At 49.0% G+C, this 57671-nt stretch carries 47 protein-coding genes and 2 tRNA genes (1 of these 49 running past the window's edge); 23 read left to right on the plus strand and 26 right to left on the minus strand.

Annotation, left to right across the window (positions count from 1 at the left end; genetic code table 11):
- Positions 1–304: 304 nt before the first annotated feature.
- Together truA and DRJ53_RS16700 are read right to left on the minus strand one after the other, a co-directional pair.
- Positions 305–1045, minus strand: coding sequence for a tRNA pseudouridine(38-40) synthase TruA (gene truA / locus DRJ53_RS16695; protein ID WP_114236812.1), 741 nt, complete (start codon positions 1043–1045; stop codon positions 305–307).
- A gap of 1 nt (position 1046) precedes the next feature.
- Complete coding sequence (locus DRJ53_RS16700) at positions 1047–2381, minus strand: DUF4476 domain-containing protein (RefSeq protein ID WP_162303906.1); 1335 nt, start codon at positions 2379–2381, stop codon at positions 1047–1049.
- A gap of 107 nt (positions 2382–2488) precedes the next feature.
- Here DRJ53_RS16700 and DRJ53_RS16705 point away from each other — a divergent pair, with 107 nt between their 5' ends.
- Positions 2489–4984 carry a M1 family aminopeptidase gene (locus DRJ53_RS16705; protein ID WP_114236814.1) on the plus strand — a complete coding sequence of 832 codons (2496 nt, stop codon included), beginning with the start codon at positions 2489–2491 and terminating at the stop codon, positions 4982–4984.
- Between the two features lie 163 nt (positions 4985–5147).
- Here the strand turns inward: DRJ53_RS16705 and DRJ53_RS16710 are convergent, their stop codons facing one another.
- From DRJ53_RS16710 to gap, 5 genes are all read right to left on the minus strand, one after another.
- Positions 5148–5951 carry a TPM domain-containing protein gene (locus DRJ53_RS16710; RefSeq protein WP_114236920.1) on the minus strand — a complete coding sequence of 268 codons (804 nt, stop codon included), beginning with the start codon at positions 5949–5951 and terminating at the stop codon, positions 5148–5150.
- A gap of 37 nt (positions 5952–5988) precedes the next feature.
- On the minus strand, positions 5989–6450 hold the full coding sequence (locus DRJ53_RS16715) for a TPM domain-containing protein (RefSeq protein WP_114236815.1): 462 nt from the start codon (positions 6448–6450) through the stop codon (positions 5989–5991).
- 2 nt (positions 6451–6452) lie between these two features.
- The gene (locus DRJ53_RS16720) at positions 6453–7100 is read right to left on the minus strand and encodes a LemA family protein (protein WP_114236816.1); all 648 of its coding nucleotides are present in this window, start codon (positions 7098–7100) and stop codon (positions 6453–6455) included.
- Between the two features lie 201 nt (positions 7101–7301).
- Positions 7302–8498, minus strand: coding sequence for a phosphoglycerate kinase (locus DRJ53_RS16725; RefSeq protein WP_114236921.1), 1197 nt, complete (start codon positions 8496–8498; stop codon positions 7302–7304).
- A 54-nt stretch (positions 8499–8552) separates the two neighbouring features.
- On the minus strand, positions 8553–9566 hold the full coding sequence (gene gap / locus DRJ53_RS16730) for a type I glyceraldehyde-3-phosphate dehydrogenase (protein ID WP_114236817.1): 1014 nt from the start codon (positions 9564–9566) through the stop codon (positions 8553–8555).
- A 228-nt stretch (positions 9567–9794) separates the two neighbouring features.
- Between gap and DRJ53_RS16735 the strand changes: the two genes are divergently transcribed.
- From DRJ53_RS16735 to cysM, 4 genes are all read left to right on the plus strand, one after another.
- Complete coding sequence (locus tag DRJ53_RS16735; protein ID WP_114236818.1) at positions 9795–10301, plus strand: DUF4382 domain-containing protein; 507 nt, start codon at positions 9795–9797, stop codon at positions 10299–10301.
- Positions 10302–10420: 119 nt separating this feature from the next.
- Positions 10421–10642: a hypothetical protein gene (locus tag DRJ53_RS16740; RefSeq protein WP_114236819.1), complete on the plus strand. Its 222-nt coding sequence runs from the start codon at positions 10421–10423 to the stop codon at positions 10640–10642.
- Between the two features lie 124 nt (positions 10643–10766).
- Complete coding sequence (gene epsC / locus DRJ53_RS16745) at positions 10767–11579, plus strand: serine O-acetyltransferase EpsC (protein ID WP_114236820.1); 813 nt, start codon at positions 10767–10769, stop codon at positions 11577–11579.
- Positions 11579–12451, plus strand: a complete 873-nt coding sequence (gene cysM, locus DRJ53_RS16750) for a cysteine synthase CysM (RefSeq protein WP_114236821.1) — start codon at positions 11579–11581, stop codon at positions 12449–12451. The genes epsC and cysM overlap by 1 nt, the downstream gene beginning before the upstream one ends.
- 372 nt (positions 12452–12823) lie before the next feature.
- Here the strand turns inward: cysM and DRJ53_RS16755 are convergent.
- From DRJ53_RS16755 to DRJ53_RS16780, 6 genes are all read right to left on the minus strand, one after another.
- Positions 12824–12895: transfer RNA gene (locus DRJ53_RS16755), tRNA-Glu, on the minus strand.
- A 246-nt stretch (positions 12896–13141) separates the two neighbouring features.
- Positions 13142–13213, minus strand: a tRNA-Glu gene (locus DRJ53_RS16760).
- 104 nt (positions 13214–13317) lie between these two features.
- A complete protein-coding gene (locus DRJ53_RS16765) occupies positions 13318–13902 on the minus strand; it encodes a DUF4136 domain-containing protein (protein WP_114236822.1) in 585 nt (194 codons plus the stop codon).
- Positions 13903–14109: 207 nt separating this feature from the next.
- Entirely contained in the window at positions 14110–15513 is a 1404-nt protein-coding gene (locus DRJ53_RS16770) for an MBL fold metallo-hydrolase (RefSeq protein WP_114236823.1), read from the minus strand.
- A 78-nt stretch (positions 15514–15591) separates the two neighbouring features.
- Positions 15592–16119 (minus strand): PaaI family thioesterase, encoded by a 528-nt coding sequence (locus DRJ53_RS16775; protein ID WP_114236824.1) that lies wholly within the window; start codon positions 16117–16119, stop codon positions 15592–15594.
- A 111-nt stretch (positions 16120–16230) separates the two neighbouring features.
- Positions 16231–16716, minus strand: a complete 486-nt coding sequence (locus DRJ53_RS16780) for a thioredoxin family protein (RefSeq protein WP_114236825.1) — start codon at positions 16714–16716, stop codon at positions 16231–16233.
- 311 nt (positions 16717–17027) lie between these two features.
- On the opposite strand from DRJ53_RS16780, the gene DRJ53_RS16785 reads away from it, so the two are divergent.
- Positions 17028–19382 carry a PAS domain-containing sensor histidine kinase gene (locus DRJ53_RS16785; protein WP_114236826.1) on the plus strand — a complete coding sequence of 785 codons (2355 nt, stop codon included), beginning with the start codon at positions 17028–17030 and terminating at the stop codon, positions 19380–19382.
- A gap of 152 nt (positions 19383–19534) precedes the next feature.
- Here the strand turns inward: DRJ53_RS16785 and lysA are convergent, their stop codons facing one another.
- The 4 genes from lysA to DRJ53_RS16805 form a co-directional block, all read right to left on the minus strand.
- On the minus strand, positions 19535–20749 hold the full coding sequence (lysA, locus tag DRJ53_RS16790) for a diaminopimelate decarboxylase (RefSeq protein ID WP_114236827.1): 1215 nt from the start codon (positions 20747–20749) through the stop codon (positions 19535–19537).
- A 51-nt stretch (positions 20750–20800) separates the two neighbouring features.
- The gene (gene scpB / locus DRJ53_RS16795; RefSeq protein ID WP_114236828.1) at positions 20801–21607 is read right to left on the minus strand and encodes an SMC-Scp complex subunit ScpB; all 807 of its coding nucleotides are present in this window, start codon (positions 21605–21607) and stop codon (positions 20801–20803) included.
- 136 nt (positions 21608–21743) lie between these two features.
- Positions 21744–22628 carry an ATP synthase F1 subunit gamma gene (atpG, locus tag DRJ53_RS16800; RefSeq protein ID WP_114236829.1) on the minus strand — a complete coding sequence of 295 codons (885 nt, stop codon included), beginning with the start codon at positions 22626–22628 and terminating at the stop codon, positions 21744–21746.
- A gap of 291 nt (positions 22629–22919) precedes the next feature.
- Positions 22920–23630 (minus strand): hypothetical protein, encoded by a 711-nt coding sequence (locus DRJ53_RS16805; RefSeq protein WP_155523219.1) that lies wholly within the window; start codon positions 23628–23630, stop codon positions 22920–22922.
- Positions 23631–23805: 175 nt separating this feature from the next.
- Between DRJ53_RS16805 and secA the strand changes: the two genes are divergently transcribed.
- The 5 genes from secA (at position 23806) to DRJ53_RS16830 (ending at position 34907) form a co-directional block, all read left to right on the plus strand.
- A complete protein-coding gene (gene secA / locus DRJ53_RS16810) occupies positions 23806–27138 on the plus strand; it encodes a preprotein translocase subunit SecA (RefSeq protein WP_114236831.1) in 3333 nt (1110 codons plus the stop codon).
- Positions 27139–27546: 408 nt separating this feature from the next.
- Complete coding sequence (locus DRJ53_RS16815; protein WP_114236832.1) at positions 27547–28299, plus strand: hypothetical protein; 753 nt, start codon at positions 27547–27549, stop codon at positions 28297–28299.
- 88 nt (positions 28300–28387) lie between these two features.
- Positions 28388–29326, plus strand: coding sequence for a UTP--glucose-1-phosphate uridylyltransferase (locus DRJ53_RS16820; protein ID WP_114236833.1), 939 nt, complete (start codon positions 28388–28390; stop codon positions 29324–29326).
- 102 nt (positions 29327–29428) lie between these two features.
- Entirely contained in the window at positions 29429–32797 is a 3369-nt protein-coding gene (locus DRJ53_RS16825; protein WP_114236834.1) for a UTP--glucose-1-phosphate uridylyltransferase, read from the plus strand.
- Between the two features lie 418 nt (positions 32798–33215).
- Positions 33216–34907 (plus strand): T9SS type A sorting domain-containing protein, encoded by a 1692-nt coding sequence (locus tag DRJ53_RS16830; RefSeq protein WP_114236835.1) that lies wholly within the window; start codon positions 33216–33218, stop codon positions 34905–34907.
- A gap of 114 nt (positions 34908–35021) precedes the next feature.
- On the opposite strand, the gene DRJ53_RS16835 is transcribed toward DRJ53_RS16830, so the two are convergent.
- Both DRJ53_RS16835 and DRJ53_RS16840 read right to left on the minus strand, forming a co-directional pair.
- Positions 35022–36317, minus strand: coding sequence for an amidohydrolase family protein (locus tag DRJ53_RS16835; RefSeq protein ID WP_114236836.1), 1296 nt, complete (start codon positions 36315–36317; stop codon positions 35022–35024).
- Positions 36318–36347: 30 nt separating this feature from the next.
- Positions 36348–39395, minus strand: coding sequence for an amidohydrolase family protein (locus DRJ53_RS16840; RefSeq protein ID WP_114236837.1), 3048 nt, complete (start codon positions 39393–39395; stop codon positions 36348–36350).
- Positions 39396–39468: 73 nt separating this feature from the next.
- On the opposite strand from DRJ53_RS16840, the gene deoC reads away from it, so the two are divergent.
- The 3 genes from deoC to DRJ53_RS16855 all read left to right on the plus strand — a co-directional run bounded on the left by deoC (position 39469) and on the right by DRJ53_RS16855 (position 42029).
- Complete coding sequence (gene deoC, locus DRJ53_RS16845) at positions 39469–40140, plus strand: deoxyribose-phosphate aldolase (RefSeq protein WP_114236922.1); 672 nt, start codon at positions 39469–39471, stop codon at positions 40138–40140.
- A 57-nt stretch (positions 40141–40197) separates the two neighbouring features.
- On the plus strand, positions 40198–40641 hold the full coding sequence (locus DRJ53_RS16850; RefSeq protein WP_114236838.1) for an SPOR domain-containing protein: 444 nt from the start codon (positions 40198–40200) through the stop codon (positions 40639–40641).
- Between the two features lie 206 nt (positions 40642–40847).
- On the plus strand, positions 40848–42029 hold the full coding sequence (locus DRJ53_RS16855; RefSeq protein ID WP_114236839.1) for a M20 metallopeptidase family protein: 1182 nt from the start codon (positions 40848–40850) through the stop codon (positions 42027–42029).
- A gap of 81 nt (positions 42030–42110) precedes the next feature.
- On the opposite strand, the gene DRJ53_RS16860 is transcribed toward DRJ53_RS16855, so the two are convergent.
- Complete coding sequence (locus DRJ53_RS16860; RefSeq protein ID WP_114236840.1) at positions 42111–42887, minus strand: ABC transporter permease; 777 nt, start codon at positions 42885–42887, stop codon at positions 42111–42113.
- Positions 42884–43795 (minus strand): ABC transporter ATP-binding protein, encoded by a 912-nt coding sequence (locus tag DRJ53_RS16865; protein WP_114236841.1) that lies wholly within the window; start codon positions 43793–43795, stop codon positions 42884–42886. The genes DRJ53_RS16860 and DRJ53_RS16865 overlap by 4 nt, the downstream gene beginning before the upstream one ends.
- A 314-nt stretch (positions 43796–44109) precedes the next feature.
- On the opposite strand from DRJ53_RS16865, the gene DRJ53_RS16870 reads away from it, so the two are divergent.
- The 7 genes from DRJ53_RS16870 to DRJ53_RS16900 all read left to right on the plus strand — a co-directional run bounded on the left by DRJ53_RS16870 (position 44110) and on the right by DRJ53_RS16900 (position 53224).
- Positions 44110–46458: an NADP-dependent malic enzyme gene (locus tag DRJ53_RS16870; protein ID WP_114236842.1), complete on the plus strand. Its 2349-nt coding sequence runs from the start codon at positions 44110–44112 to the stop codon at positions 46456–46458.
- 6 nt (positions 46459–46464) lie between these two features.
- Positions 46465–47202 carry an MlaE family ABC transporter permease gene (locus tag DRJ53_RS16875; protein ID WP_114236843.1) on the plus strand — a complete coding sequence of 246 codons (738 nt, stop codon included), beginning with the start codon at positions 46465–46467 and terminating at the stop codon, positions 47200–47202.
- A gap of 9 nt (positions 47203–47211) precedes the next feature.
- Entirely contained in the window at positions 47212–48126 is a 915-nt protein-coding gene (locus DRJ53_RS16880; protein ID WP_114236844.1) for a transglutaminase-like domain-containing protein, read from the plus strand.
- Positions 48123–48971, plus strand: coding sequence for an ABC transporter ATP-binding protein (locus tag DRJ53_RS16885; RefSeq protein ID WP_114236845.1), 849 nt, complete (start codon positions 48123–48125; stop codon positions 48969–48971). Before DRJ53_RS16880 ends, DRJ53_RS16885 begins: the two co-directional genes overlap by 4 nt.
- Before the next feature lie 418 nt (positions 48972–49389).
- Positions 49390–50607: an ADP-forming succinate--CoA ligase subunit beta gene (gene sucC / locus DRJ53_RS16890; RefSeq protein WP_114236846.1), complete on the plus strand. Its 1218-nt coding sequence runs from the start codon at positions 49390–49392 to the stop codon at positions 50605–50607.
- A 582-nt stretch (positions 50608–51189) separates the two neighbouring features.
- Positions 51190–51687, plus strand: coding sequence for a GNAT family N-acetyltransferase (locus DRJ53_RS16895; protein WP_114236847.1), 498 nt, complete (start codon positions 51190–51192; stop codon positions 51685–51687).
- A 391-nt stretch (positions 51688–52078) separates the two neighbouring features.
- The gene (locus tag DRJ53_RS16900; protein WP_114236848.1) at positions 52079–53224 is read left to right on the plus strand and encodes a GAF domain-containing sensor histidine kinase; all 1146 of its coding nucleotides are present in this window, start codon (positions 52079–52081) and stop codon (positions 53222–53224) included.
- Between the two features lie 52 nt (positions 53225–53276).
- Here the strand turns inward: DRJ53_RS16900 and DRJ53_RS16905 are convergent, their stop codons facing one another.
- The 4 genes from DRJ53_RS16905 to DRJ53_RS16920 are packed head-to-tail and all read right to left on the minus strand — an operon-like array spanning position 53277 to position 54935.
- A complete protein-coding gene (locus DRJ53_RS16905; protein ID WP_114236849.1) occupies positions 53277–53909 on the minus strand; it encodes a SprT-like domain-containing protein in 633 nt (210 codons plus the stop codon).
- A complete protein-coding gene (locus DRJ53_RS16910; protein WP_114236850.1) occupies positions 53902–54306 on the minus strand; it encodes a hypothetical protein in 405 nt (134 codons plus the stop codon). The genes DRJ53_RS16905 and DRJ53_RS16910 overlap by 8 nt, the downstream gene beginning before the upstream one ends.
- The gene (locus tag DRJ53_RS16915) at positions 54296–54520 is read right to left on the minus strand and encodes an AtpZ/AtpI family protein (protein ID WP_123893666.1); all 225 of its coding nucleotides are present in this window, start codon (positions 54518–54520) and stop codon (positions 54296–54298) included. Before DRJ53_RS16915 ends, DRJ53_RS16910 begins: the two co-directional genes overlap by 11 nt.
- Positions 54504–54935 (minus strand): bactofilin family protein, encoded by a 432-nt coding sequence (locus DRJ53_RS16920; RefSeq protein ID WP_114236852.1) that lies wholly within the window; start codon positions 54933–54935, stop codon positions 54504–54506. Before DRJ53_RS16920 ends, DRJ53_RS16915 begins: the two co-directional genes overlap by 17 nt.
- Positions 54936–55320: 385 nt before the next feature.
- On the opposite strand from DRJ53_RS16920, the gene DRJ53_RS16925 reads away from it, so the two are divergent.
- On the plus strand, positions 55321–56382 hold the full coding sequence (locus DRJ53_RS16925) for a hypothetical protein (protein WP_114236853.1): 1062 nt from the start codon (positions 55321–55323) through the stop codon (positions 56380–56382).
- Between the two features lie 80 nt (positions 56383–56462).
- Here the strand turns inward: DRJ53_RS16925 and DRJ53_RS16930 are convergent, their stop codons facing one another.
- Positions 56463–56858: a hypothetical protein gene (locus DRJ53_RS16930; protein ID WP_114236923.1), complete on the minus strand. Its 396-nt coding sequence runs from the start codon at positions 56856–56858 to the stop codon at positions 56463–56465.
- 184 nt (positions 56859–57042) lie between these two features.
- Here DRJ53_RS16930 and porW point away from each other — a divergent pair, with 184 nt between their 5' ends.
- Positions 57043–57671 carry the start of a type IX secretion system periplasmic lipoprotein PorW/SprE gene (gene porW, locus DRJ53_RS16935; RefSeq protein ID WP_114236854.1) on the plus strand. It continues 2506 nt past the right edge of the window, so 629 of the gene's 3135 nt are visible here — the first part of the coding sequence; it begins with the start codon at positions 57043–57045; its stop codon lies beyond the right edge, outside the window.

The following is a 57671-nucleotide window of genomic DNA, read 5'->3' on the forward strand; positions in this document are numbered from 1 at the left end:
TTTCTTAAAAACACCGCAACTACCTAAAAACCAACCACTTAAAGAACCACATTCCCCGTTTTCGGGAGTGCAAAGATAAAGATAATTACACCAATCAACCAAAAGTTTTTTGAGAACCTTTCCAAAAACAACCAAAAACCAAAAAAACTTTAAGCGAAACAACAAAGAACTAAAACGGAAAAACTAACCGCTGCCCTGTACCGACAACCGCGGCCTGCAAAGATATGGGGCGAGTTGATTTAAACAAACTTAAAAACAAGTTTTCATCATCTTTTTCTTTCACACTAGCAAAGTTTAATGTTTGCTATTTGTTGAAGTAATTATCGGGATAGCCTACCTCTTTCAAAAACAAGCCATGAGCCGGCACCGAAACGCCGCACTTTTGTTCTGTTTCAAACAACTTTTTAAAATCTACCATTTCATATTTTCCCCGGGCAATCTTTAACTGGGTGGCGGTAAGCAACCGCACCATGCCCCGCAAAAACCGATTTCCTTTTATATTATATACAAGCAGACCATTTTCTTCGCGCCACTCGCTTTTCAGAATTGCACAACGAAAGTTTTTTACCTGCGTATTGGTTTTGCTGAACGCAGCGAAGTTGGTTTGTTCCTTTATAATTGCAGCCGCTTCTGCCAATGCCCGCATATCTAATGGATAAGGCACATAATAGGCAGTGTCCCTACGAAAAGGATCTTTGAATTTGTAGATGTAATATTCATACTCGCGGCTAATGGCGTCGAAGCGGGAATGCGCCTCGGAGGCAACCGGATATACCGCTTTAAGCACGATATCAGAAGGCAGCACAGCATTGAGTTTATACAATAGCTGCGGATGCAGCGTTTCTTCCAAATCGAAATGAAAGAAATTTTGCCAGGCATGCACACCCGCATCGGTACGAGAAGAGCCGGTAAGTGAAATGGACTGCCGTTGAACAAGTTCCAGCGCCTGTTCGATTTCAGACTGTACGGTGATCGCGTTTTCCTGGATTTGAAATCCGCTGTAACGGGTGCCTTTGTAAGCCACCTCTAAAAAGTATCGCGCCATCTTAATGTGCTACCAACGCTTTAAATCGGGAAATATAGGGTTCGTCGCGAAGTTCGGACTGCAAACCTGAGAATGCACTTTTATCCGTTACATATGGAAACGCAGCTTCCAAAAATTGCCATTTGCCATCCTGCGTCAAAAAAAGCGTGCTTAAATTTTTAATTTGCTCTACCGAAAAACATTTATTTCGAAAACTGCTACGGGCTGCAATCACCATTTGGGTTTCGGTATCGAAGGAAACCAGGCTTTTGCGGATGCGGAAGAAATCTTTATCGCTGGCCTTTCCGTTGCAGGTTTTAGGCGGAGTTGCTTTCTTGTCATTTGTTGCCACGCCATTTGCTGCAACCACGTCTTTGCCGTTTATTATCTCCCCTTCCGGTTCAACTTTCGCTTCGGCAAATACAAACTTTTGGTTTGGGATAAAAATTTGAATGGTGTCCACTACCCCATCGACTTCATCCCAGTACACCAGCCCAAAACCATCAACGGTGGAACTTTCTGCACGACGGGTGATTTTTGACTTTTTATAAACCAATGCTTCGCCTTCTTCCTCTTTCACTTCGGCTATGGAATCAACGGAAGTAGTTGCATTGTTTGAAGCAGCAACAACTGTGTTGGTCGTTGCCGGAACAGTTACCTCCGTTGCCTTTGCCAATACCGAATCATTATTCGCTGAATCTTTTGCAACAGTGGGCGGCTGTACCGCAACGGTTGCGCCATCGTTTTTCTGAGAAACGCCATTTGCGTTACCTGTAGCAACACTTACCACGGTATCAACTTGCTGCTGCACGGTGTTCGCGGTAACTGGCGAAACAGAACTGCTTTCTTCTGCTTTAGCTGGCGCGGTTTCTTGCGTTTTTGGCCGATCCGTTTTTTTTGCAGGCGTTGCGCTGGCAATTATAGGTTGGTAAAATACTGTCGTATCGTCGGCGGCTTCGGCAAGCAGGTGGGTAAAACGATCGTCGCGGACACGCTGGGTATAGGCAAAACCTGCAGCGCTGTTGGTAGGCTTGATTACCTGCATGTTTTGCAAGTCAAACAAACCCCAGCCGTCCGAAAATTTCTTGAGTAAAAAACCGCGGTCCGACTGGCGCACCGGTACCGAAAACTGCAATTCGCCCTCTCCTGCAGCCGGCCCTAATTGAAAGCTGTGCGTATTCTCCAGCAACTCGGGCAAAATAAGGTACCCTGTGGAAGAGGCACTCAACACTTTGCTGCCCATTTTTACATAAAATGGCGTTTGCGTGTCGGACTGTATATATATGAAATAGGTTTTTTGGGCCCAGCCAACGGTACCAACACAAAGCAGCATCACCAGCAAAAAAGCGTTCTTCATGGTATTCAAAGTTACAGAAAACATCAGCGCTTTATTTACCCCGCCATTTTCAAATAAACGGGCCGAATAAAGCTTACCCCTAAATTTACACCCAACAATTTCTTATTATGAGTCGATTTGCTATTGCATTTTTCTTACTGGCGGCAACGGGAACGTTGCAAGCGCAAGAAGCCGCACCCAGCACCATTCACCGAAACACACAGGTGTACCAGACCACACCGGAAAAGATCAACAACCTGGTGCATACAAAATTGGAAGCACGGTTTGATTACACCAAATCTCAATTGAACGGAAAGGTATGGCTGACGCTGCAGCCGCATTTTTACCCAACCGATTCGCTGCGCCTCGATGCGAAAGGCATGAACATAAAACAAGTGGCGCTGGTGCGCAACGGTAAAAACAGCGCATTGAAATATACCTACGACCGCCTGCAACTCGATATTGATCTCGACCGCACTTATCGCCGTGGTGAAAGCTATGTGTTGTATGTAGAATACACGGCAAAGCCAAACGATTTTAAAACAAAAGGCAGCGCGGCCATCACCGATGCAAAGGGTTTGTATTTCATCAACCCGTTGGGTACCGAAGCCAACAAACCCACGCAAATATGGACACAAGGCGAAACAGAAGCTACTTCGGTTTGGGTGCCGACCATCGACAGGCCCAACCAAAAAACAACACAGGAATTTTACCTGACCGTGCCTGCAAAATATGTTTCCTTGAGTAATGGCAAACTGGTAAGCCAAAAGACCAATAGCGATGGCACCCGCACCGATTATTGGAAAATGGACCAGCCACATGCACCGTACCTGTTCTTTATGGGTGTTGGCGATTTTGCCGTGCTAAAAGACAATTACAAAGGCAAGGAAGTAAGTTATTATGTTGAAAAAGACTACGCAGCTGTAGCCCGCCGCATCTTTGGCATGACGCCGGAAATGATGCAGTTTTTTTCAAAGATCACCGGTGTGGAATACCCCTGGGTAAAGTATGCGCAAATGGTGGTTCGTGATTATGTAAGCGGCGCCATGGAAAATACAACCGCAACGTTGCACGGCGAATCGGCGCAACAGGATGCACGCCAACTGACCGATGGCAACACCTGGGAAGATGTCATTGCACACGAATTATTTCACCATTGGTTTGGTGATTATGTAACCAGCGAAAGCTGGAGCAACTTAACGCTGAACGAATCGTTTGCTAACTACAGCGAGTACCTGTGGCGGGAATATAAATACGGAAAAGAATCCGCTGATGCGCACAGCCACGAAGACATGCAGGGCTACATCATGAGCGGCAGCGAAGAAAAAGACTTGGTGCGTTTTGACTACCGCGATAAAGAGGACATGTTTGATGCCGTGAGCTACAACAAAGGCGGCCGCATTTTGCATATGCTGCGCAACTACATTGGCGACAGTGCATTTTTTAAAGGCATGAATGTGTATCTGACTACCAACAAATACAAATCGGCTGAAGCACACCAATTGCGCCTTGCGTTTGAAGAAGTTACCGGCAAAGACCTGAACCCATTTTTCAACCAATGGTATTTTGGTAAAGGCCATCCCAAACTCGACATCACGTTTAACTATAATGATGCAGCAAAGCAGGTGCAGGTAATTGTGCGCCAAACACAGGACAGCACCAACTTGTTTCAATTGCCCACGGCCATTGACGTATACCAGGGCAATGACCGGATGCGCTATAATGTGTGGGTAAAAAATCGGGTGGACACTTTTGTATTTGCCGCACAACGCAGGCCCGACCTGGTGAATTTTGATGCGGAGAAAGTACTGCTGGCAGAGAAGAAAGAAAATAAGACGCTGCAGGAATATGCCTTTCAATACCAGCATGGCCGCAACTTTATGGACCGCTACGAAGCACTGGCTGCAGCTACCGAAGCACAAGCCGAACAAAAGGCTGTGGAAATGTTGATGCAGGCCTTAAACGATCCTTACCATGAACTGCGTAGCATGGCCATTCAAAACCTTGACCTGAAAAAGCAGGCGGTGAAAACCTTGGCCGAAGAAAAGCTGTATGCCATTGCACAAAAAGATCCCAAACGCACCGTGAAGGCAGCAGCCATCAGCAAGTTGGGTGAGTATGGTTTTGCTAAATATGTACCGCTCTTCCGCAGCGCCATTTCTGATTCATCGTACACCGTTGCGGCCAGCGGACTGGAAGCCCTGAGCTTAGTGGACACCGCCGCTGCGGCTGCCGAATTGGCGAAGCTGCCAAAAACAGGCTTGAAAGGCGCACTGGCTGGCGCAGCAACCCGCGTAATGATCCAGGCCGGCGACGAAAGCAATGCAGAAACCATCCTCACCAATTTTGAAGCCATGCCGCTGAACCAGGCTAAGTTTGAAAGCATGGTGCCGCTGATTCAATACCTGGGCAAAGTACAATCACTCCCTACATTTAAACGCGGCATTGATGATGTGGTTGGTTTTGTAATGGCGATACCGGAAGCCTACCGCGGCCAGGTGCAGGGGTTTGTTGAAAACATGTTGCGCCAACTGTCGCAGGCAAAAACCACCGCCGGTCAAAAAGAACAGGCAGCTTATATTACCAGCAAGATTGCAGATAATTTTGAAAAGAAAAGTTTCTAAGTTGACGATATAGCGCAATACATTTCATGCAATAAAAAGCAAAGGGCCGTATCAAACGGCCCTTTGCTTTTTATACAACCTGGGAAAAAATCTTTACTATTTAATGCCTTGAATGGGATTGCAAGTTGTTGGCTTTTGCAAAAAGTCTTTTTACAAAAAACTGCTACCACGAACCGCTGGCACCGCCGCCTCCGCCGCTACCGCCGCCAAATCCGCCAAAGCCACCCCCACCAAATCCGCCGCCTCCGCCTCCGAAGCCGCCACCAAATCCACCGCCGAATCCGCCAGGGAAGATAATGGGGCCGCCAACCCGGCGATAGCCTCTGCGGCTCATGAAGCCGCCACCACGGCCACCGCCACCGCCAAACATGTTCATGATGACGATGAGAATAATAATAGCGAAAATAATCTGCCCAATACTAATGCCACCACTACCACGCCTTTTGCCACGGTCGGCATAGCCGGGAGGAGCCTGGTATTCGCCGGCAGCAGCTTTAAAAATTGAAGTTGTTGCTTCATCAAAACCGCGGTAAAAATTACCGGTGCGAAAAGCAGGAATTACATCGTTTTCAATAATGGTGCGGGCCGTGGCATCGGGCACCACACCTTCCATTCCATAACCTGTTTGGATGTTGATCTTACGGTCTTGGATAGCCGCCAGCAAAACAATGCCGTTGTCTTTTTCCTTGTTGCCCACGCCCCATTTCCGCAGGATCTGCAAACCAACATCTTCAATCGGAAAATCCTCCAGCGTGGTCATGGTTACCACCACAATCTGGTTGGAAGTGCTGTCGTCGTAGGCTACCAGTTTTTGCTCCAAAGCTGCCTCCTGCTCCGGTGTCAGCACATCGGCCAGGTCGTTTACCAATCGTGCCGGCGACGGCCTCGACGGTACAATCCGGTCGATGCTTTGCGCACCAACCAACAAACTGCAGCTAAGAGATATGATTAAAAGGAAATACTTCATTGATTGTTCAACACGTAACTGGTAGTGCATGCCCAGCCTATCTGCCAAAAATTATATCGTCGGGCAATTCGTTTTTATCTGTGCTTTGATCGTACGGGAAAAACTGGTGCAAGGCATCACCAATATCGCCAAGGCATTCAATGATCCCATCAACAGGATGCTGCTCGCGGAAATGCCGGAGCATTTTACCCACTTCAGCTTCCCAATACTGCTGTCCTACTTTTTCATGGATACCGGCATCGCCATAGATCGCCACCTGGTGATCGGCAAGTGCCAGGTAGAGCAACACGCCATTGCGTTGCGACGTGGCATCCATTTGCAATTGAAAAAACAGTTCGGCAGCACGGTCAATGGCATCAACATAGCGGCACCGCGATTCTACAAAAATGCGCAGTTCGCCGCTGGTGCGTTGCTCCGCAGCCCGCAGTGCGGCAAGGATTTGCTCCTGCTCGGTATGACTGAAAAATTCAGTCTGCTTTTGCCAGGGAAATAACCGCACGGTTAACGGGTTGTAGTGGTAGTATCATTAAAATTCACCGAAGGTTGGCGTTGCTGATCACTGAAATCTACATTCGGTGCATTTTCAGCGCCTGCATCGGCAGTAAAGCCTTGGCGTGGCCTAAAGCCCATGATGCCTGCAAACAGGGCGGTTGGAAAACGGCGCACCTGTGTATTGTACACCTGCACGGCATCGTTGAAATCGTTGCGGGAAACTTTGATCCTGTTTTCGGTTCCTTCCAGTTGCGCTTGCAGGTTGCGGAAGGCATCGTTTGCACGCAGGTTGGGATATTGCTCTACCGTCACCAACAGGCGACTGAGCGAACCAGAAAGCTGCGATTGTGCTTGCTGAAATTTCTGAATATTTTCAGGGGTCAAATCATCGGCATTAAGCTGCGTAGAAGTTGCACGTGCACGGGCATTAATCACATCGTTAAGGGTGCCACGCTCAAAACTGGCTTCACCTTTTACGGTGTTTACCAAATTGGGAATAAGATCTGCACGGCGCTGGTAATCGCTCTGCACTTTGTTCCATGCATTTTTTACAGTTTCATCTTGTTGCACCAGTCCATTGTACGAGCCACAACCCCAAAACAGCAGCAGGGCCAATACGCCGACTATAATGATGGTAGTAAGGGAACGTCCTTTCATTTTCTATTTTTCTTTTAAAATTAAACTAAGCATTTAGGAGTACACAATTTTTGTTCCACGAACCTAAACCCGACAATATGACGTGCTCCGCACTAACACCACGCCTACCCGAAAACCGAGCATCATTCTTCTACACCAAAATTGCAGCAACAAAAAAGGCTGCACCAATGTGCAGCCTTTTCCATTTTATTTCTGTTCAACTTATGCTTTCACAGCAGCAATGCCGGGCAGGTCTTTGCCTTCAAAAAACTCAAGCATGGCGCCACCACCGGTGGACACGTAGCTTACTTTATCGGCAAAGCCAAACTTGTTTACGGCAGCCACACTGTCGCCGCCGCCCACCAGGGAGAAGGCGCCATTTTCAGTAGCAGCTGCAATGGCTTCAGCAACGGCTTTGGTGCCATGCTGAAATTTTTCCATTTCAAACACACCCATCGGGCCGTTCCACAAAATGGTTTTGGAATTGCTGATTACTTTGGTAAACATAGCGCAGGCCAATGCGCCAATGTCCAGCCCCATCCAGCCATCGGGAATATTGTTGCTCAGCGCCGAAGAAACTTCCGCATCGGCAGCAAACTTGTCGGCAATAATAGAATCGGATGGCAGGTGAATGGTAACGCCTTTTGCTTCGGCTTTTTTCAGCAATTCACGGGCAGTGTCCAGGCGGTCTTCTTCGCACAGCGAGTTGCCGATTTTGCCGTCCATTGCTTTATAAAAAGTGTACGCCATACCGCCGCCAATAATAATATCGGTGGCACGCTCCAATAGGTTTTCGATGATCAGAATTTTGTCCGAAACTTTGGCGCCGCCGATGATGGCAGTAAATGGTTTTTCAGAAGCATGCATTACTTTCTCCGCACTGCTTACTTCACCGTTCATCAGCAGGCCAAACATTTTGGCATCCGGTGCAAAAAACTGCGCAATCACTGCAGTTGACGCGTGGGCACGGTGCGCTGTACCAAATGCGTCGTTGATGTAAACATCGCCCAGTTTGGAAAGCTTTTCTGCAAAGCCCGCGTCGCCTTTTTCTTCTTCTTTATAAAAACGCAGGTTTTCGAGCAGCAATACTTCGCCGGGTTGCAGCGCTGCAGCCTTCTGTTCTGCTTCTGCGCCAATGCAATCAGCCGCAAAATCAACTTTGCGGCCGCCGAGCAGTTCGCTCAGGTGTGCCACCAAATGTTTAAGCGAATATTTTTCAGTAGGACCATCTTTTGGCCGGCCCAGGTGCGACATCAGGATGACGCTTCCGCCGTCTTTTAAAATCTTTTCAATGGTTGGAATGGCAGCACGCATCCGGTTGTCGTCGGTTACGTTGTATTGCGCATCCAGCGGCACGTTGAAGTCAACGCGGATCAGCGCTTTTTTGCCTGCGAAATTATATTGATCGAAATTGTTCATGTTCAGTGTTGGGTTTGGTAAGGATAAAAAAAGGCCCCCGCAGGAGCCTTTCATTTATTTCTGAATCAGCTGTGCAAAGTACTTAACAGTGCGTACCAACTGGCTTACATAGCTCATTTCGTTGTCGTACCAGCTAACAGTTTTCACCATTTGCTGATCGCCTACCGACAATACCCTTGTTTGGGTAGCATCGAACAGGGAACCATAGCTGATGCCGATGATGTCGGAGCTAACGATTTCGTCTTCGGTGTAGCCGTAGCTTTCGTTGGCAGCGGCTTTCATCGCAGCGTTGATTTCTTCAACCGATGTCTTTTTGTTTAATAGAACTGTGAGCTCAGTGAGTGAGCCAGTGAGGGTAGGCACACGTTGCGCCGAACCATCCAGTTTTCCTTTCAGACCGGGGAGTACCAGGCCAATGGCTTTTGCAGCACCAGTGCTGTTGGGTACAATGTTTTGCGCAGCGGCACGGGCACGGCGCAGGTCGCCTTTTGCGTGTGGTGCATCTTGTGTATTCTGGTCGTTCGTGTATGCATGCACGGTAGTCATCAAACCGGCAAGGATACCAAACTGGTCGTCGAGCACTTTAGCCATCGGCGCCAGGCAGTTGGTGGTGCACGATGCGCAGGAAATGATGGTTTCTGTGCCGTCGAGGATATCGTGGTTTACATTGAATACGATGGTCTTCAGGTCGCCGGTTGCAGGTGCAGAGATCACTACTTTTTTGGCGCCAGCCTGCAGGTGTGCTTCGGCCTTTGCTTTATCGGTAAAGAAACCGGTGCACTCCAGCACTACGTCCACATCGTGCTGTCCCCAGGGAATTTCGGCTGGATTTTTTTGAGCGTAAATTTTGATTTCATCGCCATTTACTATGATTGCGTTTTCAGTGGCTTCTACTTTCTCGTCAAAGCGTCCTTGTGCTGTGTCATATTTCAGCAGGTGTGCCAGCACTTTAGGGCTGGTCAGATCGTTGATGGCTACTACATCGATGCCTTCCATTTTATAGATCTGGCGGTAAACCAACCGGCCAATCCGTCCAAAACCATTGATTGCGACTTTTACGGTGCTCATCTGTATTTGATTTAGATTTTATTTAAATGCGCGTCGAAGGTACAATAATGATGCAAAATTGTTAAAAGAGCAGCGCTTCAATGAATTTTATTCAATGATTATGCTCAGTTTGTTGAACAATCTTACTGATACCCATCAGGAAAAGGCGAGAAAAAGTTGGCGCACTGTTAAACCTCACCTGCCCTTTGGCAGTCCATAAGCCACCCTTTAAAAACTAAACCCTACCTCATGAACAAACACCGCTTGTTTTTTGCGCTGGCTTTTGCCGCATGTATTTCTTTTGCTGCGTGCAATAAAGAAGAAAGCGGCCACACTTTACGGGTACGCCTTACCGATGCACCCACGGCGCTGGATGAAGTAAATGTAGACCTGCAGCAGGTGCTGGTAAAAATGGACCGCGACTCGGCGGCGTGGATTACATTGAAAGCTGTACCCGGCGTGTACAACCTGCTGGACCTGCAAAACGGCGTGGACACGCTGATTGCCGAAGGCGATGTTGGTACCGGCACCGTGAAAGAGATTCGCCTGGTGCTAGGCGAAAACAACTCGGTTGTGGCCAATGGCGAAACACATGACCTCACCATTCCAAGCGGCGCACAATCGGGGCTGAAGATCAAAATCAGCAAGCCGATGCGCCAAACACTTGATTCACTCACCATCGATTTTGATGCAGCGCTTTCTGTAAAACAGGAACGCGACGGCTACAAATTACGGCCTGTGCTGCGGGTTAAGTAGCGTTTTCATTCTTGTTTTTTTGGTTAAAAGGCCCCGCATTGCGGGGCCTTTTTGCAAGCCCATGTATAGTAAAATGGTATTGTCTTTGTTTCAGTAGCACGAACCATAAATTGTGGCTTATGTTTCGTGTGGAGAAAGCACCCTATGAAATGGAAGTGATGGTAAAGGATGAAACCGTACGGATTCGTCCGGGCAAAAAGTACTTGAACCTTGTGGGCCGCACCCTGGCCTGCTGCGAAGAGTTTTTAGCACAGCAATTTTTCAAGCAACACAATGTGGCCGACAAATATAGGCTGATGCAGGCTTATTTCGAAAGCAGGGGTTGGCAGGTAAGTGCCTGATTTGGCCTTTGTCAAATGGAGCCGTTGCAGGTGCGGCGGTATTAATATGGCGCACAAAACAAAAAGGAAGCTAATTTTATCGTTGCTGCCCGGGCCCTGATGCGCTCCGCAGCAAAATACTCGTATGGATAAAAACTTCCTGCAACACCTTTTCCATAAACAACAGCAGGTGGAGGCCGTGCCTTCAAACGCTGCCATATCCGATTGGGCCATGAACGTGGTGGCCCTGCTTTTTCCCGAACGTGCTGAAACCGGAACGCTATCCGTGGCGCAATTAGCATCGCGTTTTACCGAATTGGAACATGAACTGGTGCAAATTTTAAACGGCACACAGGCCTGCACCGATTGCAACAATGAAATGCGCAGTCGCAGCTTTTTTAAAGATCTGCCGCAATTGTATGAAACGCTTAATCGCGATGTATCAGCCATTCTGCAAGGCGACCCTGCAGCCACCAACGAATTCGAAGTAATCAGGGCTTATCCTGGTTTTTTCGCCATATCCATTTACCGCATTGCGCATGCACTGCTATTGCTGCAGGTGCCCTTGCTGCCGCGCATTCTGACGGAGTTTGCGCATTCAAAAACAGGTATTGATATTCACCCCGGCGCAACAATCGGCGAATATTTTTTTATTGACCATGGAACGGGCATTGTTATTGGCGAAACAACAGTGATTGGCAACCATGTAAAACTTTACCAGGGCGTTACGCTAGGTGCGCTAAGTGTAAGCAAGGAACTGGCCCACACCAAACGCCACCCCACCGTCGAAGACCATGTTGTGATTTACAGTGGCGCTACCATTTTGGGCGGCGAAACCATAGTTGGCCACCACAGTGTTATTGGCGGCAACGTGTGGCTTACTGCCAGCGTTCCTCCAGGTTCACTGGTATTTCACAACCCCGAGATTACCGTATTGGAAGGAAAAATTTTGATCTAATGGCAGGCATTTTAGATACAGTAGGCAATACGCCACAAATAGCATTACAACGGTTAAACCCAAACCCACGGCTACGCATATACGCAAAACTGGAGGGAAACAATCCCGGTGGCAGTGTAAAGGACCGGCCGGCACTGAACATGATCCGCAGTGCGCTGGAACGTGGTGAAATAAATAAGGAAACGAAACTGATTGAAGCAACGTCGGGCAACACTGGTATTGCACTGGCGCTGATGGCAAAGTTGTACGGCATTGAAATAGAACTGGTGATGCCAGCCAGCAGCACCCGCGAAAGAGTGTTGACCATGGAGGCATTTGGTGCCACGGTAACGCTGCTGGAAAATATTGAAACCTGCCGCGATTATGCCGAGGAAAAAGCTGCCAGTGGCACTTTTCACCTACTCAACCAATTTTCCAACCCGGACAACTACATGGCCCATTACAAAACAACAGGCCCGGAAATTTGGAAAGACACTGAAGGACAAGTCACCCATTTTGTAAGTTCAATGGGCACCACCGGCACCATCATGGGCTGTTCACGATTTTTAAAAGAACAAAACAGCAACCTGCAAATTGTTGGCTGCCAGCCCACGGAGGAATCGTCCATTCCGGGCATCCGCCGGTGGCCGGTTGAATACCTTCCGAAGATTTTTGAACCTGCACGGGTAGACCGCATCATGGATGTATCGCAGCAGGAAGCAACCGAAATGACCCGCCGGCTGGCCCGCGAAGAAGGCATTTTTGCCGGCATGAGCAGCGGTGGTGCCGCTGCCGCCGCCATAAGACTGGCTCAAGAACTGGAAAGCGGCGTGATCGTTTTTATCTGCTGCGATCGTGGCGACCGATATTTGAGTTCGGATTTGTTTGGGTAGGCGTTGTGGAGGTTGTTGTTCGTGAAACGTGAAACGTCAATCGTGAAAATCTTGAACCACAAAGACACGAAAAACACGAAGGAACACGAAGCGTTAATGCGAATGATTCAGCCTAATAAGAAAGGCAAAAATTGAGATGAGTAGGTTGGTAAAATGCCAATAACCGTTTTAATTCTTGCCTTTTGTTTTTGTAATTAAACAATGGCTTTTAATTGCCAGTTGTAGAACAAAGAATGGGATCGCGTCAAATCGTTATGCAGTTAGTTAAATAACAATGCTCGATTATTCACGATTCACGATTGACGTTTCACGTTTGACGAAAGCGCACCAACACTAAATGAAAAAGCCCCACAACCGTGGAGCTTTTTTTTGTACCGCGTACGGGATTCGAACCCGTATCGCCTCCGTGAAAGGGAGGTGTCCTAGCCCTTAGACGAACGCGGCGTTCGTGTTTTGGGAGTGCAAAGATAAGGGCAGAGATTATTGCACCCAAAGGAAATCATTTCGTTTTTCTAAAAAAATTTACTTGCACACAGCTAATCATTTCTCATACGAAAAGATCAGCGTTCCTCCCAACCTATCCACTATTCACCGTTGCCCACTCACCATTCACAATCGACGTTTCACGTTTCACGAATCCACACCAACACTAAATGAAAAAAGCCCCACAACCGTGGAGCTCTTTTTCTGTACCGCGTACGGGATTCGAACCCGTATCGCCTCCGTGAAAGGGAGGTGTCCTAGCCCTTAGACGAACGCGGCGTTCGTGTTTTGGGAGTGCAAAGATAGGCGTCCGCTTTAAACTGCCAAAAAAATTAAAAGGCCCTATAGAAATAGGGCCCGGATTATGATAAGCAAAAAATACACTAACGCTTCGCCACATCGAACTTGCGGAAAATGCTTTTCACGCTGCTTTCGATTTCCTTACGCGTAAGGTTGCGGCTGTTGATTTCCGAGGTGGTCCAACCCTGCCACACGGTTTTTTCCGTTGCTGCATCTACCATCGTAATGGTTACCGTGCCCTCACGTACTTCATAGGCCGCATTGTCGTAGCCCATGAATTGCGATGGATAGTAAACGCCAATCCAACGCCGGGTATACGGGTTAAACAAATACCGGGTATAAGGCCGCGAGTATAAGGGGTTGTTTGTTTCCCGGAGGTTCTTTTCTACCAGCACATCATAGCCCAGCAACACATCCGGTTTAGTATTGCTTTCGCGCCAACCCTGCTTCACTAGTTCGGCGGCCACGGCTGCTTTGATGTTGCGTTCTGTTAAGTCCGATGTTACTTTCTGTTTTGCTGAATCCGTGTCTGAAGTTTCTGTCCAGGCAAAAGTTTTGTACTTGCTGAAGTTAACCGTTTCGTCTTTTTCCACATGCGCCACGGCTGCACAACCGCTTACTACAAAAGCTGCCAAAAACAAGATTCCCAGCAGTCTTACAGGCTTCATTTATGCTCCTTTTTTCTTTTAAAGACGCAAATTCGGTGCGGTTATTTCAAAGAGAATGTGAAAAAAAATCACACGCATTTTTAAAGCAGAAAATTGACGTTTTGCAGCGGTGCATTCTTATTAAATATTGTTAACTGACCAGATGTCGGAAACACGTATGTCATGAATGCAAAATGGCTCCGTTTAAGAGCCATTTTGCCGGAAACTTTATCCTAAACCAACCTCCTGGTGGCGGTCCGGGATGATCACATCAACGTAACCTTTGCGCTGCAAGCGCTCCTTAAAATCCTGCTGCACATCGTACTCGCCGTGCACCAAAAAAAGCTTTTGCACCGTGTTCGGATCCTGTTCCGCCAGCCATTGGCTCATATCCTCGTAATCGCCGTGGGCACTCATGCTTTTGATTACGCCTACCTCGGCGTGCACCTCGTGGCGTACACCAAAAATGCTCACTTCTTTTTGCCCGTCCATCAGCCTGCCACCCAGCGATTGCGGCTCACAATATCCGGTCATTAAAATGGCATTGCGGCTGTTCTCGATGTTGTTGGAGATATGGTGTTTTACGCGGCCAGCTTCCGCCATTCCGCTGGCCGAAATAATAACGCAAGGCTCGTTGCGGTAGTTCAGGATTTTTGACTCCTCAACCGACTGTACATATTGCAGCCCGTTGAAATGAAAAGGATCATGATCTTCCTGCAACACCCGCTGAATGGTTTTATTAAAATATTGCGGGTACTTCTTTACCAACGCCGTTGTTGCAATACTCAATGGACTGTCTAAAAAATAATCCAGTCGCGGCAACCTGTTCTCTAATTCGAGTTGATTGAGGGCATATAAAATCTCCTGTGTGCGGCCCAGGCTGAATGCAGGAATAATCAGTTTGCCCCTGCGCTGTACACACACTTTTTCAATCCAGTGCAACAGTAGCTCCACGCTGGATGCAACACTTTTGTGCAGGCTGTTGCCATAGGTCGATTCGAGGATGATAAAATCGGCTTGCGGGAACGGTGCCGGCGACCGCAGTATCACATCGCGGTAGCGGCCGAGATCGCCGCTGAAAGAGATTTGCCGCTGCACGCCGTTTTCAGTAATGCGCAGGTGTACCGCAGCGCTGCCAATAATGTGGCCGGCATCGGTGAACATCACCTCCACTCCTTCCAGCACTTCAAACCATTGCCCATACTCGCGGGTTTTAAATAACTGCATGGCCGCAACTGCATCTTCTTTGCGGTACAGCGGTTCAATCAACGGCCGCCCTTCTGCCCTCCGTTTTTTGTTGCTGTATTTAATATCACTTTCCTGTATTTGCGCCGAATCTTCGAGTAAAATTGCTGCAATATCACGGGTTGCCGGCGTGCAATAAATGGGTCCGCTGAAGCCGTCTTTTACAAGTTTGGGCAGCAGGCCGCAATGATCGATGTGGCCATGCGAAAGCACCACCACATCTACCGTTGCCGGATCAAAACCAAATTTTCGGTTAAGCGCCTCCGTTTCTTTGCCCATGCCCTGGAACAGGCCACAATCGAGCAGAATTTGTTTGCCGTTTTTGAGGGTCAGTAAATGTTTGGAGCCGGTTACGGAACGGGCTGCACCATGGAAAGCAATTTTCATAACGTAATAGTTAATGTCTTGAAGTTAAGGCGGATGGACGGGAAAATAAAAGACATGGATCATGCACCACTTGGCCGTTCATGCAGTGAGACTGTTTACAATCGCCGCACCCTTTGCTTTAAACGACCATTCAAAAACAAAAGTCGCTACCGGTTCGCCCTGGCTATTTTTTCCTTCGCTATGTACGCTAATGGTTTGGGACGTTCCGTTTTGTACCGCTTTTTCTACGGCATCCTTTATGGCAGCGCCATCGCTGCAGGTGAAAAATGTGGTGCCGGTAGCTTTTTTAAAAAAGCGGGCTTCCATGCCGATTACCAGCATGGATACCGGCGGCTTGCGGCCCCATACCTGCGCCATCGATAGCACGCCGGTGCTTAGTTCGGCGGCCATGCTGAGACATGCAAAATACGTAGACCGGAATGGGTTGGTAGTAGACCAGCGGTAAGGAACGGACACAGTGCAAGCCCCTTCATTTACGCTGACAATTCGCAGCCCTGAAAATGCAGCAGCCGGCAATTTGCGCAGCAAAAAGAGCCGCAGTTTCCACGGGCTTTGAATGATCTGGAAAAACTGATCGGAAGGTTGCAATTGGGCTTGTTGTTGCATGCAAAGCGGTTATGCTTAAAGTTACCGCAGTTGTTGCAACAAATATTAAACAGAACTTTTGTTTACAACATTTATCCCGCTTAAACAAACTAATCAGCAACGAAAAACGGCTTAACTTTCTTTGTAATTGCATGCCTGCAAAGCCACCGGCGACCAGTTGTATAAAAAGCTTTTTACTTTTTCAAAATCGTAGCCATTGCCTTTTTGCAGCAAAGTATTGTCCTGCGTATGCAGCCGGTTGCCGGCGGAATCAAGCACCACCAGCACCGGGAAGCCAAAACGCTGCGGAAAACCAATCCGACTCAGCATCGCCTCGTTGCGGTTTTCTTTACTGTAATTAAGGTGATACAAAATATAGCTGCCCTCCAGCATCCGTTTCAGTGTGCTGTCGGTTTGCAACATGGCATTGAACTTATAACACCACACACACCAGTTGCCGCCGATTTGCACCAGCACGTGTTTGCGTTCAGCCTTTGCACGAATCATCAATGCAGCCAGGTCTTTTTCGGCATTGGCGTACGGGTTATACAATTTGGTTGTGTCGGCGCCACGGGCCTGCAACGAACATATCACCAACAGCAACACCAGGTATTTCATCGTACGCTTTTTGTTTTCAGGCTTTAAAATTAGCGCAAGTTTTCCATGCCCTTTGCCGCCGGTAAAATATGGGCTGGCCGCCGCTTGTACAAATACCAGCTTTGCTTAATTTCACCGGAATTATCCTGCTGTAATAAAAAGAAATTCCGTTTGGCGCAGCTTTCTCACCGACCTAATTTTCTGCGGCCCGGCGTGCATGCAATACTGACCTTCGGAAAAAGCCTCCTGTAAAAAAGGATGCTGGTTTCTGTTCGTTAAAGCGCCTGTTCCAGGCTTTCTTTTGAAATACATGGGCAACAGCACCAAATCTTATGGTATCCGACAACAAAATGGCCCAGGAAAAAGAACGACTTGAAACAGCGCTGGAAGCAGCGGGTGTAGGCACATGGGATTTTGATATTCAAAATAACCTGCTGCTTTGGTCGCCGCAATGCTACCGGTTGTTCGGCATTACCCAGCCTTTCCCTGTTGATTACAATAACTTCTTGACAGGCCTGCACCCCGATGACCGCGAGGGCACCCACCAATTGATCCAAGCGGCTTTTGCCGGGGAAAATGATGGCGTTTTTTCGGCCGAGTTCCGCACCATCGGCTTTGAAGATGGGCTGCTCCGCTGGATTCGGTCAACAGGCAAAGCATATTTTAATGATTTTGGCCAGGCCTCCAGGTTTATCGGCACTGTGGTGGACATAACCAAACAAAAAGAAGCAGAACTAAAACTACAGGAAAGCGAAGAAGGTTTTCGCTCAATGGCCGATCATGCGCCGGTGATGATTTGGGTGACCGATCCCAACGGACAATGCACATACCTCAACCGGCGCTGGCTGCAGGCCACCGGCCAAACATTGGCCGAAGGCCAGGGCATTGGCTGGACCGCCGCGCTGCACCCCGATGACCGGCAAATGGCAATTGAGCATTTTTTGGCAGCCAACGAGGTGCAAACCGGTTTTAGCATGGAATACCGCCTACGCTATGCCAACGGCAGCTACCGCTGGATGCTTGACAAAGCCATGCCGCGGTTCGATGGAGCTGGTGCATTTCTGGGCTACATTGGTTCGGTGCTGGATATAGAGGAACGCAAAGCCATAGAGGACGAACTGGAACTGAGCAACGCATTGTTCGAAGCACAAAATGAAGGTTCGCCGCTGGGCATTTTGGGCATCGATACCAACAGAGAAATCTATTACCTCAATGAACGCTACGCGGAGATCTTTGGTTTTTCTAAAGAAGCCATCAGGACGATAACCCGCAGCGAATTGTTGGAACGATTTAAAAAAACCATCCGCAACTACGATAGGTTTTTAGAACGCATTGAATTTTTATATGCGAACCCACAAACCGGCAGCCGGGATGAAATTGAATTGACGGATGGCCGCATCATTGAACGATATGGCTATCCCATTCGCAATAAAGACGGGAATTACCTGGGCTGGACCTGGCAGTTCCGCGACATCACCGCTCAATTGAAAGCAGAAGAAACGCTGCAACTAAAGAACGTTGAACTGGAGCAACTGATCCAGGAATTCAAGTTCGTAACCGATTTTATGCCGCAAATGGTTTGGGCCGCACAGCCCAACGGCGCCGTTGATTTTTTTAACCAGCAGTGGTACGATTACACCGGGTTATCGTTTGAGCAAACGAAAGCATCGGGTTGGACCACCATTGTACACCCCGATGATGCAGCCCGCACCTGGCACACTTGGAATAACGCGGTAACAAACGGTGAGGTGTATGAAATTGAGTACCGCCTACGCCGATACGATGGCGTGTTTCTTTGGTTTTTGGCCCGGGCAGTGCCCATGCGGGATGGTGAAGGCAACATCACTAAATGGTTTGGCACCTGCACCAACATTAATGATCAAAAACATGCGGCAGATTTGCTGGAACAAAAAGTAGCGGAACGCACTTTTGAATTGCAGGAAGTAAACCGCAACCTTGCCTGGTCGAACAGCGAGCTGGAGCAGTTTGCTTATGTAGCATCGCACGACCTGCAAGAGCCGCTGCGCAAAATCCGAACTTTTACCGGCATGCTGGAGTCGGAACTAAAGCAGCGAGAACCGAAACGGGTAACGCATTTTATCGATCGCATTTGGCAGTCTTCATCGCGGATGCAGGAACTGATCAAAGACCTGCTCGATTTTTCACGTTTGGGCCGTACGCAACAAGCACAGTTTGCACCAGTGAACCTGAATGAAATTTTGCAGCAGGTATCTGAAGACTTGGAATTGCTGATTAATCAAAAAGCTGCCCGCATTGAATGGCAACCGATGCCCGACGTGCAGGCAAGTGCTTTGCAAATGAGCCAGCTTTTTTATAACCTGCTGAGCAACGCATTGAAGTTTTCGAAAGAAGGCGTTGCACCATTTGTACAAGTGGCCAGCACACCGGCCGATAAGACACTTGTTGCAGAACACGGACTGGCGCACCACGAAATGCCGTTGTACTATATAACGGTTACGGACAACGGCATTGGCTTTAAGCCCGAGTACGCCGACCAGATCTTTACCATTTTTCAGCGGCTCCACTCCCGCTCTTCTTACGAAGGGACGGGCATTGGATTGGCGCTGTGCAAAAAAGTAGTGCTCAACCACCACGGCGCCATTTGGGCTACTTCCGAGCCGGGTGTTGGTGCAACGTTTCATTTGTTATTGCCGGAAGGAGGCTGAGGAGTCGGAAGTCGGCGGTCAGAAGTCCGACGACCAAGGTTTCCAAAAAAGAAAAGTCCTACAGGGCCGGGAAAAGTAATCTCCGAACCTGTAGGACTTTTTAATTTTAAATAAACCATCTTCGGACTTCCATCCTCCGACTTTCCCGACTCCTACAACACCTCCACCTGGTTCCGCAGCAAATCCTCAAATTCTTCGCGTTTGCGGATCAGCAGTGCTTCGCCATCTTTCACCAGCACTTCGGCGGGTTTCAGTCTTGAATTGAAGTTCGACGACATTTCAAAGCCATAAGCGCCGGCGTTGTAAAATACCAACAGATCGCCTTCCCGAACCTCGGGCAGCGTACGGTCCCACGCAAACGTATCGGTTTCGCAAATATGACCTACAACGGTATAAATGCGGGGTGCACCAAATGGGTTGGATATATTTTCGATGCGGTGATAAGCCTCGTAAAACATGGGACGAATGAGGTGGTTAAAACCACTGTTGACCCCCACAAATACAGTAGCAGTAGTTTGTTTTACCACGTTTGCTTTTACAATAAAATAACCGCTTTCACTTACCATGTATTTGCCCGGCTCAAACCACACTTCCAGTTCTTTGCCGTGCTCTTTCGCGTATTGCTCAAAAGCATCCCGCACTTTAGCGCCCAGCGCCTGCACATCGGTGCGTACGTCATCTTCAAAATAAGGCACTTTAAAACCGCTGCCCAGGTCGATGAATTCCAGCTCGGGGAAATGTGCGGCCACATCAAACATGATCTCAAGTCCGGCAATAAACACATTGATGTCCTTGATATCGGAGCCGGTGTGCATGTGGATGCCTTTTACCTGCAGCCCGGTGGTTTTTACAATGCGTTCAATATGGCGCAACTGGTGAATGGAAATACCAAACTTGCTGTCGATATGACCGGTGGAAATTTTATAATTACCACCACCCATGATGTGTGGGTTGAAGCGAATGCAAATAGGATATGAACCACCGTACTTTGCACCAAAATGCTCGAGGATCGAGATGTTATCGATGTTCAGGTTTACGCCCAGGTCCTTGCCCGCTTCGATCTCGGTAAAGTCAACACAATTGGGGGTAAACAAAATGCGGTCGGGGCTAAAACCTGCGTGCAGCGCCAGTTTCACCTCGTTTATGCTTACACAGTCGATGTTGGCACCAAGCGATTGTATGTATTTTAAAACGTTGATATTGGTCAGTGCCTTGCAGGCATAAAAAAAGCGGGCTTTGGTGCCGTCAAACGCTTTTTGCAGGCCCTCGTATTGCTCCTTTATTTTTTCGGCGTGGTAAACGTAAAGCGGCGTGCCAAAGCGGTTTGCTAATTCAACCAGTTGGGTGTGTGTCAGGCTTTGCGACATATTGTGTTAACCGCATTAGGCGGTGCATTTTTTAATCAATGATAGCTGTAATTAATTAGCGTCTTCACCATCCTTCGGCGATTCATCTTCATCTGTTCGTTCAACCGGTCCGCGTTCTTCTGTTTCCTTATCGGCATGCAGGTCGGCGTCGTCGGTGCCGGGCGTTTCAACGGGGTAACCATTTACAAACAACCTTGCGCCTTCCACAGGCGTATCCTCCAGACGGGCAATCAATTCACCTTCATCCGACACGGCCAATTCTTCACCGGTTTCAACGGCCACACCATTCACTGTTGTCGGTTCTACAATATCCTGCAGCACTTCCCTGATCTTGGGTAGATCGGCAGTGGTATTCAAACCAAAATAATCCATGAAGGTTTTGGAAGTAGCATACACCAACGGATGGCCCACTGCATTTTCATTGCGGCCGGCAATCACGATCAGTTCTTTCTCCAATAATTTCTGGATGGTGTAATCGGCGCTTACGCCACGGATCAATTCAATCTCACCTTTTGTGATGGGCTGTTTATATGCAATGATGGCCAGCGTTTCCAAAGCCGCCGGCGACAAGCGTTTCAGGTATTTTTCACCATTGAGCTGCGCAATGGTTTTATGAAAATCTTTCTTGGTCAAAAACTGCCAGCCGCCGCCGCTTTGCCGGATGGAGAACGGGTAAAACTCGGAATCATATTTTTCCGAAATACCTGCCAACGCGGTATCAACCTGTTCTTCGGTGATCTTGTCTTCCATAAAACCAAAAGCGCCGTTGATCAGCTCTGTTATTTCGGTGCCGGACAGCGGTTTATCTGAAGCAAAGATCAGGGCCTCAATATGCGGAATAAGGTTGGACAGTTCCATCTATGAATTTGAAAATTTAGGGATCTGAAAATTTGAAAATGCCGAACATTAAAATGTGCAAATAAAACAATTGCAGTTACCGCACCGGGCCCGTTCATTGTTTCATTTGCACATCTTGAAATTTTCAAATGATCCCCTACCCTTGCAGCGCCGCGGCACCGCTTACAATCTCGGTAAGCTCGGTGGTGATGGCAGCCTGGCGGGCACGGTTGTAAGATATTTTTAGCGAACGCAGCAGCTCGTTGGCGTTTTCCGAAGCCTTGTCCATCGCCGTCATGCGGGCACCATGCTCCGATGCGTTGGCATCGAGCACCGCCTTGTACAACTGCGTGTTCAGGATCTTGGGCATCAATTCTGCAATCAGTTCTTCTTTATTGGGGTCGAAAATAAATTCGCTGGCTGCAGCCTGTCCTTCGGTGCGCTGCACTTTTGGAATAGGCAGGAAACGCTCCGCTACAAAACGCTGTGTAGCGGCGTTTTTAAACTCGCTGTATACAATTTCCACCACGTCAAATTCCTTCCGCTCAAACGCTTTCATTGCAGCCTGCGCCGCCTTTTGCACGTTCTCGAAATTCAGTTGCAGGAAAATATCGCGGTAGGTTTCGGTAACCCGGGCATTTGCTTTTGCAAAATGCTCGTACCCTTTTTTACCAATGGCCCAAATTTCCACGTTGCCTTTGGCAGCCTGCGCGGCATATTGCTCCCGCATCATCTGCCGGGCAGTTTTAATCACGTTGGCGTTGTAAGCGCCGGCCAGTCCGCGGTCGGAGGTAATTACCAGCAACAACACCCGCTCAATTGGGCGCTCTGCTGCCAGTGCCATAGTGCCTTCGCCTTCGCTGCTGCTCACAATGTTGCTCAGCATTTCCTGCAGTTTGCGGGCATAGGGGCGCATTTGTACAATGGCATCCTGGGCACGGCGCAGTTTGGCTGCACTCACCATTTTCATTGCCTTGGTAATCTGCTGGGTGCTTTGCACCGATTTAATCCTGTTGCGTACTTCTTTTAACTGACCAGCCATGGGTGGTTTGTAGTTTTATTTTTGGAAGTTGGAGCGCTTGTGGCGGCTCCGTTCCCGGCGCCCTTAATTTCATTGGTGAAAAACTACCTTCGGTAAAGCCGTAAGAATAGTCTAATCAAGCCCGAAAATGACCGGCCCCGGTATTTGGTGCGCAAAGGTACGGGTACAAAGGGAAACTTCCATATTGCAGCACGGGCAGAAATAGGGTGTGGATAATTGTTTAACGTGGCGGCTTTTACTATTTCCGGAACGGTTGTCAGCGGCAATAAAGAAGTTGTGACCGGATAACGATCATTTACGCAATGTTACAATCCGGCTGAGGCCGTAAGTGATCAGTATTTCGCCACCCAAATTGCTTTTTAGCGGCCGCTCCTCTTCAGCGGTCAGGTGCATCACTATGGGGCCTGCGGCCAAATTTTCCCAAAGCTTTGCCGGCAGCTCCAGCTTTCCATTGCGCACCTGCAGCAACTCGTTTATGCCAACGCCTTCAGCCGATGTATCGGTGAGCACTACCCGTACCGAACTGCCATTGGACAAGCCATTTAGGGGCAATTCGTGATCGCCAACCGACAAAACTGCAGGCAGTTCGGCGCCGATTGTAAAAGGCTGAAAATTAAATTCGTCGGCGAAGTCGTCCCCTTCCAGGTCGGTAAAAAGGATGGTATGTTTCCCTGCAAACTGCGCCACTGGCGCCTGGTATTCGTAAAACGCACCTACCACGCCGGCGCTGTCGGGCTGCAGTTGCTGTCCATCTATTTGCACAGCGGCGGGCGGCTGCAGCAGCATCGTTTGGGCCATCCGTTCATTGGTGTAAAACTGGAGCATGCAGGTGGCCGCGCTGTCGCCCTCTTCGGCCCACACCTTGTACTGGGCCCATACACCGGCCGGCTTTTTACCCGGCGCCTGTTTGCCCGGCTCGTTGGAACAGGAAAAAACTACAAGCAGCAGCGCCGCGCAAAACCATTTTTTCAACATATCGTAACTCCAAAAATTTAAGTTCACATTCCACATTGCTGTTAAACAAACACAAAAGGCCATGCCAGCAGGTTTTTCTTCAACGCCCTCCTGCGTAAGGGCTCCTGAAATACCGTTATCTTTGGCACCCTGTCAAAATGGCCCGAATAAAATTTCTGCCCCATTTTTGCCAAGTACAACTTCTCAACGACAATAGTATATTATGGGTTTTTTTTCCAAGTTATTTGGCGGCTCAAAATCGGAGCGTGATGTAAAAACCATCACACCGCTGGTTGCCAAAATCAACCAAAATTTCTCGCAGTACCAATCGCTTTCCAACGACGAGCTTCGCAATAAAACAGTGCAGTTTCGCCAGCGCATAGCGGAGCACCTCAAAGGTGTTGAATCCGAAATTGCCGCGGCCAACCAACGGGCCGAAGAGCTGCCGTTCAATGACCTGGTGGGCAAAGATGCCATTTATCAGGAAGTGGACCGCCTGAAAAAAGACCGCGACCAAAAGATTGAAGAGGCACTGAAAGACCTGTTGCCCGAAGCTTTTGCCGTAGTAAAAGAAACCGCCCGCCGTTTTAAAGAAAATACTGAAGTAACAGCCACCGCCACCGAGCTGGACCGCGAACTGGCGGCCAACGGCAAAGGACATATCCGCATTGAAGGCGACCAGGCCATTTACCAAAATTCGTGGTCGGCTGCCGGCGGCACCGTTACCTGGAACATGGTACACTACGATGTACAGCTTATTGGTGGTATCGTGTTGCACCAGGGCAAAATCTCGGAAATGGCCACTGGTGAAGGTAAAACGCTGGTATCTACCCTGCCCGCTTACCTCAATGCACTTGCCGGTGAAGGCGTGCACATTGTAACCGTGAACGACTACCTGGCCCGCCGGGACAGCGAGTGGAACGGTCCCATTTTCGAATGGTTAGGTCTGCGTGTTGATTGCATCGACAAGCACCAGCCCAACTCCGAAATGCGCCGCCGCGCCTACATGGCCGATATCACTTACGGCACCAACAACGAATTTGGTTTCGACTACCTGCGCGATAACATGGTGCACACACCCGAGGAAATGGTGCAACGCAAACACCATTTTGCGATGGTGGATGAAGTGGACTCCGTGCTGATCGACGATGCCCGTACGCCCCTGATCATTTCGGGCCCGGTGCCGCGTGGCGACGACCAGCAGTACCAAACGCTGCGTCCCCGCGTACAAGCTTTAGTGGAAGGACAGGAGCGCCTGGTGCGTGGCTTTTTAAACGAAGCCAAACGCCTGATCGCTGCTGGGGACGATGATCCCAAAACGGGCGGACTGATGCTGTACCGTGCTTACCGCGGGCTCCCCAAGTATGGACCGCTCATTAAGTTCTTGAGTGAGCCGGGCATGCGGGTAAAATTGCAAAAAGCAGAAAACTATTATATCGCCGACCAGCAGCGCAACATGCACATCGTGGATGAAGAACTGCTGTTTCATATCGATGAAAAAAACAAGTCGGTTGACCTGACCGACAAGGGTATTCAAACCATTACCCGTGCCGGCGAAGACCCCGAGTTTTTTGTACTGCCGGATATTTCGGTAAAACTCGGTGAGATTGATGAAGCGCAGGTACCTGCCGAAGAAAAGCTGGCGCAAAAAGAAGCCATCATTAACGATTACTCCACCAAAGCCGACCGCATCCATTCGGTGCAGCAATTGCTGAAAGCTTATTCCCTTTTTGAAAAAGACGTGGAATACGTGGTAATTGAAGGCGCGGTGAAAATTGTAGACGAACAAACCGGCCGGATTATGGAAGGCCGCCGCTACTCGGACGGTTTGCACCAGGCCATTGAAGCAAAGGAAAATGTACGGATTGAAGCGGCTACGCAAACGTATGCTACTGTTACGCTGCAGAACTTTTTCCGGATGTACCACAAACTGGCCGGTATGACCGGTACTGCCGAAACCGAAGCAGGTGAATTGTGGAGCATTTACAAACTGGATGTGGTAACGATTCCTACCAACATCCCGGTGGTGCGTAAAGACTCGCAGGATTTAGTTTATAAAACCAAACGCGAAAAATACCGTGCGGTGATTGACGAAGTGGAGGCGCTGCGCAATGCAGGCCGCCCTGTGCTGGTGGGTACCACGTCGGTGGAAGTAAGTGAATTATTGAGCCGTGCCTTGCAGGTTAAGAAAATTCCGCACAACGTACTCAACGCCAAGCAGCACTCCCGTGAAGCACAGATTGTAGCCGAAGCAGGCTTGCCCGGCGCCGTAACCATCGCCACCAACATGGCCGGTCGCGGTACCGACATCAAGCTCGGACCTGGCGTAAAAGAAGCGGGTGGTTTGGCCATTATTGGTACCGAACGCCACGAAAGCCGCCGCGTTGACCGCCAGTTACGTGGTCGTGCCGGCCGCCAGGGCGATCCCGGTACTTCGCAGTTCTACGTTTCGCTGGAAGATGACCTGATGCGCATGTTTGGCTCGGAGCGTATTGCCGGCCTCATGGACCGCTTTGGTTACAAAGAAGGCGAAGTGATCCAGCACAGCATGATCACTAATTCCATTGAACGGGCACAAAAGAAAGTGGAAGAAAACAACTTCGGCATCCGTAAGCGCCTGTTGGAATACGATGACGTGATGAACAAACAGCGGAACGCCATTTACGAACGCCGCAACCACGCCTTGTTTGGCGACCGCCTGGCGCTGGACATCGACAACGCTTTTTCCGTAACTGCGGAAGAACTGGTGAGCATTTACCGCGAACAGGAAGATTTTGAAGGCTTCAAACTGGCTTGCATCATCAACTTTGGCATCGATACACAAATCACCGAAGAGCAGTTCCGCAGAACCGATGCAAATAAACTGTCCGATGCACTGTACAACGAAGCTACCGAGGCTTACCAGGCCCATAAGTTAGCCGTACAGCAGCAGGCAGTGCCTGTGTTCGATAACATTCGCGCTACGCAGGGTGCCCATATCGAGAACGTGATCGTGCCCTTCAGCGATGGCCGCAAAGGCATCAATGTGCTGGCACCGTTGGAAAAAACCATCACATCGCGCGGCGAAGAGCTGACCAACGCGATGGAACGCAACATAACGCTGGCCATTATTGATGAAAAATGGAAAGAGCACCTGCGTGCAATGGACGACCTGAAGCAAAGCGTGCAGACCGCCTACCTGGAGCAGAAAGATCCATTGGTGATCTACAAAATGGAAGCCTACAACCTGTTTAAAAACTTAAGCAGCGAGGTAAATAAAGACATCGTTTCGTTTTTGGCGCATGCCAACCTGCCGATGGCCGAGGAAGCACCCGAGCAGGTTCAGGAAGCGCATGTGGAGCGCACCGATCTAAGCCATCTGCAATCGAATAAAGAGGCAGTTGATGCAATCGGTGATGATTATGCCGCCAACGAAAAAGACTACTTCGATCCGGATAACGGCACGGCTATCCGGCAGGAGCCGGTTAAGGTTGGACCGAAAACGGGCCGCAATGACCCCTGCCCTTGCGGTAGTGGCAAAAAGTTCAAGAACTGCCACGGCAGGGATGTAGCTTAATTTGCGGCGAACGTGTTTTTATAAAACAAACTAATATTTACAACAAAACCACTGGCTTTCCGGCCGGTGGTTTTTTATTTCACATGGTAACACAGAAATGAAAATTTTGGAGAAAACCGAATGCGATTAAGTGATCTTTTGCCGTTCAGTGTTGTCATGCCGAACTTGTTTCGGCATCTCCTTTTTATTAAGAAAACTCCGAGGGTTGTAGGAGATGCCGAAACAAGTTTGGAATGACACGTACAATTTAAATGGATGCCCATTGATTGTAAACTTTTAAAAACCCACCTAATCAAAATCATACGTTACGGATGTGCTTTTAACAATCTCGAAGGGTTGATTGCCGTGCATTTTTACGAATTTTAAAGGAGTCCAAATTCCCACAATCACCCATTAAAACTGCACGCTATGAAACGTTTTTTTTACGCCCTTGCTTTCCTCGTTCTGGCCACCGGCTGCGTGAAGGTTATTGCCGGCGAAGAAGAACGTGTGGATGTTTCGGCGCTGCACAACAAACGCTTTGGCGCATCGGCCCGCGACCTGCTGAGCAGCGAAAAATATACGGCCCTCAAGATCGAAGTGCAGTACATGTCGGGCTTCAAACCCGACGATCAGGCCTTGAAAAACCTGCACCTTTTCCTGGATAAATATTTAAATAAGCCGGCGGGCATTTTTATTACAACCAAAGAAATTGACCCCATTACCGATACTGTATTGAACCACAGCGCCCTGGTAGCGCTGGAGCGTAAAACCCGTGCGGAATATACCCGCAACAAAACGCTGGCGGTGCACCTGGTGTACACCAACGGCGAGTATGTGAACCCGCGGATCCTGGGGCTGGCTTACCAAAATACATCGGCCGTCATTTTTGGCAAACCCATTTTGAAACATTCGGGCCGCATTGGCCAGCCCGACCGCACCAAGTTGGAAACAACTGTGCTGCTCCACGAAGTGGGCCACCTGCTGGGGCTGATCAACAAAGGCACCGACATGCAGTCGGACCACAAGGACGACGACCATGAAAGCCATTGCAGCAATAAGGACTGCCTGATGTATTACAGCATCGGTACGCAGGACCGCTTTGGCTACCTTGTACGTGGCGATATTCCTAAACTGGACCCGCACTGCGAGGCCGATCTGAAAGCCAACGGCGGCCGGTAACCGCCGGTGTGCATGCATTTCTTTTTAATATTTGATGGCACCGCGGCGATGGCCTAATTTTAGGCCCTTTCAAAGTCACTGCACCAATATGAAAATTAAGAAAGCTGTCATTACCGCCGCAGCCCGTGGCGAACGACTGTACCCTGTTGCCGATACGATTCAAAAAGCGATGTTGCCTGTTGTAGATGTGGATGGACTGCACAAGCCCGTGATCCAGATCATTGCCGAAGAAGCTTATGCTTCGGGCATTGAGGAGATTTGCATTGTATGTGCCCCCGGCGATGGCCAACGATATGCCGGCGCTTTTGCTTCGCTGCGCGATAACCTGATCCGTTTTTACCAGGGCAGCGATTGGGCCCAAACGGAAGCCGACAAAATCGATCATCTGCTTTCCACCACTCAATTTATAGAGCAATCAGAAGCCCGTGGCTATGGGCATGCTGTGTACTGCGCAAAAGACTTTGTAGGCGATGAGCCGTTCCTGCTGCTTTTAGGCGACTATCTATATGTTTCGCAAAAAGGCGCCAAGCGCTGTGCCGCGCAGCTGATTGAGCTGGCGTCGAAAGAAGGCTGTTCTGTGTCGGCGGTAAACCCTACTATCGAACACCAGATTGGTCGGTATGGCACGATTACCGGCAAACATGTAGCGGGCCAAACCGGCATGTACAGCATTGAAAAACTGATTGAAAAACCTTCGCTCAGCCAGGCGGAGCTCGAGCTGCAAACATCCGGACTGCGTGCCGGATATTACCTCTGCTTCTTTGGCATGCACGTGTTTACACCAACCGTTTTTCAGCTGTTGCAAAATGAAGTGGAAGCCGGCAGCAACAATGTGCTGCTGACGCCTGCGCTGCAGCAGTTGGCCGAAACTGAAAAATACCTGGCACTGGAAATGAAAGGCCGCCGCTACGACCTCAGCCGCCGCCATGGCCTGCTGCGGGCACAGGTAGCCCTCGGCCTCGCCGGCGAAGCCCACAACGAAACCCTCACCACTTTGGTTGAATCGCTTGCCGAAGCAAATAGCTAATTAGTCCGAAGTCAGATGTCCGAAGTCCGAGGACTATTCCGCTGGTGTGATTGTCTTCCGTCTTCGGACTTCCGACTTCTGTCTTTCCAATCCCCCTACATCATGAACATATTTATTCAAACCATAACTGCCACGGAACCGCACCTGCGCAACCGCTCATTTTTTGAGCTGGCCAAAAGCATAAGCCCTACGGAAATGTGGCAGCAGTTGCGTGAGCTGGATGATTTCCGCAAAAGCACCGGCAGCCTGTACGATAAAGTGCGGTCAATCCTTTTTTTGCACGCCGGCTTTCGCTTTTTTCTGCAAGAAACGCCACAGACGCCAACTACCGGCAAAATTCCTTACGAAGGTTTTGAAGACCTGCTGGGCCGCCGGTTCGAAACTGCCATTGCCATCTTTTTAAAACAGGTGGAAAAAAGCGGTCCCAACGCGGCCCTGTTCAGTGCGCTTGCCGACAGCTACCACCATCTTTCATTTCAAATTTTGGCCGACCAGGTGCGTAAAAGCGTACGCTCCAGCAAGGGCAATCAATGGATGTTCCGGGTGGGCCACCTCGAAGAACATCCAATTCGCATCCACTCAAAGCTGTTGCAGCGCCAACCCGACTCCTTATTTTACCCCATCCTGCACGAACAGACTTCGGTGCGGATGGACCTGACACACAGCGGCTGGTCGGATATATTTTTCCTGGGCATGGATTATCCCGAAGGTGCCCGGGTCATCAACGTATCAATCGACCTTGGCGTTTTTGGCCGCGATAAAGAAATCCGGCCACCCCTGCATGCTTATGTGCGGGTGATAACCGAGCCGGTGCTGCGCCTTACCTCTATTGATTTAAATACAACCAAAGATGTTCGCGACCTGGCCGACCTGTTCAACTTTGGCAACGACTATTTAAGCCTGATCAAAGCCGGCGTCATTGCGTCGGGACTGATCCCGCCTTCGTTTGAAGGCACCAACCAGTCTTTGCAGGAAGTGCTGGGCCGCATGGTAGCACCAGGCATGGGCATTGAGCTAGTAACCAAGGTAAACGACATTCCTAAAGGCAGCCGTTTTGCGGTTTCCACCAATTTGCTCGGTTGCATCATTAGTTTGCTGATGCGGGCCAGCGGACAAACGAAAAACCTGGAAGGCCCGCTGCAGGAAAGCGAACGCCGCCTGGTGGCTTCCCGCGCCATCCTGGGCGAATGGATTGGCGGCTCGGGTGGCGGCTGGCAGGATTCCGGCGGTGTTTGGCCCGGCATTAAATCCATTACTGGTACACTGGCCCACGCAGGTGATCCGGAGTGGGGCATTAGTCGCGGCACCTTGTTGCCCCGTCACCATGTGTTGGGTGAAGGCGAAGTGCACCCCGATTTTGAACACCAACTCACCCATTCGCTGGTGCTGATGCACGGCGGCATGGCCTCAAATGTGGGCCCGATCCTGGAAATGGTTTCGGAAAAATACCTGCTGCGTGGCGAGCGGGAATGGGGTGCACGGCAGCGTACCAACCAGATCTTCGAAAATATTCTTTCGGCAATTGGCAGCGGCGACATCAAGGCGCTGGCGGGCCAAACCGAAGCGAACTTTTTCGGCCCCATCAAAACCATCATTCCTTGGGCGTCCACTTATTTTACCGAACAACTTATTGCCAAAGCTAAAAAAGCTTTTGGCCCCGACTACTATGGCTTCCTGATGCTGGGCGGCATGTCGGGCGGCGGCATGGGTATGTTTGTAAACCCGGCCCATTATGATGAGTATAAAATAAAAGTGCTGGAACTGCTGCGCACCACCAAGGCCGAACTCAGCGACTCGCTGCCGTTTGCGATGGAGCCGGTGGTGTACAACTGGCGAATCAACCACAATGGTAGTTGGGCAAGCCTGCAACAAGGCGGCGAAGCCCTGATGCCGGAACAATATTATGGCATCCATGTATCGGAGCTGGTGCGATTGGAACCCACCCAGGTGCCGTACATCCGCCGGGCGGAAATTGACCAGTTTACCACCTACTGCGAACAAAACAACCTGGCCTATCCCCTGCTCCGCACCATTGTTTCCAACCTCTTTAAAGTATCTGACCCGGCAACGGGCAGCAACCGAGGACAGGAAAATGATAAGGCCGACCGTATTAAAAAAGAAAACGGCTTTGATTTTATCCAACATGAAGAAATCAGGCAGGAATTGCAAAAAGGCCTGATTGGCTTGTCGCGGAACAGGCTGCCGGCCGAAACCACCATCGAAGATGTGCAGCCCGGCGACTTCGTCCATTTCGATGACCTGCAACCAGTTGCCGCCCTTGGCGAGGCCGCCATACGCGACGGCAAAGTGGGCGTGATGAGCCTGGCCGCCGGTGTGGGCAGCCGCTGGACAAAAGGTGCCGGCGTGATCAAAGCCATCAATCCGTTTGTAGAAATAGATGGCGTACACCGCTCATTTTTGGAAATACATTTAGCCAAAACCCGCCGCGTGGCCGAGCAATTTGGCAGCACCATTCCGCACCTGGTGGCTACCAGCTACCTCACGCATGGCGCTATTGAAAAAAAGCTGGCAAACACAGGCAACTTTGGATACGGCGGTCCCACGCTGCTTTCACCGGGCCGGTCCATTGGACAGCGCTATGTGCCCATGGAACGCGACCTGCGTTTTCTGTGGGAAGAAATGCCGCAGGACACCCTCGACGAGAACAAACAAAAAGTTCGGGAAGCTGGCCGCCAGGCCATGATTGGCTGGGCAAAAAGCAAGGGCGAAGGCAGTGATTATGTAGATAACGTGGCTAGCCAGCGCTTTTCGCCGCTGGGGCATTGGTACGAAGTATCGAACCTGCTGCGCAATGGCACGCTGGCACGACTGCTGGAGCAGCAGCCGCAATTGCAAACCCTAATGCTGCATAATATTGATACGCTGGGTGCGGACGTGGACCCGGCGGCGTTGGGTTACCACCTGCAATCGGGCAATGTGCTCACATTTGAAGTGGTGCCGCGCCGCATTGAAGACCGCGGCGGTGGCTTGGCACGGGTTAACGGACAGGTGCGCCTGCTGGAAGGTTTGGCCCAGCCCCGCGAGGAAGACGAACTGGCGCTGAGTTACTACAACTCGATGACAACTTGGATCCAGATCGATCCGCTTTTGAAATTGTTTGGACTTTCCCGCCATGATCTGCAACGTGGCGATGAGGCGCAACTGGCCAAAGCAGTGCGCAGCGTGGCCCACCGCATTCCAACTTATGTAACCATTAAAGATGTAAAATATCGCTGGGGGCATGGGCAGGAAGACATTTACCCGGTGGCGCAAATTGAGAAACTATGGAGCGATATGTCTGCGCTGCCCAATGTAAAATGCGGGTATATTGCCGTGCCGCGGCAACGTGGCCAGCAGATGAAGGATATTGCGCAACTGGATACCTGGGTAACCGACGGCAGCCGGGATCATGTGGCCAGCTTGTGTGTTTTTGAACCAGCTGAGCAACATGCTGTTTCTGTCGATCTATAGATATCACTACGTGCTTTTTGAACGCCGGCTGTTCCTGCCGGCGTTTTTTTTATGTATAAATACTCAGTGAGCGAATTTTTACTAAGCCTATTCAGATATAAAAGGGTGTAAAAACAGGCTTATTGTGCATTAAGTACACATTACCATACCCTAATTTTTGCCTACAAAAGGTTTTTATTTTACACAGTAAAAAAATGCGCCAACCATAAACTCATCAATAACAAAGCGCTGCAATTCACTAAGTAATTTGTATTAGTAAACAGTAAGTATTTAGGGCAACCACGTTTGTTCGACCGTATTTTCCACATTACATTTGTGCTGTCTAAGGGTTTTAACTGATACCCAGTAAACGATTCCCTTAGACCCCTATAAATCCCAACCCTAAGTAAAGGCACTTGCCTTTCGGAAAAGACTGTTTATGAAAACTAAGTATACCCGTACTGCACTCACCTGCATTTTTACCCTTTTTGTCGGCTTTATCGCTCTTGCTGGTGAAATCCGCGACTTTGGTTCCAACACTACTTACAACATTAACCGCAAGGATACCCTGCGCATTGTATCAGGACGTTTTACGGGGAACATAAGTTCCTTTCACGAAGATGGAGTGATCGTAGTTTCTTCCGGCGCCGTATTCAATCCCAACTCTATCACCAACCCCAAAGGCCGCATTTTTAATTACGGTAACATGAAATTGCCTTATACCACTTTTGGCAACGGAGTAAGGGTAGAAAATTTCGGCATCGTTGATGCCGATGGCCTGACACTGAATGACGGCGCTTCATGGAGCAACAAACAAAATTCGGTGACCAGTATTACCAACGGCCTGACATTAAATGGAACCACCGTACTGGCCAACGAAGGAACATTGTCGGTTGGCTCCGCTATCCAATTAAATACCCAATCCGTGTTCACCAATACCGGCAAGATGACTGCAGGTGGTGCGCTGAATGTAAACATTGGTACCTCATTGATAAATGAGGGCACCATCGCCACCATTGGTGCAATCGCAGTAAATGAAAGCAAAGTATTTAATAATAAAAATACCATCACTACCAAATCGACCTTTACCCTAAACACCGGCACTTATGAAAACACGGGTGTAATTCAACCCGACGGCGCACTGGTTATCAACAGCAATGTAACGTTTACCAATAGGTGCAAAATGATTACCAGCGGTGGTTTAACCAACAATGGTACCATAAATAACCAAGGCATGCTTTGGGTGGGCAAGACCGGTACGAACAAAGACTTTTTGACCAACAATGGAACGATTAACAACAGCGGCAGAGCGGTAATCCGCAGCGTGGACTTTACCAATTATGGTTCTATTAATGGTGATGCACAACTGTATTTTGAAGGAAAAACAGTTGGCGGCGGCACCTTCGGTAAAAGCGGCGCAACTACCGACAGCTTGCTGGTGTACGATGTAACCCGCACTAGCCCATCACGCATTTTCGACGAAGGCTGGGGAACAATACATGCCAACACTGTGTACCGTATTTTTGAAAAGCCCGATTCAATGGCAAAAACGGCTGGCTGCTCCAACCTGGTGAGCCTGTCGCAAGCACTGCCTGTTCATTTCACTTCGTTCCAGGCATCGGTGCAGAAGAATGTACCGCAACTGACCTGGACCGCGATGTACGAACCCGGTATGCGTTTTGAAATTGAGCGCAGCACCAACGGTAAAAACTTTGCACAAGTTGCTTCAGTATACAGCAATGAAACTGCAAGCTACCAATACAAAGATGCGGCAACTACAACAGGTGTTGTTTACTACCGCATCAAAGGCCTTTCGCTGGACGGCGATGTGAAATTTACAGAAGTAAAAACGGTAAAACTGGCTGCATCCGAACAACAATCCTTCAATGTTTACCCCAACCCTACCCAATCGGTTGCAACACTCTCATACGCTGCGAAGCAAGCCGAAAAAGTACAGATCATTGTTCGGGATGCCAATGGCAAAATGGTTGCCAGCAAAATGTGGACAGTAACAGCCGGCAGCAACCAGCACCAACTTACCGAAATCAGCGCTCAATCTGCAGGCGTGTATTTTGTAGAACTGACCAACATTATGGGTATGAAAACAGTGAGCCAACTGGTAAAAATGTAAGAGCAATAAAGAGCATTTATAGGCGCGGACACATACAAAAAGGGTCGATTCATTTGAATCGACCCTTTGCTTTTTAGCGCTTACAAAACTGACTTAAACAGGCTGTTTCGAAGTTTATTTCCTCAGTTCATATTTGTGTTCGAAGCGGTCACTGAGTTGCTTGTGCTTATCCGTCAAATCAATTTTACGGCCTTGGATAAAAGCATCTATGATCACCGAACTGCGCATGTCTAGCACATCGCCTTTTACCACGATGATGTTGGCATCTTTACCTACTTCAATGCTGCCGGTTTTGTCGGCAATGCCTAAAATTTTTGCAGCATTCAATGTAACTGCCTGCAACGCTTCTTCTTTGCTCAACCCATATGCAACGGCAGTACCGGCATTGAACGCAAGGTTGCGGCCACGGGTATTACCGTCTTCATCGGCAATGGCAAACAGCACGCCGGCTTTTTGCAATTGTGCAGGCGTTTTGTACGGCTGGTCCACATCGTCGTCATCCAAAATGGGCAGGCTGTGCGACTGACTCAGGATCACCGAAACGCCATTTTGTTTCAACAGATCGGCCACACGCCAGCTATCGGCACCACCAACAATTACTAAGTCGGCGCCGATCTCTTTAGCCATATCTACCGCAATCAAAATCTGCTTGATGGTGTTGGCTTCGACAAACAGTTTTTGTGAGCCATCGAACAGGCCTTTCACCGCGTCAAACTTAAGGTTGGTTTCGGCAGATGTAACGCCGCTGGCATGAAAAGCTTTTGCTTCACGCAAAAAGCTGCGCATCCGGTCAATGGCTTCCATGCCTGCTTTCACAGGATCTGGAGCACCGGCTGCAGCCGGTAAAAACGAAGCCCGTGGCATCAGCAGCGGCAGGCTTACGTGCACGCCGCCATCCATTTTGTAAACCGCGTCTTCCCAGTTCCAAGCATCAAGTTGCACCACCGAAGACCGGCCTGATATAAGCCCGCCCTGCGGCACTACATTGGCCAGCAAAATACCATTGGTGCGCAGCGTATTGGTTACTTTGGAATCGGTGTTGTAGGCAACAATGGAACGGATGTTTGGATTGAGTTCACCCAGTTCGCGAACATCGTTTGTTGACCGCACATTGTTGATCTCTACCAGGCCCAGATTGCTCAGTGACTGGATCAAGCCGGGATAAACATGTTTGCCCTGGGCATTAACAACAGTGGCACCAGCGGCCGGTGCAACGGATGCACCCACCGCAGTGATCTTGCCATTTTCAAAAGCGATCGATGCATTATTTAAAACCTGTCCATTACCCACATGCACCGTGGCATTGGTAATGACAACCGGCCCTTTTTGTTTGGGCGCCGGGTACACTGTTTCCTGCGCCGAAGCGGCCAGCGAAGCAGCAAGGGAGAAGAGAAGGAAGTATTTTTTCATCAAAAGAAATTTGATATTAATTCGTGTGAACTATTCTGTTTCCTGCACATCAATCGTCAGCAGTCCATGGCTGTGCGCATGATCGCTGCAGGTGTGCATCAGTTGGTAGGTAGGTTGTGCTGTCGACACTGGTGCACCGCTGCGCTTTTCGCCTACCATTTTCTTCACCAGGCGTTGGCGCTCTGCTGCCAGTGACTGGCGCATTTGCACATCTTTTTCGCGGTCGAAATAAATGGTACCATCAACGATGGTGTACAGCGATTTTGCATAAATGCTCAGCGGGTTATCGCTCCACAATACCACGTCGGCATCTTTGCCGACTTTAACGGAACCAACCTGCTTGTCAATGTGCATCATCCTGGCAGGATTAAGCGTTACCATTTTAAATGCATCTTCTTCGCTCATGCCGGCGTACTTCACGCTTTTCGCTGCTTCCTGGTTCAGGCGGCGTGCCATTTCTGCATCGTCAGAATTGATAGCCACATTTAAACCAACCCGCTGCATGATGGATGCGTTTTGCGGGATGGCATCAATCACTTCCATTTTGTAATTCCACCAGTCGGAGAAAGTAGATGCGTTGGCACCATGCGTTTTCATTTTGTCGGCCACTTTATAGCCTTCCAAAATGTGGGTAAACGTGTTGAATTTGAAGCCGAGTTTATCAGCCACTTTCATCGCAGCATTGATCTCGCTTTGCACATACGAGTGACATGTAATAAAACGTTGCTCGTTCATGATCTCCACAAGTGCATCGAGCTCTAGGTCGCGACGCGGCGCGACTGCGCCTTTTTTACCTTTATTCGCCTCGTAATCTTTCCATGCTTTTTCATAATCTTTTGCACGGGTAAATGCGTCGGTCAACACCTGCTCCACGCCCATACGGGTATCGGGGAAACGGTTGTTTTGCGCAGCTGGCGAACGTTTTACGTTTTCGCCCAATGCAAACTTGATGAATGGATCGGCGCCTTTAAATTTCAGGCCCTCATCATTGGCGCCCCACCGCAGTTTGATCAGTTGCGTTTGCCCACCAATAGTGTTGGCCGAACCATGCAGAATGTGCGATGTCGTAACACCGCCACTTAACTGGCGGTAAATATTAATGTCATCCGGCGCCAGGTTATCGCCAATGCGCACCTCGGAGGTAACGCTTTGTCCGCCTTCATTTATCGAAGCTGCGGCAATATGCGAGTGCTCGTCGATGATGCCCGGTGTAAGGTGTTTGCCGGTGCCGTCAATTACACGGGCACCAGATGCAGCGATTCCTTTTCCTACCTGCGCAATCTTGCCATTGCGCAGCAACACGTCTGTGTTTTGCAAAATGCCATCACCTTCGTTCGTCCAAACTGTAGCATTTTGAATCAGGATGGTTTCCTGTTTAGGCGCAGCACCTTCTTCCCAGCCAAATGGCTCGAATGGAAATACAACCTTGCCCAAAGTACCCGGCGTCTTGCGGCGTGCACTGTCGGATTTGGCTGCTGCATTTACCGGCATGTTTACGGCAGTCCAGGTAAAACGGTTGCCCACACTGTCTTCACCGTACCCGCTCCAACCCTCTGCACCAACGGTACCGCTTAACCGAAAACGTGTATCGGGGCTGCGTTCAGGCGCCACATTCAGGCGCACCGAGCGGCCATCAAAATAAAAGCGGGATGTCACTGTGTCGTTGCCCGCCACCAGCGCAGCCGATGTGCCAGATTTTACATTCAGTGTATACTCAACCGGGCCTGAAGCAGTGTTGAACACCACTTTATAAGTGCCCTTTGGTTCGGCCCAGCTTTCTTCACGAACGCTGTGTTTTTTGCCCTGCACCCAGTTTTGATAAATAGTAGCGCCATCATTGAAAATGGGCCCCGACGAGATAAAGAAATTGGCCCATTTACCTGCATCAAGGCTGCCTACTTCGTTGTACACACCCAGCACGGTGGCAGGTGTTTTAGTCAGTGCATTTAATGCCGCGCCTTCGGTAAGTCCGTAGGCAATCGCCTTTCTTACATTCGATAAAAACTCCTTGGTGTCACGCAGATCGGAAGTAGTGAGGCAAAACGGAATACCTGCTTTTTCAAAGGCTGCCGGGTTGGTGGGCGCCAACTCCCAATGTTTCATATCCGAAACTGATACCATGCGGGCATCAGCGGGATCTTCTACATCCTGTGCCTGCGGAAATGCCAGCGGCAGAATAAATGTAGCGCTGGTAGCTTTCATTTCAGCAATGCGCTGATATTCGTTGCCGCCTGCCTTTATGATGTATTGCACACCGGCTTCGTCGCCAATGCGATCGGCACGCAATGCGTTCCATTTATCATTGGCTTCAAAAATCTGCGGCAGTTGCTGCAGCTCATTCCAAGCCACTAGGCTCAGGTTGCGGCCTTCTTTTTCGGGGTTCGCCTTGTACCATTGGGCATCCAGGTAAGTTTGGCGCAACAAGGCAATGATGCCCATCATAGAGCCGGGGTAGCTTTGGGTGGACGAGCCTTTGTTCATAGAATAATGCGCCGATGCTTTTTCTTTCAGCAGCGTCATGTTTTCCTTGTCGCTGGCCAGCGATACCAGTGCACCGGAGCCGCGGGCTATACCGTCTTTTACGTGGGTAAGCACGGTGCCAAAGCCCGCATCTCGTAAGGCTTTCGCCTTGTTTTCATCGGTGGCAAAAACCCTTGCGGCATTTTGCTCGGGGCGTATGGCTGCGTTCCAGCTATAGGCGCCTTTTGTAGGTGACGTAAGCTGCGCCGGTGCCGAAAAATTAAAGCCTGACTGGCGCGGCGGTGGTGGCGGCGTTCCGTAATCGCTGTAGGCATCCACAAAAGAGGGGTAAATAAATTTGCCGCTGCAGTTTACTTCCACTGCACCTTTGGGCACAGCACCACCCACACCAACGGACACAATGCGGCCGTCGCGAACAATGAGGGTTGCATCCTTTAAAGTGGTGGTGGCGTCTTTTACCAAAGTTGCATGGGTAAAGGCATAATAGCCGCTGCGCGGATCGGCTACGCCGTTTTGCGGAAAGGTTGTCTGGGCGTGCAATGTGGGCAGCCAAAAAAGGACTCCACCACAGAGCATCCAGGTTCGTAGTTTTCTCATGTAATCACTATTTGGGTTTTCTTTGCACCGCGTAGGTGCGGTTTCGATGGCTTTAAAAATAAATATAAATACTATGCATATCGCTTCTTTTATCGACCATACTATTTTAAAACCCGACACCACCAGTGCGGAAATATCAAAGCTGTGCGCCGAGGCCGTGCAGTACGGCTTTGCATCGGTTTGTGTGCCGCCTTATTTTATTGCGCAGGCAAAAAAAGAAGTGGCTGGAAGTGCTGTGAAAGTGGCTACGGTGATCGGGTTTCCGTTTGGCTACAGCCATCATTTAGCAAAAGTTGCCGAGGTGAAAGAAGCACTTGCAGCCGGTGCCAATGAACTGGATATGGTGGTGAACATTGCCGCAGTTGTGGCTGGCGACCGGGCAACGCTGGAAGCGGAAATTGCAGCCATTACCGGCGCCATTGGCAGCAGCGGTGCAGCGTTAAAACTTATCCTGGAAACAGGCATCTTGACCAACGACCAAATTGTGGCTTGCTGCGAAATTTATCGTAAATACCCGGTGCAGTTTTTAAAAACCTCCACTGGCTATGCAGCGAAAGGCGCATCGGTGGAAGCGGTGCGATTGATGCGGCAAAACCTGCCGGAACAAATCCAGATCAAAGCCAGCGGCGGCATCCGCGATTTCACATTTGCGCAGCAATTGATTGATGCAGGCGCTACCCGCCTGGGCTGCAGCGCCAGTGTGGCCATTGTGCAGGGTGCACCGGCCGGCGAAGGCGGCTATTAACAGTGCCTCAACAATAATGGAACTATTTTTGGTACTGTTACCGCAACAACTGAACACATGAAGCCACTATTTTTCTTTGCATTTCTATTGATGGCGCATTTTAGCTTTGCGCAGCGCGACTCGGCCCTGTATGGCCCTACGGTGGTGGTGCACAAAGACCCGCGTATTGATATGCTGATTAAAAAACAGGCATCCATCAATACTGCCACCAAAAAAATGTATGGCCGCACCATGCGGGGCTACCGCTTGATGGTGGTGAACACCAACAAACGTGATGAAGCCATTGCAGCAAAAACAAAAGTGTACACTGCATTTCCGGAGTTGAAAGCTTACCTCGTTTACCAGTCACCGTTTTTTCGGCTGAAGGCAGGAAACTTTCAAACAAGGGATGAGGCAGTGCGATACCAAAAATTGATGAATGCTTACTTTCCAAAAGGCGTGTTTATCATCAACGACACCATCGAGGTAAAACCTGAAAAAGACGACGAAGAAAGCAACTAAAATATTTAATATATGGAACAATCCTGTGTCTTTTTGATGCAGGATTTTTTTTGCCCGCTTATTTTGAATTGGGCAATGCGGCCTTGTTGTTTGCGTTTTTGGTAATCAAAGCAGATATGTTGTTGCGTTCCAAAAAACAAAGCCTATTTGCCCACCAACCCCGAACTTTGAATCACTTGATTATTGAACTTATTGAACCAACATAAATGGAACTATCCACTATAAAAAACCTGGCGGCGCAATACGCACCGCATTTCGTTGAAGTGCGCCATCACCTGCACATGCACCCCGAACTAAGCTACCAGGAATTTGAAACGTCCAAATTTGTGCAACAAAAGTTAACCGAGTACGGCGTTCCATTTGAGGTAAAAGCAACAACCGGTGTAGTCGGCATCATTGAAGGCCGCAACCCGCAAAGCCGCATCGTGGCACTCCGTGCCGATATGGATGCGCTGCCCATACAAGAGGAAAACAGCATTGAATATAAAAGCACCGTGCCCGGCGTGATGCACGCCTGTGGCCACGATGTGCACACCACTTGTTTGTTGGGTGCAGCCCGCATCTTATCGGAAACAAGGGGCCAATGGGATGGCACCGTGAAGTTGATTTTTCAACCCGGTGAAGAAAAAAATCCCGGTGGTGCATCGCTGTTGATTCAGGAAGGCGTGTTGCAAAATCCTGCTCCGCAAGCCATTTATGCGCTGCATGTTAATCCGCAATTGGAAGTGGGCCTGCTTTCGTTCCGTCCGGGCATTGCCATGGCATCAGCCGATGAAATTTACATTACAGTAAAAGGGAAGGGCGGACATGCTGCAGCCCCGCACTGGACCACCGATACCATTCTTGTGGCATCGCACCTGGTGGTGGCGCTGCAGCAGGTGGTGAGCCGCAATGCAAACCCTTTCTCGCCTTCCGTGCTTTCTATTACTTCTTTTCAAGGCGGTTATACAACCAATGTTATTCCAACTGAAGTAAAACTGATGGGCACATTCCGTGCAATGGACGAAGCATGGCGTTTTAAAGCCCACGATATCATTAAGCGAATTACATCTGAGTTGGTACACAGCATGGGCTGCGAAGCGGATGTGCATATCGATGTGGGCTATCCTTGCGTCTACAACAACGAAGCGTTGTATCCAAAAGCCGATGCACTTGCCAAAGAATATATGGGTGCCGATAAAGTAGAGGTAACGGAAATGCGCATGGGCGCCGAAGACTTTGGCTATTACTCGCAACAAATACCCGGTTGCTTTTTCAGGTTGGGCACCGCCAACAAAGCAAAGGGAATAACTGCTGGCGTACACACCCCGGTATTTAACATTGATGAATCCGCTATTGAAACCGGTATCGGCATGATGGCCACGTTTGGCGCATTGGGCGCTGTATAGGTTTTTATAATTTTTTCTACATAACAAAAGAGGTGTTCTGTTCAGAACACCTCTTTTGTTATGTCAAACTGTTTTTGCTCATTAGCCTTTTTCCTTTTTATAAATCACGTCTAAAAAGCCGCCAATAGTAAAAATTACGAACGCAATAATGCTGTTCCATTCATGCGGTTGCAGCCAGCCTTTTACCGGCTGCGAAACATAGCGCAGCGTGAGGCCGGGCTGTGCAAAAGGCACTTTGTAAATGTGCTCCCATCCCAGGTTGGTAGCTACAATTGCCGCAATCAACAGTGCAAGGCCAATGCCCATCGGCACAATGAAATTTTTAAAACGGAGCGACAGCCAATACTGAATGGCAGCAATGCCCATAGTTGAAATGTACATTTTGGCATTCAACTCCACTAGCTTTTGTACATCAAAACTACTTTTCAAAAATGCCAGTTGCTTATGCACCAGCGCCGAAACAATGCCGGTACCGAGCATAAATAAATTGAAAGCAATAAAGAAAAATATGATCATCGTATGGATGATCAGCAACTTTGAAAAATAGATCTGGCCATAGCTTTGCGGCGACGCATACACCTGCTTCCAGGTGTTGTTTTTAAATTCAATCTGCGTTACCAGCGCACAAAGCAACACCACAAACATGGGCAACAGGAAAAAGCCCACGCCCTGCCAACCCATAAAAAAATGCACATTCCAGGGCGCTTCGCCCAATTGCCTTGAAGCACCATCCGGCTTTAGAATATAAGCAATTAAATAAATGGCTGGAATAAAACCAGCACCCAACAGGCTTAGCCAAAATGAGGCAGTGCGTTTTGTTTTAAGCAGTTCCGATCGGTAAGAGTTGGCAAAGGTCATTTGGCTTCGTTTGTAAGGTCGATAAACATTTGTTCCAGGTCATTGTGGCGCTGCTCCAGGTGGTATACATCAATGCCCCCCTGCACCAGCAGCCGGTTTGCGGCGGCCACATCACCCCGCGATGTAAAGGGCAGCAGCAAGTGACCGTTGTGGCGCTGTGGTGCAAAGGCCTGCAGCAGGTTCAGCGCTGTTTCATTATCGCTGGTTTCCAGTTGCACAAAAGCCTGCTTTTGTTTCATTGCCTGCAGGTCGCGCAGCGTGCCCTGGAACAAGAGTGCACCCTGGTGGATAATGCCCATATGCGTGGCCATTTTTTCCACTTCGGCCAAAATATGGCTCGATACGAGGATGGTTACGCCTTCTTCCCTATTGAGTTGTTGGATGAGCAGCCTCGTTTCAATAATACCATTGGGATCGAGGCCATTCGTTGGTTCATCCAATATCAAAAACTTAGGCTGGTGCAGCAGTGCAACGCCAATGGATAAGCGCTGTTTCATGCCCAGCGAAAATTGCTTTGCTTTTTTGCTGCCCGTGTTTTCCAAACCTACTTGCTGCAGCACCTCCGCAATGCGGTTTTTGGGTACATCATAAATACGCCGGTACACTTCCAGGTTTTCCTTGGCCGTAAGATGCCCATACAGCGAAGGTTGTTCGATCAATGACCCCACCTGCCGCAGCACTGCTTCGCGGTGTTGTTTCAGGTCCTGGCCCAAAATGCTGATGCTGCCTTCCTGAACCGAGAGCAGCCCCAGCACCAGGCGCAGCGTAGTAGTTTTGCCGGCACCATTTGGACCCAAAAATCCATAGATGGCGCCTTGCGGCACCTGCAGGCTAATGTCTTTTAATACCGGCCGGTTGCCCGAAAAATGATGTGAAAGGTTATGTGTTTGTAAAACGAATGTGTCCATATAGCGGTAGCTCGGTGAACCAAAGTAGTGCAGATTATTATTAAAATGCAAGTAATTGGTATGAGCGGTGTGGAAGTGTACGCAGCAACAATGAATATTATTGCACAATAATATACGACAGCATTGAATGAGCATTTTAAATTGAAGAAAATACAAGCAATACGCTAAACATTAGTAGACCGCCCATCTTTGAATGCGCCTTTTCATTTCTTCGTACCTTGCACGCTTTATATTTAACCGCTTGCTAATTTGCTGCCCGGTCCTGTTGCATGGCACCGTCGTCATCGGAAAGGGCATTGGATCAATAAACCTGTATGCAGAAAGACTCAAGGAAAATGGATGCCCTGGATTACCATGCCAAGGGCCGCCCGGGGAAAATAGAGGTAGTGCCCACCAAAGAGGCGAAAACCCAGCGCGACCTGTCGCTGGCCTACTCGCCTGGAGTAGCAGAACCCTGCAAAGAAATTCACGCCGATAACGAACAAGTTTATAAATACACAGCCAAGGGAAACCTGGTGGCGGTGATCTCCAACGGAACAGCCGTTTTGGGTTTGGGCGATATTGGCCCGGAAGCCTCCAAGCCGGTGATGGAAGGAAAAGGTGTACTGTTCAAAATTTTTGCCGACATCGATGTGTTCGACATCGAGATCAATGAAAAAGACCCGGAGAAATTTGTACAGATCGTAAAAGCACTGGAGCCTACTTTCGGCGGCATCAACCTCGAAGACATCAAGGCACCGGAATGTTTTTACATTGAAAAAGCACTGAAGGAACAGTGTTCCATCCCGGTGATGCACGACGACCAGCACGGCACCGCCATCATTTCATCGGCAGCCCTGCTCAACGCATTGTTGTTGCAGAAAAAAAAGATCGACAAAGTGCGGTTTGTGGTAAACGGTGCAGGCGCCGCAGCCATGGCTTGCATCCGGCTGTATGTAGCGTTGGGTGCCAAGCCTGAGAACTTTAATGTATTTGATATCAAAGGACCGCTGCACCGCGGCCGCACCGACATTGAAGAATTTAAACTGCCTTTTGCAAACGCTTCTGCCGATGCTACGCTTACATCAGCCATGCGTGGCGCCGATGTATTTGTTGGCCTCAGTGTAAGCAATGTAGTTACCGGTGAAATGGTAAAAAGCATGGCTAAAAACCCGGTGGTTTTTGCATTGGCCAACCCCGATCCGGAAATTCCATACCTGGAAGCAAAAGCGGCACGCAATGATGTGATCATTGCAACAGGCCGAACTGATTTTCCCAACCAGGTAAACAATGTATTGGGCTTTCCGTACATTTTCCGCGGGGCGCTGGATGTACGTTCGCGACAGATCAACGAACCGATGAAACTGGCGGCGGTGCGGGCCTTGGCCGAACTGGCGCAAACTGCGGTGCCCGATATGGTAAACCTTGCTTACAACACCAAAACCATTTCGTTTGGCCCCGATTATATTATTCCCAAACCGTTGGACCCGCGCCTGCTGGCAACGGTAGCGCCGGCTGTAGCCCGTGCTGCTATGGAAAGTGGCGTAGCACTGAAACCGATCCAGGATTGGGAAGGTTATACCAATGAATTGAATCGCCGCCTTGGCCTCGACAACCAGGTGATGCGGGTGCTGGGCTCCAAAGCCCGCCGCGATCCCAAGCGGATTGTTTTTGCCGAAGCCGATAATATCAAGATCCTTAAAGCTGCGCAAATTGTGTACGATGATGGCGTGGCCTACCCGATCTTGCTGGGTGATGTGGAGAAAATAAAACGCATTGCCGCTGCCAATAAAATCGACATTGAAGGCCTGCCCATTTTTGATCCAAAGAGTGAAGAAATGCGACCCAAACGGATGGCTTATAGCGAAGTGTTTTTCCAGAAACGCAAACGCAAAGGCATCAATATTTACGAGAGCCAAAAGGTAATGCGCAACCGCAACCACTTCGGCGCCATGATGGTGGAAATGGGCGATGCCGATGCCATGATCTCGGGCCTGACGAAAAATTATGCGGACACCATCCGGCCAGCCATCCAGGTGATCGGCACGGAAGAAGGCGTTCGTAAAATTGCGGGCATGTACCTGATGCTCACCAAAAAAGGCCCGCTATTTTTAGCCGACACAACGGTGAACTTCAACCCCACCGCCGAAGAACTGGCAGAAATAACCCTGCTGGCAGCCCGCGAGGTGCGGCATTTCAACATCGAGCCACGAATTGCGCTGCTCTCCTATTCCAATTTTGGCTCGTCGGATGGCGCCGAGGCACGCCTAATGGCCGATGCCCGCCGGATTGTTAAGGAACGCATGCCTAACCTGATTGTAGATGGCGAGATGCAAGCATCCGTAGCGTTCAACAAAGAGCTGATGAAGGAAAACTATCCATTCAGCGAGTTGGTGGACCGTGATGTAAATACCCTCATTTTCCCCAACCTGGCTGCTGGCAACATTACGTACAACATTCTACAGGCGCTGGGTGCAGCAGATGCCATTGGCCCGATTTTGTTGGGATTAAACAAACCGGTGCATGTATTGCAACTGGGCAGTTCGGTGCGCAGCATTGTTAACATGAGTGTGATTGCCGTTGTGGATGCACAAATCAAAAACAAAACCGCTACCGACGAAGTGGTGCGCCGTTCGCCGTGGTGGAAAAGGTTGAAACGAAACAAACAAGTTACAAACCCTTAATGGCATATGCAGTTCTTAAGCGAATTGGGTAAATATTTTCTGATGATCGGCGGCATGTTTTCCAGGCCGGAAAACTCCAAGATGTACTGGAAAGAGTTCATGCACCAATGTGCCGAAATAGGCATCGGTTCCCTGCCCATCGTGGCCATTATTTCTTTTTTCATTGGTGCGGTATCGGCGGTGCAGACTGCTTATCAATTAGTGTCTCCGCTCATTCCCCGCGAGTCCATTTCGCAGATTGTTCGCGATACGGTAATCCTTGAATTTTCTTCCACGCTGGTTTGTATAGTACTGGCTGGTGTAGTGGGTTCTAAAATTGCCGGCGAGCTAGGTAATATGCGGGTATCGGAACAAATTGATGCGCTGGAAATTATGGGCGTCAACTCAAAGGCTTACCTCATCATGCCGAAGATATTGGCTGCGTTGGTAGTGATCCCGATGCTGGTAGTGATTTCGATGGTGCTGGGTATTTATGGCGGCCGTGTTGCCTCAACGATGACCGGCATTGTATCGCCCACCATTTTCGATAAAGGGTTGCTCAGTGCATTCGTGCCCTTCAATGTATTTTTTGCATTGATCAAAGCATACACGTTTGCCTTTCTAATTTCTAGCATTCCGGCTTATTATGGTTACCATGTAAAAGGCGGCGCACTGGAAATTGGCCGTGCATCAACCAAGGCTGTGGTGGTAACCTGTATTTCTATATTGCTGGCCGATTATGTGTTGGCAGCGCTGTTGTTGTAAAAGGGTAAGATGAGTAGTCGACAAGCTATAAGTTTTGGATTTTTCGTTTTCCTGTTGCTGGGCCTCACGAACATTTATATTTTCTGGAAGCGAGATAACTTCCAATATATACCAAAGGCAACGGATCAGAATTTATACGTTCCGGCCTCCGAGATATCTACGAATCCATTAACCATTTATGCTGACGATGAACTGGTTTGGGCAAAAAATAAAAGCAAAGAGTTCGTAAAGCCGAACATGAGTAGCTCAGAAAAAGTGAAGGCCATTTCTCTTTTCCTGCTCAACCAATTTCACGACCAACGTGGAATACCGCCGCCAAACCTAATGCACGTTTCTGCACGAGCAACTTATGATGCGCTAAATCGGTCGAAGAAAAATCAAGTTTGGTGTGGCCATTTTGGTCACTTAATGCTTTTGTTTACCCATGTGAACGGCATTAAGGGCAGATACATTGAAGTTTTCAATCCCGGCAACCATCATGTTTTTAATGAATTTTACATTCCAGAGTGGGGACAGTGGGTAATGACCGATATGTATAACGACATAGTGTTTGCTAAAAACATGGAGGGGACGTATTTAAATGCGCAAACATTTCGACATGCAGTAAATAGTCCTCGTGGAATTGCAGTTTTGAAGTTCAGTCAAAAGAATTTAGTAGACACCATTTTAGATAAATTAGCTGAACCAATCGTCAGTTATCACACTAAGGCCAACCCCTATTATTATTATACAACAACAAATCTGGACCAAGTTTACACGTTTACAAATAAGCTCAAAAGGCATTTTGGATTTAGTCCTTGGTATTATATTTATAATGATAATCCGAACTCCAATGCTAAGCATTACATGAAAATATTCTTGTTTATCAGTTGGTTGTTTTTAGGAATTTGGCTCATTATTGAGCGCTTTAAAACAAAAGCATGATTGAAGTACAAGACCTACGCAAAGGATTCGACGGAAAAGCGGTGCTGAAGGGTGTTACAGTAAACATGAACCCCGGCATGTGCAACCTGATCATTGGGTCGAGCGGCAGTGGCAAAACGGTATTTATGAAATGCCTGGTGGGTCTTTTTCGTCCCGACAGTGGGCATATTCTGTACGGCGGCAGGGACTTTACCGAAATGTCGGTGGAAGACAAAAAAGAGATTCGTAAAGAGATCGGCATGCTGTTCCAGGGGTCTGCGCTTTTTTCGTCGATGAACGTGGAAGATAATGTGATCTTTCCGCTGGACATGTTTACCAACTGGAGCCGCAAGAAAAAAATGGAGCGGGTAAACGAAGTACTGGAACGGGTAAACCTGACCGGCAGTAACAAGAAATTTCCCGGCGAACTGAGTGGTGGTATGATGAAGCGAGTGGGCATTGCCAGGGCCATTGTACTCAACCCAAAATACCTGTTTGTGGATGAGCCTAACTCCGGTCTTGATCCGCAAACATCTGGCCTTATCGACCAATTGATCAGGGAGATCACAGTAGAATTTGGGATTACCACGGTCATCAACACCCACGATATGAACTCGGTGATGGAGATCGGCGATCATATCATTTACATGTACCAGGGGGAACGCGAATGGGAAGGCAACAGCAAGGACATCATCTTTAGTAAAAATGAACGGCTAAACGATTTCATTTTTGCATCCGACTTTTTGAAAGATGCCAAAGACATGCGCATGCTGGAAGAAACTGGCCACATCCCGCAATCGGAAGACCGCAACATCGAAGAAATGATCCGCAACGCCAACGAGCCGTTGATACCACCGAGTGAATGAGCGGATTTTCGATTTCGGATTGCGGATTTCGGAATGAAGCAGCCGGCATAGCCTCTTTACTATTGCCCTATTTATATTTTACGGAGCCACTTTGCGCCGTCATTGTGAGGCGCCATAGTGGCTCCGTTTCTTTTTAGACTTATACACCGAAGCAATCTCCTTTTTCCAACATGAATTGATACCTCCTATAGCCCTTTCTAAATCGACGGAGATTGCTTCGGCGCAAAACATTTACCAAAACACAATCGATCCGCTGCGCCTCGCAATGACGGGCGGACGCAAAAGGCATTCATCGAAATCATAGAAACTATCAACTACTAACTGCAAACTACAGACTGTCAACTCCAAACTCCCAACTGCCAACTATCCTCCCCCATCTATCATCTATCATCTTATATTTGCCCAAACTTTTTTGAGAATGAACTTGCACGAATACCAGGCAAAAGAACTGTTGAAGAAATACAACGTTCCGGTGCAGGAAGGCTTTGCCGCCAGCACACCCCACGAAGCGGAAGAAGCCTACCGCCAGATCAAAACCCAGTACGGCTCTTCGTTTGCCGTAATTAAAGCGCAAATCCATGCGGGTGGCCGCGGTAAGGGTAAGATCCGCGAAAATGGCATCAACGGCGTAAAGGTGGTTAAGTCGCTCGACGAAGTAACCGAGGTTTCGCAGAAACTGATCGGCGGCACCCTGGTAACCATCCAAACCGGTGAAGCCGGCAAGGTGGTGAATAAAATTTTGGTTGCGCAGGACATGTATTACGACGGTCCCAGCGAACGCAAAGAGTTTTACCTCTCTATTTTGCTCGACCGCGCCAAAGGGCAAAACGTAATCATGTACAGCACCGAAGGCGGCATGGACATAGAGGAAGTAGCACACAACACACCGGAAAAAATCTTCAAAGAGTGGGTACACCCCGGAGGTGGCCTGCAGGGTTTCCAGGCACGCAAAATTGCCTTCAACTTCGGCCTGAAAGGCGATGCCTTTAAGAACATGGTGAAGTTTGTAACCAACCTGTACAATGCATACGTTGGCCTCGATTGCGCCATGCTTGAGATCAACCCGCTGTTCAAAGCTGCTGATGATAAGATCGTAGCGGTGGACTGCAAGATGAACCTCGACGACAACGCACTGATGCGCCACCCCGATCTGGCCAACCTGCGTGATATTTCGGAAGAAGATCCAACCGAAGTTGAAGCCGGCAAATACAACCTCAATTTTGTAAAACTTGATGGCAACGTAGGTTGCATGGTGAACGGTGCCGGTTTGGCCATGGCCACTATGGACATGATCAAACTGAGTGGTGGCGAGCCTGCCAACTTCCTGGACGTAGGCGGCACAGCGAATGCACAAACCGTTGAAGCTGGTTTTCGCATCATCATGAAGGATCCTAAAGTAAAGGCCATCCTCATCAACATTTTTGGTGGCATTGTACGCTGCGACCGTGTAGCGCAAGGTGTGATTGATGCTTACCAAAACATGGGCAATATTGAAATTCCCATCATTGTGCGCCTGCAGGGCACCAATGCAGAGGAAGCCAAAAAACTGATTGACGAAAGCGGACTGAAAGTTCAATCAGCCATCCATCTGTCAGAAGCAGCAGGGCTGGTGAACCAGGCACTGGCTACCGCTTAATCATACTTTTTGCTTTAACTAAAAAAGCCACCGTTTTGGTGGCTTTTTTATTGTACATATTGGTAAATGCACAAGCGTGATGCGACATACGGATTTGCATTTTGCAAACAAACACAAACCGACTGGCTGAAGCGTGGTGTATTGAATGCACCTCAAATGGAACCGCATTTTATGTCCGCGCAAATGGAATGCTAACGCGGCACAACTGAATGATTTAAGACAATGGGACGACCTATATAAAACAGAACTCCCCGCAAAAGCGGGGAGTAATTTTTTCAGGCGCTGACGGTTTAACTTTTTCACAAGGTATCGGCCTGTTCAGTCTTTCAGTGGATTTGGAAATTAACGGTTTGTTCTTTTGGATTGTCGGACGCTAATCTTTCTTTGGATTTGGATATTTGATGGATCAAAGATGCAGCACAATAAAGTCGCAAAAAAGAAATTGCGTGTCTCATTTACACTTTTACGGTTTATACCTCAACTTCTCTAAGACAAAACACCTATAACAAATATCATTATTTTTAATAATTAACCCGAAATACGCATTTGGTCTGTATTTACGGGCCACCTTACATTTGCCCCATGACGCAGGCAGCGAATACCGTAACCATTAGAAACATTGAACCACAGGACAATGAGCCACTGGCAAAGATCATCCGCTCAGCGCTGGAGGAGTTTGGCGCCAACAAACCCGGCACCGTTTATTTCGATCCCACTACTGATGCATTATACCAATTGTTCCAAACACCGCGGTCGCAATACTTTGTAGCCGAAAATGAAAAAGGTCTCTTAGGCGGTGGCGGCATCTACCCCACCGATGGCCTGCCAGCCGATACCTGCGAATTGGTGAAAATGTACCTGCGCCCCGAAGCTCGTGGACTGGGCCTAGGCCGCCAATTGATTGAACAATGCATGGAAGCAGCACGTGCAGCAGGCTTTAGCAAAATGTATTTGGAAACGATGCCCGAACTGCGCAATGCATTAGTAGCATACGAAAAATTAGGCTTCAAATACCTCGATAGACCAATAGGCAACTCCGGCCATTTTGGTTGCGGCTTGTGGATGTTGGTTCAATTATAAAACATCGAACATCCATTTACTCTTGCGGCATTTTTTGTTGCTAATCGATTGCAGCAAGCAAATTTATATTGTACATAAAACAGCCTTTTTTTCACTTGTAACATTCCATTAGTTAGTGCGCCATACTTGTATGGGACCGAAAACAACTTCCCCTAAAATTTTATTTAGCAACGATTTACATTCTTCCACGGTCACCCAAAGAAATCGAAAGAAATACAATCTTTTCGTTGAATAATCTACACCAAATTCATACACAAATACATACTTTATAACGCTTACTGTTAAACGAAAAACGCGTTTTCATTTTTGCTTTTTCAACAAAGCAGCCGGATGTTTTTCTTAACAACGAACTAACGGATTCATTAATTAAATTGCTGCTTTAACCGCATAGATGATAACACCAACAGTACCTGCCAGTGAAGAGCGCAGGCTGCACGATCTATATTCCTATGAAATCCTGGATACTTTTTCCGAAACGGGTTTCGATGAATTGGTTGAACTGGCCTCACAGATCTGCAACTGCCCCGTGTCGCTGATTACTTTTATCGATAAAGACCGCCAATGGTATAAAGCCAAGAAAGGCGTGGATGGCACCGAAAGTCCGCGTGACATTGCTTTTTGCTCGCATGCCATTTTACAGGATGATGTTTTTACCATCAACGATACTATCAGCGATGATCGGTTTGCACAAAACCCATTTGTAACCGGCGGGTTAAAAGTGCGGTTTTATGCAGGTGCGCCCATCGTATCGGCTGCAGGCAATAAGCTGGGAACGATTTGCCTTATTGATAGCCATCCGCGGCAGCTAACCACCGATCAAAAAAAGCTTTTGAGCCTGTTGGCAAAACAAGCGTCGCGGTTGTTGGAAACACACAAGAAAAATAAACTGGTGCAACAACAGGCCGAAGAACTGGTGGCGTTAAAAACAACTGCCTTCCGCAAACTGATGCAGGAACATGCGCAATCGAACGGGCAAATCTCTTACAACCTGCATGAAGAAATCGGGCAAACGCTGGCATCGAGCATCATGTACCTGCGCTGTGTGGAAACCCAGCAACCGGTTCCATCGCCCATGCTGGCAACAGCCATCGCTCAACTGGAAAAATCGCTTACTGATGTACGTAAGCTTTCCTACGACATTACCCCGCCTACGCTTCAACATTTGCAGGTGAAAGACCTGTTGCAGGACTTTCTGCAACGTGTTCACAACACCTATGCGTTCAACATTAGCTTTAAGGCTGTTGGCGCCAATCGCGATACAGACACTGATATTACCGTATTGGTGATCCGCGTATTGAAGCAATGGCTACAGGTGCTGGCGCAAAAATCCAACGCCACAGAGGTTGTTATTTCACTCGAACAAAAAAATGTACTGGAGCTTTCCGTAAGCGACAACGGCGATGCATTTGACGCAGCACAAAGAGCCGTTGTGTTGAGCCAAAATATGTTAGCAGAAAAGGTCAGCGCCTACAATGGAAAATTATACCTGGCGGCAGGCAATGAGCCACCACAATTACATATAACGTTCGAAGAATAGAATTGCATCCATATTCATTGATGCGATGCGGCCCTGTTTGTAGTTAACTGCATCAATTGGCCGTTTCATCCACCAGTTTTACTTCATACACCGGGCTGAACAGGTACAATCTTTTGGTTGCTATTTCTTCGCACTTAAAGCGCTTCCGCATTTTGACGCCTTTTCTAAAAACGCGGCCATCGCTTGTTTGAAACAAGGCGCCCAAGGCCACCGTTTCTACAAACACAACACCATCCGGCTTTTTATCGTATCCACGCAGCACCCGCAGCAGCACTTCATCGGCACAGGAGGAAGCCGCCGGGTTGTGCAGTGACCGCAACAGTGCGGCTTTTATATCCGCCGGAAAAATATCGTGCTGTATGAATTGCTCCAGCAATTTACCAAACGTAGTCTTCCATTCGCGGCCATGTGCCTGCACCCTGCCGCCCCATTCCTCAAAGGTCAGCAAGTGCGCCAGTTCGTGTAATAAAGTGATGAGGAACGCATACTGGTTCAGGTTACCATTTACCGAAATACGGTGTGCCTCGGTGCGGGTTCGGTGGCGGTAATCGCCCAATATCGTTTTTCGTTCACGCGCCACCGTTAGGTGCACCTTGTAATGATGCAGGTAGTGCAGCACCGGCTCCAGGGTTTGCGGCGGCAAAAACTGCTGCAATGCATGTAGCGGCGCTTCCTTTTTAGCCATTGTTCTTATTGTTGCGCAGCATACGCATCAGCACCGACACTTCCAGAAACGTATACACCAGGTACAATCCCATCACGGTAAACAGCGCAGGCTTATTCAGGTCTTGCTTGTACGAAGCAATATAAACTACCGCCGCAATCATACAGGCAAACAGCTTAATCAAAATGCTGGTGTACACACTGCGAACAAAGCGGTGCGGGTTCGGATTGGCCAAGCCACGTTTGGCCATCAGAAACGAAAACAGCGTGATCAGGAACAAGAGCAGGTTGCCGGCAATAAGCACGCCCTGGTCGGCGCCCCAGCCCTCCAGCCAGCCGCGGCCTGCGACAAACAAGGCATTTAAAATAATAAAAAGCAATACTACCGGTGCAAAATCCCGCATCCTGCTACGCATCATCCTGTTTCTTTTTGGAGGTCTCCTGAATGAGTTTATAAATCAGCAGGCAAAGTACTACAAAAGGCAATACCCAAACCAGTACCGGGAACGACATACCCAGCCAGCCGTCGGCTTTGTAGCCCAGCCACACGGCCACACCCAGGGATACTGCCAACTGCGATGCCAGCCCGGCGTAGCGCATCAAATCTTTGTTGTTGCTATTTTGCTTTGGCAAGGGGCTTTTCGTTTTCATTCATGTGCACCACCTGGGCGGCGGCTGTTGCTGCGGCGCCCATCTGGCATTGGCCGTTAAAGGTAGCTGTTGGTTCAATCAGCAATTTGGCGGCCACAATATTTCCGGCCACTGCGCAGGCACCTTTCAGTTGCAACAATTCTTTAATGGTCAGGTTGCCCTGCACCCGCCCGGCTACTTCGGCCTGCTCGCCGTTAATATGCCCCTCCACCAGTCCACCGGCGCCAATGATCACTTTAGCTGCGCAATGTACATTGCCCACAATAGTGCCATCAATGCGGAGGTCGTTGGAGCTCGATACGTCGCCTTTGAACGTGGTGCCTGCGGCAATAAGGGTTGCATTACCGGCTTGACTGCGCTGCGTAGTTGCAGTCGCTTTTTCTTTAGCAGAAAACATAGGATTGCTTGGTTTAATGTTTTACAAAAGGATTGGAACGGGCATCAAGGTATATTTTTTTTGGTAATCCGGCAACTGTGCACCGGGCGGCACCGGTTGCGTCGCACTCTTGTGCGGTTGGATCGCTGTGCGGCATTAGTGTTCATGCGGCGGCGGGGCGGAGGCGCGGAGTACGCAAAGGAATTTATCAAGAAGAAAGAAGCTGCATTTTATTTGTTGCATCAGCATGCTACAACGGTACTTCATTGCATGAGCGCATAAGCTTCATAAAAAAATTCCACCAACACACCATTCTATTTATTATAAAAAATTCACCTAACCAATCTCCCTTTCCTGCTTGACACAGGTCAATCAAGCCGCCCGGCTTGCTGGGTACCTTGCATCCATGCTTGAAACGACTTCCATCAAACCCTCGTGCAAAAAACCATTTTACCCCGTACAAAAACCCTTGCGCGGCTACCTTAAAAAATGGGGTCGCGATATTCCGCTGCCGGTAACCTATGCCGATATGGAGCGCATTTGCTATTCCACGCCGCTATTAGACAAGAACGGTGTGGATACACTTTGGGAAGAAGCGCATTACGACCTGCGGAGTTGGGACGAGCTGCAGCAAGACCTCATCAAATTATACGCACTGCTCAAAACCGAAGGCGATTTTACGTTCACCAAACACCTCCGCGTGGCCCGCATCGACTACTGCCCCTTTGGTAATTCCAATCCCTTTAGGGTGCGCATCGTTAACCGCTTCAACGACAACGCCGATTATTTTTACATTAAAAAGGAAGATGCATCCCGCGTGTACGGCCTCGAGCTGGAGCATATTTTATCGCCGCACCGGATGAAGTTTTTAGCCGGGCCGGGCACCATGGTGGAGGAGCATATTGCCGGTATTCCCGGCGACCTGTTTGTAAAAGATTATTTCCACAACACCAGCACCAGCAATAAAATACGCCTGGCAAAAGAGCTCGTCAAGTTCAATGAACGCTGTTTTGTGCGCCTGTTGGGCGATATGCGCAGCTACAATTACGTGGTGGACATTACCCCCGACATTGAAGATTTTCAATACCGCCTGCGCCCCATCGATTTTGACCAACAGTGCTACGAAGGCCGCGCCAACCTGTACCGGCCGCAGTTTTTTAAAGAAAACCTGCCCTACGTGGACTTGGTGCAGCAATTCCTGAATAAGGATTCGATTGAACAATACCGCATGGAAGAACGTACGCTGATGGCTTTCCGCCTGTTTTCCTCGCGGCGGCGCATGCTCGACCTGATGAACCTGATGGTGCGGGAAGAATTATCAAAACCGGAGAAAATCGAATCGCTTAAAGCGCAACTCAACAGCATGCATTTTACCGACCGATTTAGCCGCTGTACCACCATGGGACAGGTGCTGAAGCAAAACCTGAAACAAAGCCTGAGGAAGAATATTAAGTTGATTATGCAATAAGACCGGTGAAGTCAAAAGTGAAAACCTAAAGGTGGAATTCGTGAGGCTATACTTTTTGGCTTTGCCTTTTAACTTTTGCCTTACTTATTATCGTATTCATCCGGCGGCAGCTCCAGCTTCGTCGTGTCGCGTTTCAGCTCCACGCTGCCGTCCAGCACGCTTTTCACGCTTTGAATGTATTGTGCCTGTTCAAAGACTTCTTTTTCCAGCGAGTCGGTGAGGTATTTCAGTTCGCGGTATTCGCGGCCAATGCGGGCACTGCCATAACCCGGGATGTAATATTTAAGCGGGGTAAACACCACAAGGCCCACCGTAAAGCTCACCAGCACCACAATGATGGTGCTCATGCCAATATACACGCTGAGGCGCGACAAGTGAAATGTCACCACCTCTTCGTACGTATCGTCGTTCATTACTACCAGCCGGTAGCGGTTGCGCAACCGCCTGAGGGTTGTTCCGGCATCGAGTTTGGCCATGCAGCAGATTTTGCGGCTAAGGTAAGAAGGACGGCGAACAGTGCATCCAATCTGTTGTTGCCCACCGCCTTTCAACCGGTAGCGGCCTGCCCCGTTCATCCAATGGTCTAGATTTACTTATTTCCTTATCCTACTATACTAAATTTGCCTTTTTTCAGTTATTACACATTAGATCGCGATCCTGATGTACGTATTCCGACTCCTTTTCCTGATATCCTTTGTAACCGTTTCATTGCCCACGTTGGCCCAAAAAGGCTTTGACCTGGAAATCAAAAAGCCTGAACCGTACGAAAACCGGCTGCTCAAAGCCGAGAAAAGCGGCAGGAAAAAATTCACGGCCCGCCGTCGTTTTTTTCAAAACACCTACACCCATTACAATTATTTTTTCAACGCCAACAACAAGCTGAACGAAGTATTGTCCCGGGCCAAGCAGGCCAACCGCGACGATTTCAGCAAGCTGTTGCCGTATTATAATTACTCGCTGGAAGCCACCAAGCAGGACGAAACGCAGCTCGACTCCATCATTTACAAGGCCAAAACAGGCATTGTAATGCACGACCTGCGCAACGATTGGATTGATGACCTTTACCTGCTTTGGGGTGCCTCATATTTGCTGCAACAAGAGTACGATTCGGCACGGCGCATGTTCCAGTTCATCAACCACGCATTTGCACCCAAAGAAAAAGACGGCTATTACCGCTACATCGGCAGCCGCATGGATGGCGGCAATGCACAAAATATTGTTACCAGCGAAGACGAATCTTTTTTCAAACGCCTCACCACCGATCCGCCCAGCCGCAACAACGCTTTTAT

It is taken from the genome of Paracnuella aquatica, assembly GCF_003332885.2.
In the GTDB taxonomy this organism is placed as follows: Bacteria; Bacteroidota; Bacteroidia; order Chitinophagales; family Chitinophagaceae; genus Flavisolibacter; species Flavisolibacter aquaticus.

Coding starts and splice junctions, on each gene's coding strand:
- truA (WP_114236812.1), bottom strand. CDS start 1,045: ATGGCGCGATACTTTTTAGAGGTGGCTTACAAAGGCACCCGTTACAGC.
- DRJ53_RS16700 (WP_162303906.1), bottom strand. CDS start 2,381: ATGAAGAACGCTTTTTTGCTGGTGATGCTGCTTTGTGTTGGTACCGTT.
- DRJ53_RS16705 (WP_114236814.1), top strand. CDS start 2,489: ATGAGTCGATTTGCTATTGCATTTTTCTTACTGGCGGCAACGGGAACG.
- DRJ53_RS16710 (WP_114236920.1), bottom strand. CDS start 5,951: ATGAAGTATTTCCTTTTAATCATATCTCTTAGCTGCAGTTTGTTGGTT.
- DRJ53_RS16720 (WP_114236816.1), bottom strand. CDS start 7,100: ATGAAAGGACGTTCCCTTACTACCATCATTATAGTCGGCGTATTGGCC.
- DRJ53_RS16725 (WP_114236921.1), bottom strand. CDS start 8,498: ATGAACAATTTCGATCAATATAATTTCGCAGGCAAAAAAGCGCTGATC.
- gap (WP_114236817.1), bottom strand. CDS start 9,566: ATGAGCACCGTAAAAGTCGCAATCAATGGTTTTGGACGGATTGGCCGG.
- DRJ53_RS16735 (WP_114236818.1), top strand. CDS start 9,795: ATGAACAAACACCGCTTGTTTTTTGCGCTGGCTTTTGCCGCATGTATT.
- DRJ53_RS16740 (WP_114236819.1), top strand. CDS start 10,421: ATGTTTCGTGTGGAGAAAGCACCCTATGAAATGGAAGTGATGGTAAAG.
- epsC (WP_114236820.1), top strand. CDS start 10,767: ATGGATAAAAACTTCCTGCAACACCTTTTCCATAAACAACAGCAGGTG.
- cysM (WP_114236821.1), top strand. CDS start 11,579: ATGGCAGGCATTTTAGATACAGTAGGCAATACGCCACAAATAGCATTA.
- DRJ53_RS16765 (WP_114236822.1), bottom strand. CDS start 13,902: ATGAAGCCTGTAAGACTGCTGGGAATCTTGTTTTTGGCAGCTTTTGTA.
- DRJ53_RS16770 (WP_114236823.1), bottom strand. CDS start 15,513: ATGAAAATTGCTTTCCATGGTGCAGCCCGTTCCGTAACCGGCTCCAAA.
- DRJ53_RS16775 (WP_114236824.1), bottom strand. CDS start 16,119: ATGCAACAACAAGCCCAATTGCAACCTTCCGATCAGTTTTTCCAGATC.
- DRJ53_RS16780 (WP_114236825.1), bottom strand. CDS start 16,716: ATGAAATACCTGGTGTTGCTGTTGGTGATATGTTCGTTGCAGGCCCGT.
- DRJ53_RS16785 (WP_114236826.1), top strand. CDS start 17,028: ATGGTATCCGACAACAAAATGGCCCAGGAAAAAGAACGACTTGAAACA.
- lysA (WP_114236827.1), bottom strand. CDS start 20,749: ATGTCGCAAAGCCTGACACACACCCAACTGGTTGAATTAGCAAACCGC.
- scpB (WP_114236828.1), bottom strand. CDS start 21,607: ATGGAACTGTCCAACCTTATTCCGCATATTGAGGCCCTGATCTTTGCT.
- atpG (WP_114236829.1), bottom strand. CDS start 22,628: ATGGCTGGTCAGTTAAAAGAAGTACGCAACAGGATTAAATCGGTGCAA.
- secA (WP_114236831.1), top strand. CDS start 23,806: ATGGGTTTTTTTTCCAAGTTATTTGGCGGCTCAAAATCGGAGCGTGAT.
- DRJ53_RS16815 (WP_114236832.1), top strand. CDS start 27,547: ATGAAACGTTTTTTTTACGCCCTTGCTTTCCTCGTTCTGGCCACCGGC.
- DRJ53_RS16820 (WP_114236833.1), top strand. CDS start 28,388: ATGAAAATTAAGAAAGCTGTCATTACCGCCGCAGCCCGTGGCGAACGA.
- DRJ53_RS16825 (WP_114236834.1), top strand. CDS start 29,429: ATGAACATATTTATTCAAACCATAACTGCCACGGAACCGCACCTGCGC.
- DRJ53_RS16830 (WP_114236835.1), top strand. CDS start 33,216: ATGAAAACTAAGTATACCCGTACTGCACTCACCTGCATTTTTACCCTT.
- DRJ53_RS16835 (WP_114236836.1), bottom strand. CDS start 36,317: ATGAAAAAATACTTCCTTCTCTTCTCCCTTGCTGCTTCGCTGGCCGCT.
- DRJ53_RS16840 (WP_114236837.1), bottom strand. CDS start 39,395: ATGAGAAAACTACGAACCTGGATGCTCTGTGGTGGAGTCCTTTTTTGG.
- deoC (WP_114236922.1), top strand. CDS start 39,469: ATGCATATCGCTTCTTTTATCGACCATACTATTTTAAAACCCGACACC.
- DRJ53_RS16850 (WP_114236838.1), top strand. CDS start 40,198: ATGAAGCCACTATTTTTCTTTGCATTTCTATTGATGGCGCATTTTAGC.
- DRJ53_RS16855 (WP_114236839.1), top strand. CDS start 40,848: ATGGAACTATCCACTATAAAAAACCTGGCGGCGCAATACGCACCGCAT.
- DRJ53_RS16860 (WP_114236840.1), bottom strand. CDS start 42,887: ATGACCTTTGCCAACTCTTACCGATCGGAACTGCTTAAAACAAAACGC.
- DRJ53_RS16865 (WP_114236841.1), bottom strand. CDS start 43,795: ATGGACACATTCGTTTTACAAACACATAACCTTTCACATCATTTTTCG.
- DRJ53_RS16870 (WP_114236842.1), top strand. CDS start 44,110: ATGCAGAAAGACTCAAGGAAAATGGATGCCCTGGATTACCATGCCAAG.
- DRJ53_RS16875 (WP_114236843.1), top strand. CDS start 46,465: ATGCAGTTCTTAAGCGAATTGGGTAAATATTTTCTGATGATCGGCGGC.
- DRJ53_RS16880 (WP_114236844.1), top strand. CDS start 47,212: ATGAGTAGTCGACAAGCTATAAGTTTTGGATTTTTCGTTTTCCTGTTG.
- DRJ53_RS16885 (WP_114236845.1), top strand. CDS start 48,123: ATGATTGAAGTACAAGACCTACGCAAAGGATTCGACGGAAAAGCGGTG.
- sucC (WP_114236846.1), top strand. CDS start 49,390: ATGAACTTGCACGAATACCAGGCAAAAGAACTGTTGAAGAAATACAAC.
- DRJ53_RS16895 (WP_114236847.1), top strand. CDS start 51,190: ATGACGCAGGCAGCGAATACCGTAACCATTAGAAACATTGAACCACAG.
- DRJ53_RS16900 (WP_114236848.1), top strand. CDS start 52,079: ATGATAACACCAACAGTACCTGCCAGTGAAGAGCGCAGGCTGCACGAT.
- DRJ53_RS16905 (WP_114236849.1), bottom strand. CDS start 53,909: ATGGCTAAAAAGGAAGCGCCGCTACATGCATTGCAGCAGTTTTTGCCG.
- DRJ53_RS16910 (WP_114236850.1), bottom strand. CDS start 54,306: ATGATGCGTAGCAGGATGCGGGATTTTGCACCGGTAGTATTGCTTTTT.
- DRJ53_RS16920 (WP_114236852.1), bottom strand. CDS start 54,935: ATGTTTTCTGCTAAAGAAAAAGCGACTGCAACTACGCAGCGCAGTCAA.
- DRJ53_RS16925 (WP_114236853.1), top strand. CDS start 55,321: ATGCTTGAAACGACTTCCATCAAACCCTCGTGCAAAAAACCATTTTAC.
- DRJ53_RS16930 (WP_114236923.1), bottom strand. CDS start 56,858: ATGGCCAAACTCGATGCCGGAACAACCCTCAGGCGGTTGCGCAACCGC.